This is a genomic window from Galbibacter kalidii (assembly GCF_026241135.1).
Classification (GTDB): Bacteria; Bacteroidota; Bacteroidia; order Flavobacteriales; family Flavobacteriaceae; genus Galbibacter.
In genome coordinates, this window is record NZ_JAPFGA010000021.1 from 1 (window position 1) to 57,671 (window position 57,671).

The window sequence follows — 57,671 nt, forward strand, 5'->3', positions numbered from 1 at the left end:
TCTTTCTTCATACTGTGTAAAATTTAAAATTAATAAAAAAATATCGGGGGTCATGACCCCCGATATTTTCTATTTACACAGTTTATGAGATGCTACCGTATAAAAATGTATTTTTAGTGTTCATATAACTAATTGTAGTGCATTTGAAGACCAATGAAAAAATACCTCCCCATAATTATAGCTCTTTCCGTTGTCAAATTAACAATTCAGTTGTTGGGAAACAGGAATTATGGTTTCCATCGGGACGAATTACTTCATCTGTCGGTCAGTGAACACCTCGATTGGGGATTTATGGAATTTCCACCTTTCATCGCATTGCTTGGTAAAATTTCCTATTGGCTTTTTGATTATTCATTAATGGGAATGAGACTTTTTCCAACATTGGCAGGCGTAGCGATACTCATTTTATGTTGTCTTATTGCAAAAGAACTTGGGGGAAAATCAAAAGCGGTTTTACTTTCAGGGATATGCATACTTGCTTTCCTTCCTTTTTATCGAAACCACACCTTGTTCCAACCCGTGGCATTCGACCAGCTTTTCTGGACATTAGGGTTTTACTTTGCCATAAAGTTTATAAACTCACAAAACAAAAAACACCTAATTCTTTTGGGAATAACTTTAGGTCTGGGGTTGATGAATAAATACACCATATTAGTTTGGGCTTTTGGAATCTTTATCGGTTTACTTTTCTATCAAAAAGGAAACGTTTTTAAAAATAAATGGGCCTATATCTCGGCATTGATTTCATTACTGATTTTTTTGCCTAATATTATTTGGCAAGGACAAAACGGTTTCCCGCTTTTAAAGCATTTACAGGCTCTTAATGATAATCAATTAGATGGAATCAACCCGTTGGATTTTGGATTGGAGCAATTGAATTTTCCCTTTACGTTGATTATTAGTCTTTTTGGCTTAATCGCATTTATGACTGGAAAAAATTTAAAGAAATACAGGGCAGTTGGAATAGCTTCTTTGGTTATTTTTTGTACGATGTGGCTGCTCAATTCCAAAGCCTATTATGTATTTGGAATTTATCCCGTTTTGTTTGCAGGTGGAGCGGTAAAAATGGAATCCCTTCTTCACAAAAAACCAAATTGGGTTTACGCAGTGGCTGCAATTGTTTTAATCCCATCCATACCCTTTATCCCCGAGGCCACGCCTATTCTGTCAATCGAAAAATTTGTAGACTACACGGGGAAAAAAGAAAAAAATGGCAGAATAGAATTGACGGGGGATTATGCTGATATGTTCGGGTGGGAAGAACAGGTAAAATCAGTTGATAGTGTTTATCATGCATTATCGGAAAAAGAACGGGAAAACGTTGTAATATGGGCCGAAAATTATGGAGAAGCCGGAGCCATTCAGGTTTTGGGGAATGAATACAGCCTTCCCAATCCAATTAGCAGGCACGGAAGTTTTTGGCTATGGGGTTATGGCAATAAAAATGCAGATGTTTGGATAAGCATTGGAAATGAAAAAGCGTCTGTTGAGCACGTTTTTAAAGATGTGAATCTGGTAAAAATAATCACTCATAAATATGCAATTGGGGAAGAAAATGGGATTCCTCTTTACATTTGTCGTAACCCAAAAGTAGATATAGAGAAATGGTGGAAAGATTATAAAGAACATATATTTGACTGAAAGAAAAACACACTACAACAATTTGAACAAATGAACTTTCCTAGAATAATAACCGAACGACTATTGTTGCGAAGACTGAAACCATCGGACTGGGAAATGATTTCCTATTTACGTTCTGATAAAAAAGTTAATGAATTTGTGAAAAGACCAAGTGCCAAATCAAAAGAAAAAGCATTAGAATTTATTTCAAAAATCAATTGTGGAGTTGACAATCGGAATCTTTATTATTGGACAATAACTGAAAAGAATAATAGCGAAATGATTGGAAGCATCTGTCTATGGAATTTTTCAGGTGACCAAAGATCAGCAGAAGTCGGATACGATTTAAATCCTAAATTCCAAAGAAAAGGAATAATGAATGAGTCTTTGAAAAGAGTAGTAGAATTTGGATTTAAAGAACTAAACCTGGACTTGATTGAGGCATACACTCATAAAAAAAATGAGCGTTCGAAAAAATTACTGGAAAGAAATGGATTTGCACTTGTCAAAAACAAAAAAGATGAACATAATCGGGACAATGTAATTTATGGAATTAAAAAAGAAAGCAGTTGAAAACATCTGATTTTTAAACTAATGACAGGAACATGACATCTATATGTCGGGGGAAAAGCAGGCAGTATTGGATACATTTGCTTCATTAATTAAAATCTAAATTCATGGACAATCAATCACTTTCCGAAAGACTAAAGTATCAACGAAAAATTAAAGGGTTTTCTCAAGAAGAATTATCCCAAAGAACAAATGTTACCGTACGCACAATTCAACGTATAGAAAAAGCAGAAGTCAACCCCCACTTAAACACCATAAAATTACTAGCAGCTGCATTGGACATTGAAGTAAACGAGTTACTCCCTTTAGACAATCCCAAAGAAGAAACCATAAAGAAAAAATGGCTGTTATTGTTGCACGCAACTCCTTTGTTAGGGATTTTTATACCATTGTGCAATGTTCTTCTCCCACTTTTTCTTTGGATCCATAAAAGAGAAGACAATCCAATTTACGACAGGCATGGTGTAAAGGTTATCAACTTTCAGATTACAGCACTGCTACTTGCTGTTTTAGCATTTATAAGTTTGCTAACCATTGAAAAATGGGGGTTCTTAATATTTATCGCTACGGTACCTATTTGTATAGGTATTATAATCTTCAATATCATTTTTGTGCTTCGAAAAGAAAAGTGCTATTACCCCCTATCAATTCCATTTTTAAAATTCAAGCAAGAACACTCTTTAAAAACAATCGCTTTACTTATAGTAATGTTTGCTTTTAGCAATTGTACCATTAGAACTGATCAAAAAATAGAACGCATAGATGGTAGTCTTATTTCAAAAGATTCAATAACACAAAAAATCACCCAATTAACAAATGATGCCAATGTGCAAGGTATGGCAGTTGCTATTTTCAATGATAAGCAAGCTATGTATCAACATATCGTTGGATATAAAGACTTTCCCAAAAAGTTAACCTTAACCGATTCCACAAATATTTACGGAGCTTCCTTAAGTAAAGCCGTTTTTAGTATATTGGTTATGAAACTAGTGGAAGATAATGTAATTGATTTGGATACACCTCTAGAGTCCTACCTGCCAAAGAAAATATATGAATATAAACCATTAACGCGCTGGCATGATGATTACTCTGATCTAAAAGCAGACAGTCTATACCATAAAATAACAGCTAGAATGTGTTTGGCCCATACTACTGGGTTTGTAAACTGGAGATTTATAGAACCGGACAAAAAATTGAGAGTTCATAATATTCCGGGCACAAAATATAACTACAGTGGTGAAGGTTTTGTTTATCTACAAGTTGTATTGGAAAAAATAACAGGCAAAGGACTGGAACAACTTGCACAAGAAATTATCTTCAATCCACTACAAATGGAAAACTCTTCTTATGAATGGAAATCGAAATTTGAAAAAGATTTTGCTTACGGACATAAAAAAAATGGAGATACTTATATTAAAGACATCGATAATGAACCCAGAGGAGGAAGTACCTTAGAAACTACAGTAAGTGATTATATCAAGTTTTTAACTGCTGTACTTAATCAGGAAATTATTAGTAAAAGTTCATATAATGAAATTTTCAGTCCACAGATTAAAATCCATTCATTAACACAGTTTAATGAAGGTGCAAAATTAACTACCGATAAATATAATGATATCAAATTGAGTTATGGGCTTGGCTGGGGCTGCCTGGAAACACCCTATGGCAAAGGTGTCTTTAAGGGAGGTCATGGTAATGGATTTCAGCACTATTCCATCCTTTTCCCGGAATCAGGTATAGGAATTTTAATTATGAGTAATTCTGATAATGCTGAAGGCATTTATAAAGAATTGCTGGAATACACTATCGCAGACAAATATATGCCTTGGGAGTGGCTAAATTATATACCATATAAATAATGGAAACTACGCCCACCTCCGTATAAAAATAATTACTACATTTTGGTTCAGTCAAAGTTGGTTGCGGTTTTACTACATCTGATCTTCCTATGGAATATCCTCGGGCATCAAACCGCAACTATTCTTATATAAACTCGTAGGCTTCCCAAAAATTAGGACATATTCTCCAAAATATACTCCCTTCTTATCTTTTGATTAATGCTTTTCAGAACCTGTTCAATGATTTTTTCTGATTCCTTGTTTTTATTGCTCTTTAATATCTCGGCTTTGACCAAGGATAAATATATATGCTCGTTAGGCAGTTCTTTTTCTACAGTATCCAACAATTCCTTGGCCTCCCCTACTCTTTGTACTTTACTCAGACAATAGCAAAGGTTTAATTTTGTAATGGGCGAATGAGAAAGTGAAAGCAATAACCGGTACAGCTTAATGATCTCATTCCAATGCTCCATATTCCTATTGGCAACCGTCATGTGTCTGCTAGTAATCAGAGCTTCAACATAGTACTTATTCAATTTTGAAGGTTTGCCCAAATAGTGGAACCCGAGCTTTATAAATTCCTTATTCCAATTCGATTTATCCTGATCAAAGAAAGAAATGATTTTATCGTCTTTGACCTTAGACGGGATTCTTGCAAGGTGAAAACAAAATAAGGCCAGAAGGCTTTTTGTGGTTTGTTTCTCAAATTTATCTGACAACATTTTAGCAAGTGCCAATGATTCCAGGCACAAGTCTTCATTGATGATAGATTTGAGTTTGTCATTGAACGAATCAAATCCAATATTAAAAACTGCATATAAGATTTCTTCTACAATTGCTATTTCATCTTCGGATATTTGATCGAAAACCAATTCGAAATCCGTGTCTTTAGCATGCCGAAAATCCTTTTTTGCCCTACCTATACTCTTGTAAATGGCTTCTTGGGATAATAAGGTACAATCACTGATCTCTTTGATATGGAGACCAAATATGTTTTTTAATATAAACAGTACTTTTACTTTGGGAGATACCCTTTTGGTCCTACATAAAAACAGGATCGTTTTCAGTCTTAAATCCTCCTTCGGATTTTCTGCTCTTTCCTTTGCTTTATATTGAAAATCAGAATTCAGGATTTCTTTTTTCTTAATCTGGTTTAGAATATCATTACGGGCTACAATAAAAAACCAGTTTAACTTATTGTCAGGTATTTGATCCGGTTTCCAGCTCTTTAGTGATTTATAAAATGAATTTTGAATAGCATCCTCTATTTCACTTACATAAGCTGTACCGAACTGACTTAACAAGGCAGAGAATAATTTTCCATAAAAAGTCCTGAAACTCAATTCAACCAGTAAAGATACCTTATCCTTCATACTCCATAATGGGTCTTATTTCTGTGGTTCCGCCCCATAAATGACAAGGACAAGCTTTAGCTATATCAATAATTGAATCAAGATCTTTGGCCTGAAGCAGGTAGTACCCCCCTATCATCTCTTTTGATTCTATAAATGTTCCATCTTTAACAACACAGTCCTTTCCGGAAATCTGAACGCTATTTTCCTCCAGCCCGTCCCCAGAAATCATATGTCCGGATTCAGCCAGTTGGTTTGCCCAAGCCATATGAGCACCTATTAATTCCTCCATTTCCTTTGGAGAAAGTTTTTGCATTTTACTAATGTCTTCGTGAAGCAGTAATAAATATTTTTTCATTGTTAAAAGTTTTAATTCATTATAAAGACATCATCAGCTACCAGATTTGGACATTTTTCAGTGAAAATTTATTATTTCGTCTAAAGTTAGGACAATATTTTATGGAAAATAAAACTACAACAACAATTTAAAAATTGTCATCATAAAAACGCTAAGCTTATGATGGTACCCCTACCCTCTTTACTTTGTATTTGTATTTTGCCTTTATGAAGTAACATAATTTGCTTACATAAACTAAGGCCTATTCCGCTTCCACTCTTTTTAGTGCTAAAAAAGGGAACAAATACATTATCTATTATTTCCTCGGGGATTCCTTTTCCGTTATCGGAGACTTTAATGATAGTGCTTCCATTAACCTGTTGGAATGCAAAAACCTCAATTTTAGAATCGCTTATATTTTCGCAGGCATCAACAGCATTTAGAATAAGGTTGATTAACACTTGTTCTATTAAATAGGAGTCGATTTCTAACTCCAGTTCCTGAGGCTCTATTGTATATTCCATAAGTACTCCTTTGGCTTGTATGGATGGATGCATCAGCCTGTTTATATTCTGGAATAATTCATGGGCTTTGATCTGTTGAAGGTTTAATTGGGTGATTTTATTTAAGGATCGGTAAGTTTTGGCAAACTTCATTAGCCCCTCACTCCTTTTTTGAATACTTTCAATACCTTCATACAGGTCTTCTGTAACCATGAGGGACTGTTTAGGATTATCAATGGTTTCTTGAATGTTCCCTTTTAAGGTTTCAGCCAGAGAGGTTATGGGCGCAATGGAATTCATGATCTCGTGGGTCATCACGCTTAAAAGCTTCTTCCATGCTTCCGATTCATTTTTATTCAGGGTATCCTCTATGTTTTGGAGTACCACCAGCTTATAGGAATCAGCATCAATATTAAAAATGGAGCTCGAGACCAACATTTTGTTTTTTTCATTTTCTATGTCAATGGTTATGGACTCTTCTTTGGCATGATTTGTTTTGAAAAGAACGTTGAACAGTTCTTTTTTCCTGCTCTGAATAAAACTGATGTTTTTAATGGAAGGAATGTTTAGCGATTCCTTTAAGGATTCATTCATCCATAAGATCTTACCTGTTTTGGTATTGTACGCTATGATACCTACCTGAACGACCTCCAGTATCTTTTGCAGGTATAAATACTGAGTCTCCTTTTCGGTATTGATCTCCTTTATGGTCCGGTTGACCTCATTAAATCCAACGTGTAGCTTTTGGATATCTTTTGAGCCATGCTTTTCAGAATACCAGCGAGAGAAATCCCTGTATTTAACAGCTTCAAAAAAGTCGTCAATTTCTATAAATCTTTTAATGGTGAACCTATAGAGCTGGTATGCAGATATTATACTAAGCAATAAAGCACCTACTATGGCATAGGTGTTAGGAATAGTTATGGCATAGGTCAGTAGGACTAAAAATATAAATAGTATGACAATTCTTAAGGCAAATGCAATTTTGTACTTTCTATAAATCATACTTATTGAGTCTTCTGTACAGTGCAGTTCTGGTAATTCCTAATTCCTTGGCTGATTTGGAAATATTCCCATTGTTCTTCTCTATGACCTTTAAAATGGTCTTCTTCTCTACGGTTTCTAAACTAAAGTCCGTACTAGTTGATGTACTTTGATGTTTTTCAATGGGAGAAAATGTGAGATCCTCTGCAGTCAGGGTTTGGTTCTCAGCCATAATCACAGCCCTTTCCAGAGCATATTGAAGCTCTCTCACATTTCCGGGAAAGGTGTAGTTTTTTAATTTATCCAAAAAATCTTCCCCTAGTATAAGTTCATCTTTAAAGTATTTCTCCTGATAAAGACTCAAAAAATACCGGCTTAAGAGTTTAATATCATTACCGCGGTCTCTCAATGGAGGAATGGTTAGTTCTACCGTGTTTATTCGGTAGATCAAATCCTTACGAAACTTATCCTCATCTGCCAGGGAAGAGAGTTCCAAATTGGTAGCACATATCAGCCGAATATCAATAGGAACTGATTCGTTAGATCCCAATGGGGTAATATGCCTGTTTTGAAGTACGGTAAGTAGTCTTGCTTGTTGCTGCAAAGAAATATTGCCTATCTCATCCAGAAACAGTGTTCCTCCTGAGGCGATTTCAAATCTCCCCTTTCGGTCCTCCCGGGCGTCAGTAAAGGCTCCTTTTTTATAGCCGAAGAGTTCACTTTCAAAAAGTGAGGAAGTTAAGGCGCCTACATCTACTTTGACAAAAGGTTTGTCTTTTCGTGGGGAGTTGTCATGGATGGCTCTGGCTATAAGGTCTTTTCCGGTTCCGTTTTCACCGAGAATCAAGATATTGGCATCTGTAGGAGCGACTTTTTGGAGCTTGTAGAACACCTCTTTCATCACCGCGCTCTCCCCAATTATTTTACCGGCATCGGTTTTAAAAGACTTAGGTCTGGATTTTTCGCTTCTTTTTTTTTCGACCAGCTCCTGCAGGGTTTTGATGATTCGGTCATTTTCCCAGGGTTTTACGATAAAGTCAGAAGCGCCTTCTTTTAATGATCGTATCGCCAAATCGATATCTCCATAGGCTGTGATCAGCACTACATCGGTTTTAGAATTCAGTTGCTTGATCTTCTTCAGCCAATAAATCCCTTCATTTCCGGTATTGACAAGCCCGTTGAAATTCATATCCAAAATGACAATATCAAAACTGTTTTTTTCTATTAAGGAAACAATATTATTGGGATTTTTCTCTACGGTGACTTCCTTTGCCTTTGATTTCAATAATAGACGTAAAGCGGTCAATACATCCGTATCATCATCGATTACTAATATTTTGGCGTCCTTCAAATACATAGTTATACAATATTACGTTTTTTTCAGCCTTGCTAAAAAAAGATGTGATCCTAATTTTCTTTAGAGGAATAGTGTTGCGGATTCGTACACAAAGTGTATCAAAAGCGAACACCCAAGCTTACTTTAATCAATGTAAATGGTTGATAATAAAGGATGTAGTTTTTTGGCACGGTAATGCTATTCCCCCTGTCGTAAAATGTTATTGTTTTTATGGATATACCCTTAAAAAAGAAAAGATTCAACACTCAACGTATCCTGCTCATTGCGGGAAGTGTTCTTCTACTAGCTCTTATTGTATTTGTTATTATCTCCTCTACGGGAGCCTCTAAGTTAAACGTAGACCGTGAGCGCATCACCATTAGTGAGGCTACCCAAGGGGTATTCCAGGAAAATATTCCAGTAAATGGTCTTGTACTTCCCATTACCACTATTTATTTAGATGCCATAGAAGGGGGACGGGTGGAAGAGAAATTTGTTGAAGACGGGGCTATGATGAAACAAGGGGAACCTATTCTTCGTCTTTCTAATACGGATTTGGAGTTAAGTCTGGTCAATCAAGAAACGGCAGTGTATAATTTACTGACGCAAATGCAGATTCAGCAAAACTCGGCACGACAAAACACCATCAATAGATTAAACCAATTAACCGATGTAAAGAATAATTTTATAGAAGCCGAACGGGTTTATAAATTGAACCAAAGGCTTTATGACAAGGATGCCATAGGGCGTCAGGATTTGATAGAATCCGAAAACAACTATAACCATCAAAAGCAACGCATGGATTTAGCCCAGCAGGTCGTAAAGCAGGATTCCCTGTCCACCGAACAGGAATTGTCCCAGGCACAGAGCTCATATCAGCGTACACGAAAAGCATTAGAGCTTATGCGGAAAAAAGTGGAAGATCTGGTAGTCAAAGCTCCGGTGGACGGACAGCTTACTTCTTTGGACGCCGAAATCGGACAGTCTAAAACCAAAGGGGAAAGACTTGGGCAAATCGATGTGCTTAGTGGATTTAAAGTAAGAGTGGAAGTGGACGAGCATTATATTTCTAGGATCTATGCCGGACAATCGGGAACCTTTTCCTTTGATGGAAATGAGTATACCTTAGTTATTAAAAAGGTGTATACCCAGGTGTCCAATGGGCGTTTTCAGGTAGACATGCATTTTCAGGATGAAATTCCGGATGGCATAAGACGTGGACAAACCTTGCAAATCAGAGTGGCTTTAAGTCAGGAAAAACAGGCCCTGATGATCCCAAAGGGAGGATTTTTTCAAAAAACAGGCGGGAACTGGATTTTTAAACTGAACGAAAATGGCAACAGTGCTTATAAACAACCCATACAACTGGGCAACCAGAACACAGAATACTATGAAGTTTTGGATGGACTACAACCGGGAGATAAAGTAATCACCTCCGGATATGATAATTATGGGGACATACAGGAACTTATATTAAATTAAGGAATAAAAACAAGAGTAATCAATAATACTATAATGATAAAGATCACAGATTTAGAAAAATTTTACCGCACAGAAGAAGTTCAGACCATTGCTTTGAATAAACTTTCATTTGAAGTGAAGGAAGGAGAATTTGTAGCCGTTATGGGACCATCCGGTTGTGGCAAATCGACCTTGCTGAATATTCTAGGACTCCTAGATGATTCTGATGGAGGAAGTTTTGTTTTCAACGACATCGAAGTCTCGGGCTTTAACGAACGTAAAAGATCCAATCTTAGAAAACACAACATTGGTTTTGTATTTCAAAGCTTTAACCTCATCGATGAGCTTACGGTGTTTGAAAATGTCGAACTCCCGCTTATTTATACCGGTGTTAAACCGGCAGAACGTAAAAAACGCGTACACGAAGTACTCGAGAAAATGCAAATCATGCATAGGAGGAAGCATTTTCCACAACAACTCTCCGGGGGACAGCAACAGCGTGTGGCAGTAGCCAGGGCGGTGGTCAATAATCCAAAGCTTATCCTTGCCGATGAACCTACCGGAAATCTGGACAGTAGTAACGGAAACGAGGTCATGGACCTTCTCACCGACCTCAACCAACAGGGCACCACCATTATTATGGTGACTCACAGTGAGCACGATGCCAAATTCAGTCACCGGATTATCAGGATGTTGGATGGACAGAAGGTAACAGAGAATGTCCTAGTATAAATAGTGTAAACAAGCTACCATCATGATTAAGCACCATCTCATCCTCTTCCTTCGGAATATCAAAAAAGACAAAAGCACTTTTCTGATCAATTTGATCGGACTCTCAACCGGCCTGGCCTGCGTATTACTCATTTACCTGTGGGTGAATGATGAACTGAATGTTGATACATTTCATGAAAATGACGAGCGATTGTACCAGGTGGTCCAGAATAATGATAATGGGCAGGAAATCCAAACTTCCCCCTATACACCCAATCCATTGGCCACGGCCCTGACAGAGGAAATGCCGGAAGTAGAACTTGCCGCAGCTGTGATACCGTCCCGGTTATGTGCGGACTTTCTTGGGGACTTTGTCCTTTCTGTCAACGGGAAAGAAAAAGTAAAAGCCGCCGGTCAGTTTGCCGAAAAGGATTTTTTCAACGTTTTTTCATATGAATTAACAGAGGGAGATCAGGATCAGGTACTTTCCAACGAAAATTCCATAGTAATTTCTGAAAAATTAGCCCAAAAGTTGTTTGATCATCCCGAAAATGCAATAGGGCAAACCATAGAATGGCAACTGGCAAACTTCAAAAGGCAAGCTACGATTTCAGGGGTTTTTAAAAGAATTCCGGCCAACTCCACTTCTCAGTTTGAATTTGTATTGGACTTCGAACCCTGGTTGGACCTAAGCAGGGAAGTACTTGACGCGGAACCGAATTGGGACAACCAGGCTCCCTCTACCTATTTGGTTCTAAAAGCTGGAACGGATGTACCAAAATTTAATGAAAAGATCAATCATTTCATACAATCAAAAATCGAGGATTCCAATACCGCTTTACTGGCTGTACAGTATTCGAGCCAATATTTGTATGGACATTATGAAAACGGTATACAAACTGGGAGCAGGATAAGATATGTCAGGCTATTTTCTATCATTGCTATTTTTATTCTATTGATCGCTTGTATCAATTTCATGAATTTGACCACAGCCAAGGCTTCGGGCAGGATGAGAGAAATCGGGATAAAAAAGGTGATAGGCGCCGGTCGCAAATCGATTATTTTACAATGTATCGGTGAATCCGTTTTAATGGCGTTGATTTCTATCATTTTGGCACTTCTATTCACCATTCTGTTCTTACCGAAATTTAATGAAATAACGGCCAAGCAACTCACATTGGGTTTTGAAGCTCCTTTCGTCTTATTGGTCATAAGTATTGTCCTGATCACGGGAATATTAGCAGGCGGATATCCCGCATTATATCTTTCTGGATTCAATCCCGTTACCATGTTAAAAGGCAAATTAACCACACCGCTCGGACAACTACTTACCCAAAAAGGGTTGGTCGTTTTTCAATTTGTCATCTCAATAGTTTTGATTGTCGCCGTCACCATAATATATAAACAAATAGGATTCATCCAGTCCAAAAACCTAGGATACAATAAAGACAACATCATTTATTTTGCAAGGGAAGGTGCGATAGCGGAAAGGTCGGAAGCCTTTCTTTCTGAGGTGAGGAACTTATCCGGTGTCACCTACGCATCGGCTATGTCGGGAAATCTCACCGGTGCTTTCGCTAGTACATACGGTGTCAATTGGGATGAAAAAGAACCGGATACCCAGATTACATTCGGTAATTTATCGGCTGATTACGATCTAATCGAAGCATTGGAGATGGAAATGGTAAGCGGTCGGGATTTTTCACATGAATTCGGCGATGAGAATAATAAATTAATATTCAATGAAACTGCAATTAAAATGATGGGCTTCCAGAATCCGGTTGGTAAAATAGTGAACTTATGGGGAGAGGATCGTGAAATTATAGGTGTAGTTAAAGATTTTCATTTCGAATCTTTACATGAAAATGTAAAGCCAATGTTCATTAAATTGGATCCGGATCAAACATTCAAAATAGTGGTTAGAATTCAAGCCGGAAGGGAAAAAGAGACGATTGCAGCAGTGGAGGATATCTACCAGCAATTCAATCCGGGATATCCATTCGATTTTCTATTTATGGATAAAAATTATCAAACATTATATGCTTCTGAGCAACGAGTTTCCATACTCTCCCAATACTTTGCAGGTCTGGCCATTTTGATTTCTTGTCTGGGTTTGTTTGGTTTGGCAGCGCTTTCTACTGAGAGAAGGATAAAAGAGATTGGCATCCGCAAGGTCCTCGGCGCTTCTGTCACCAGTGTGGTAGCCCTGCTTTCTAGGGATTTTATCAAGTTGATTCTTATCGCCATCATCGTCGCAACACCCATTGCCTGGTACGCAATGAACCGGTGGTTACAGGGATTTGCCTACCGGATTGAGTTGCAGTGGTGGATGTTTGTCGGGGCGGGATTGATGGCCGTGGTGATTGCTATGGTGACGGTAAGCGGACAATCCATAAAAGCAGCGACCGCAAACCCTATAAAAAGCTTACGAACCGAGTAAAACCAAAAATAATGATCAGAAATTATTTTAAAATAGCATGGAGGAGTCTTAAAGGTCAACCCTTTTTCACCTTTCTGAACACTTTTGGTCTGGCCATTGGCATGGCTGGGGGGCTCCTGGTTTCATTATATATTTATGATGAGTTCAGCTATGACCGAATGTTCGTCGACGCTGACCGCATATACCGAATTAATGCGGATCTGAAATTCGGAGGGGATACTCGCAACTTTGCAGTTGTTACGGCTCCTATGGCCGATGCTGTTAAAAGTGATATTCCAGAAATTGAAACTACAACGAGGTTTCGAACTGTTGGAACCATGCTTCTTAAAAAAACAGGATCGGTGGTTAATGTAAAGGAAACACATGCAACCTATGTTGACTCTACCTTTTTTAGCATGTTCGGGATTGATCTACTGGTGGGAGACCCAAATACGGCCTTAAAAGATCCACATACATTGATATTGACCAAAACTGCCGCCAAAAAGCATTTTGATATCGATAATGCCTTAGGGCAGACCCTTGTTTTAAATAATGGTGACACCTATACAGTTACCGGGGTAATCGATGATTTTCCAAAAAATTCGTTTCTCAGGGATTATGGAGTGTTTATGTCTATGGCAGGTTATGGCGATGCCTGGGTTCCGAATTGGGGTGGTAATAATTTTCAGACCTATATCAAATTGATTCCCGGAACAAGTGCCAATGACATACAAGAACGTTTACAGGCTATTGTAGGTAGGTATGTGATACCGGGAATTCAAGAAGTTTTTCCGGGTATTACTGAAAAGCAATTGATAGCATCCGGCAGTTATCTGAATTTTAGTACCATAGCTCTTAAAGATATTCGACTTCACTCTGATAGGTCAGCAGAGATCAGCCCTAACAATAGCATCCAAAACATCTACATTTTATCTTTTATAGCTTTATTTCTTATCGTTTTGGCGAGTGTCAATTTTATGAACTTGTCTACGGCAGGCTCCTTAAAAAGGGCAAAAGAAGTCGGTATTCGAAAGACCCTTGGGTCTAATAAAGCGGCACTAAGAGTTCAATTTCTAATGGAATCGGGATTGATTGCTTTGGGGTCAATGGTACTGGCCATCGTTATTGCATCGGTTGCAATGCCCTTTTTCAATCAGTTGTCGGGTAAATCACTATCCATACCTTTTACCGACCCTTTGTTTTGGTCGGTCGTGGTTTTAGCAACAGCCTTATTGGGTCTGATTTCCGGCAGTTACCCTGCCTTTTTTATGTCGAGATTCGTGCCGGTCAAAGTTTTAAAAGGCAGTGGAAGTAGTAATGCAGGAGGTGCAGGAGTGCGAAACGCTTTAGTAGTTTTTCAATTTGCTATCTCCGTTTTTTTAATAATAAGCACCTTGGTCGTATACCAACAATTAAGATTTATTCAGAGCAAAGACCTGGGGTTTTCAAAGGATCAAGTATTGCTCATTAATGACGCTTATGCGGCGGGCGATCAGGCACAGTCATTTAAACGGCAAGTAAAACAATTGAGAGCTGTACAAAATGCCAGTTTGAGTAGTTTTTACCCAACACCTTCCAATAGAAGTGATGAATCTTTTAACAGAGAAGGGGCTTTAGGTGCTGAACACTCGATAAGCATGCAAGATTGGGAGGTAGATTACGATTATGTTTCGGTCATGGGGCTCAAAATTATTGCTGGGCGGGATTTTGACCGTGCTTTTGGCACTGATTCTACGGCCATAATTATCAATGAAGCTGCACTTAAATTATTTGGTGTGGGACCTGAGGAAGCCATAGGACTGAGGGTTACTAAAGTTTTGGAGGAAGGAAACACTTCATTTTCCACGGTTATCGGCGTCGTTAAAAATTTTCATTTCCGGTCGCTCCGCGATAATATAGGGGCACTAAGTATGTCTTTAGGAGATTTTGCCAATGGAATGGCCGTAAAGTTAAGCGCTGGTGATTTTACAAACACCATTTCACAAATTGAAGCTATCTGGAAAGAGGTAGCCCCCGGACAACCTTTCAGCTATAATTTTATGGACGAGGCATTTAATAACACCTATCAATCGGAACGGCGTCTGGGTAAAATTTTTATTGTTTTTACCATTTTATCGCTTCTTATCGCCTGTTTGGGCCTTTTCGGCCTGGCTATATTTAATGCTGAAAAACGAATCAAGGAAATCGGGGTTCGTAAAGTGTTGGGCGCAAGTGTAGGTCAGATTTCTTATAGACTTACGACAGACTTTTTAAAATTGGTAGGTGTAGCTATTGTTGTATCGTTGCCAATCGGGTGGTATGTGATGAACAAATGGTTGGAAGATTTTACATATCGAACAGAAATTGGCTGGTGGGTGCTGGTCATGGCAGCCATTATGGCAATAATAATAGCAATACTTACAGTGGGTTATCAAAGTATTAAAGCCGCAATACAGAACCCGGTAAAAAGTTTACGAACTGAATGAAGTGAGCTGTCAGCAATCAGAGAGTTGAAAGCTGATAGCAGAAAGCTGACAGCTCATAGCTTAAAGCCGATAACCTAAAACAAGTCAACGACAGAATAAATGGAAAAGCCGACTATAAAAAATAAAAAATCATGATTAAAAATTATTTTAAAATAGCATTAAGAAACCTTTGGAAACGCCGTGGATTTTCTTTGTTGAATATATCAGGCTTGGCCATTGGCTTGACTGCGGGGTTTCTGATCTTGATGTATATCGGCTTTGAACTTAGCTATGATAATTTCCACAGTAAAGGAGATCGAATATATAGAGTGGCATCAGATATTGAGATCAACTCCAACGAAGATGAAGCCAACAAACCAGATTGGGCTACCCCTCCTGTATTGGCATCTCAATTCCCTGAAATTCAGTCAATGGCACGTGTTTTATACATGCCATTAACTGTACGCAATAATAATCTAAAGTTCAAGGAAAATAACACCATAGTTGTTGATTCCAGTTTTTTTGAAATTTTTGATTTTGAACTATTGTCCGGAAATAAAAAAGAAGTTTTAAAGGATCCCTTTAGCATCGTATTATCCGAAACTGCATCCAAGAAATATTTTGGAAATGAAAATCCGGTGGGAAAATCATTGAGGATACTCGACAAGGGTTTTCAGACTAAAGTGACAGGGGTTATGAAGGACATTCCCGGTAACTCCCATATAAAGGCAGATATAATCTTGTCCATGACCACGTTTACCCAAGTTTTAGATAAAGATTTGGACAATGACTGGGGCAATTACGAACCTTACGCGTATGTGCTGCTCAAACCCAATGTGGATGTGGCTCAATTAGAGTCAAAGTTTCCTGCCTTTATGAAGCGAAATTTCGAAAAACAAATGGAAGCTTCTAAAATGTATGTCAGCTTGTTATTAGTCCCCCTTAAAGAAATCTACATGCATTCAACCAGAGGGGGACCTATCGTTGGGAATATCAACAATATATATGTTTTTTCGATAATAGCCATTTTTATTCTTTTAATAGCCTGCATCAATTTTATCAACCTAACCACAGCGCGCTCAGTAGAACGTGCCAGAGAAGTTGGCATTCGTAAAGCTGTCGGTGCGGGCAAAAAGCAGTTAGGCTTTCAGTTTCTTGGGGAATCTGTTATTATCAGCATTTTAGCATTTTTGATCTCGGTTATTTTACTTACACTTCTATTACCATACTTCAATGTAATGGCTGGTAAAACCATTAGTGAAGGTGTTTTTTCTAATCCCTATCAAATCATCATTTTATTTATTTTCTCCATCGGGATTGGACTCATGGCAGGGATCTATCCGGCTTTAGTTTTGACCTCATACGATCCTGTAAATGTGCTAAAAGGATCCTTTTCAAAGGGTAATCGTGGCGTAGTCTTGAGAAAAGGGTTGGTTGTTCTGCAGTTTGCCATTTCGATTACTTTAATTATTGGGACTATCGTTATTTATATGCAGACCAACTATATGCGCAGTCAAGAACTTGGATTTGATAAGGAACAGATGCTAGTCATGGAAACACAAGTATCCCCGGCTCAAAAGGCCTTTCAGGATGCTATAAATAAACTCCCTGGTATTGTTAGTACCAGTCGTGCTTCAAGTGTCCCCGGCGGCAATAATTCGGAGGCTCTTTCTGAATTGGAAAATAAAGATGGGGATTTACTACAAACCGTTGTGAATTTATATTTTGTCGATTTTGATTACCTATCACAACTCGGTGTAGAGTTTATAAGCGGGAGAGGATTTTCCAGAGACTTTGCTTCCGATTCGACACAGGCGATGATAATTAACGAAGCTACGGTTGATCTACTGGGGTATGCCAATCCTGAGAATGCCCTTGGAGCCAGATTTAACCAATGGGGACGCGAGGGTCAAATAATTGGGGTTGTAAAAGATTTTAATTTTAATTCCTTACAACAACAGATTGAGCCTTTAAGCATTCGGATTGAACAAACACGGCTAAATCTGGTCACTGCTAAAATAAGAGCAAATACAATTGAAAAAACAATGGCTCAAATTAAAAAACAATGGGAAATAGCATTTCCGGAAGAGCCTTTTAATTTTTACTTTCTTGACCAGCTTTTGGATAAGCAATATCGCAGCGAACAACGCTTTGGGACTCTCTTTTTATGGTTTGCCATTTTAGCCATCTCTATTTCTTGTTTAGGGCTTTTAGGTTTGACCGCCTATAGTACAATACAACGAAAACGTGAAATAAGTATTAGAAAAGTACTCGGAGCTTCAATATCAAAAGTAGTCAACCTTGTATCCCTAGAGTTTTTAAAATTAGTAGGAATTGCTTTTTTAATAGCCATGCCCATATCCTGGTTGATTATGAACCATTGGCTCAAAGATTTTGCTTTCCGCATCAATATACAATGGTGGATGTTTGCTATAGCTGGCACTACTGCCCTATTGCTCGCTTTGGTTACTATTGGTTTCCATTCGATGAAAGCAGCCATACAAAATCCCATTAAAAACTTACGAACCGAATAAACCAAAAGTCATGATCAAAAACTATATTAAAATAGCGTGGAGGAACCTCCAAAAAAGCAAGTTACAAACGATTATCAACTTGTTGGGGCTAACTGTGGGCACCGTTTGCTGCCTCAGTATATTGGTTTATGTTATGGCACAGCTTGGCTACGATTCACATCATAAGGATGCGGAGTCTCTATATCGGGTCAGAACGGAAAATAAAAGTATAGGTAACAATAGTATAAACTCTAATTTTGCCACTGCCGGGCCTCCTTTTGCTTTTGCTCTCAAAGAAGATTTTCCAGAAGTAATCGAGGCCTGCCGTATTGTTTACTTCGGTTCTGACACAGGTAAAGTTATTCGTAAATCAAATAGCGATCAGAGCTATTATGAGCCCCGTGGATATCTCGCAGATTCTACAGTTTTTAATGTTTTCACCTATCGCTTTATTGAAGGAAATGCTAAAAATGCCTTAAACGCTCCTAATACCGTAGTGCTTTCTTCAACCTTGTCAAAAAAACTCTTTGGCAATCAAAGTGCATTGAATAAAACCCTAGTACAAGGAAGCGGAGAAGATGAATTCACCTTGACCATTACCGGTGTTTTTGATGACACCTATGGGAGATCACATTTAAATCCTAATTATTTTGTGAGTATGAATACCCCCGGACAGGGAGAGTTTGTAAGGAGTGTTCAGAATTTTGCAACACAGAATTTTACACATACCTATATAAAACTTGCACCGGGATCGGATGCCGGTGGGTTACAGAAAAAGTTGCCGGCCTTTTTACAAAATCACGGGGCCAAGGATCTAGCTGCTGCAGGTTTTGACAAAAAACTTTTCCTTCAAAAAGTCACTGATATTCATCTTTATTCCGATGGAATCACCATGCAAATTGATAGGGTATCCAGCATAAAACAACTTTATATCCTGGTGATTTTGGCGCTATTCATCCAGCTTGTAGCATGTATCAATTTTATTAATTTAAGTACTGCACGGGCAAGCAAACGTGCCATGGAAATTGGAGTGCGTAAAGCAATAGGAGCAGATAAAAGTGTATTAATCCGTCAATTCATTGGAGAATCTATTATGTTATCCCTGCTGGCCTCACTAATCAGTCTTCCGGTAACGGCATTGTTACAGCCTTTTATAAATACACTTATACAAGGAAATGTCAGTTTCCTTGCACTATTGGATTGGAAGGTCTTACTTCTTCTTTTAAGCTTAGGGATTTTTACTGGTTTACTTGCCGGTATCTACCCAGCCTGGGTATTATCTTCTGTTAAGCCAGCCAGAGTACTAAAAGGCTCCGTTAATCAACAAACGGGTAATGGTAATTTTCGTAAGGGACTCGTTGTTTTTCAGTTTGTGGTTTCTATTGTTTTGATCATTTCCGTTATTATTATCACTCAACAACTTAAATATACTCAGGATAAAGATATGGGGTTTGACAAAGAGAATCTCATTGCCATTCGCCTAGGGACTGAAAATGCCGCTAACAAATTCGAGACCTTAAAAAAACAAGTGTCCACAGTTTCGGGTGTTTCACAGGTAGCTGGGTCTAATCGTTACCCTTCCGAGTTTAATAAATCAGATTTGAGTATGCATCTTCCTGGAAAAGATCCGACCAACCTAACTTCTGTAATATACAACGGTATCAGTAAGAATTATTTTAAGACTGTAGGCACCTCCTTGCTTGCCGGGCGGGAACTACGCTCGAATGACAGCTCACAGGTAGTGGTTAATAAAGCCACTCTTGATGCATTCTCCATTGCTCTGGATAATGCCATAGGGACAAAACTCATCAATACATACGAAGGTGAATCTACCGAATTAGAGATTGTGGGTGTCTCCCAGGATTATCATTTTGCCTCGCTTAAGGAGGCTATAAAACCCATTTTACTTTATAATGATGCCACTCCATCTTGGCTTTTGGTTAAAGCGAAGACCACAGATTACAACCGTTTATTGAAAGATTTAAAGCAAAGCTGGGGATCAACAATTACCAATACCCCTTTTGAATATACATTTGTGGATAAGGAAGTCGAAAAATTATATACAGAAGAAAAACGTCTGGCTAATATTTCGATTGTGCTTAGCTTTCTGGCTATACTTATCAGTTGTCTGGGACTATTCGGACTTGTTTCTTTTATAGCGGAAAATAAGAAAAAAGAAATTGGAATACGGAAAGTACTGGGGGCTAAAATTGGCACCTTGGTAAAATTACTCGTCAAAGACTTTGTGATTCTAGTCATTATTGCCCTGATCGTTGCCACTCCTTTAGCTTACTATTTTATGCAAAACTGGCTTGAAGACTTTACGTATAGAATATCCATAAGTTGGTGGATATTTCTCCTTGCCGGAGGAATCTCCTTAGTTATTGCTCTGCTAACTGTAGGGATTCAGACTATAAAAGCAGCGACTACCAATCCAATTAAAAACTTAAGAACCGAATAAACTAAGAAACCATGATCAAAAACTATATAAAAATAGCGTGGAGGAACCTTTGGAAGAACAAGGTTTATTCGTTTATCAATGTTTTCGGACTCACCATTGGTATTACGGCCTGTTGGATTGTATTTAAGATTGTAAGTTACGAGTTGGCCTTCGATAAAAAGCTCCCGGATGTGGATCGTATCTACCAAATTGTTTCCCTAGATACATTTGACGGGGAAACCAGCGGATTTGGTGGCATACCGCTGGGGATGGCTCCTGCCATAGCTGTTGAAATGCCAGACCCAGGAGTAATGGTTCCCATATACACTCAGTATATTGAACGTATTATTATCCCACAAGAGGGAGAAGCTCCAAAACAGTTGGAAGAAGAAAGAGATATTGTTGGAACCAGTAATAATTATTTTAAACTGCTTCCCTATCAATGGATTGCCGGTAACCCCAAAACAGCCCTTAATGCTCCCAATACGATGATCCTTACAGAAGATAGGGCAAAACAATATTTTCCCAAATCGCCACTTACTGAGCTTATCGGGAAAACCATTAAGGCAGATACCACCCTCTTTACTATTTCTGGAATTGTAAAAGAACTCCCCTACCCGAGCAGTTTTACCGCCAAAACATTTATCCCAATTCCGGACAAACAGTGGAGCAGCAATAATTGGGTGAGCAAAAATTCAGACCACACCCTCTTTGTCAAAACCCAAGAGGAAGAATCATTAGATCGATTACTCGCTTTTGTCAATAAAAAACATGAAGAACTGGCGGCGGAAACATATGCCGACATGGGAGGTGAAGGCCATTTTGAGGCACTTCCTCTTTTAGAAAAACATTTTAGCAGTGAGTATGCCACCGGCGGACCTGTAGCTGATAAAAAGGTGATTTACGGACTTATAGCCATCGGTGGGTTTATACTGCTTTTGGCCTGTATCAATTATATCAACCTCAGTACTGCACAAGTACCTCAACGTGCCAAGGAAATTGGTATTAGAAAAACCCTTGGAGGGCGGCCTTTGGCCATTACCGTAAACTTCCTTGTTGAAATCCTGATCATCACCTTATTGGCATCATTGCTTTCCTGGCCGCTGACCGGCCTTTTTCAAATGGCTTATCCCGAATTCTTCCCCGGGGGTATTGAAAATTTTGGTAACGCTACGGCTGTTTTTGGTTTCTTGATGTTATTGACCCTTATAATCACCTTGATTTTGAGTGTATATCCCGCCTTTCTTATCAACAAGGTTCAAACGGCAGAAGCCCTAAAGGGAAAAAGCAACGGATTACTTACCGGAGGAAAGCTATCTTTAAGGAAATCCCTTATTGTTTTCCAATTTGTTATCGCTCAGTTTTTTGTGGTCTCTACCCTTATCATTGGCAAGCAGCTCAGCTATACCCTAAACAAAGATCTGGGCTTTGAGCATAATGCTGTGGTTAATGTTTATATGCCATACAAGTCCTATCAAGGAGCGGATATTGACCCTTTCCTTTATAAGCAGGCTCTAAAAAAACACCCGGAAATTGAAGGTGTCGCTATGGGACATATGCCGCTTAGTAACAACCATTGGGGTGATCTCTACCACATCGCTTCCGATACGGGAAAAGTAGAGCTAAGCGCTCCCAGAAAGTATATTGACAAAGATTATTTAAATCTATACAAAATAGAATTATTGGCCGGGACCAATTTAGTTCGAAGGGATACCATGCGGGAAGTGCTTATCAATGATGCAGCCCGCAAAGCACTTGGGTTCCAAAGCCCTGAAGCGGCCATTGGTCAGTGGCTGACAAATTATGGCAATATCTCCTATCCTATTGTGGGTGTGGTCAAGGATTTTCATCAAAAAAATCTTCGTGTAAAGATCGAGCCACTTATACTGGGAACTACCTCCAAGCGAAGTAGTTTACGGATTTTCAATGTGAAATTACCCTCTGATCGTTCGCAGTGGAATCAGGCTTTGGTGGTAATGGAGCAAGAGTGGAAAACCATTTATCCTAACGCTCCTTTTGAGTATAAATTCAACGACGAGCGGATTAAGAGCCTTTATCAGTCGGAGCGCAGAACATCGAAGCTGATCGGCTTATCATCTTTCATTACCATATTTATCAGCTGTCTTGGTCTCTTTGGACTGGTCACCCTCACCACCTTCTTGCGTACCAAGGAAATTGGGGTACGCAAAGTGTTGGGATCGACAGTGACCGACATTGTAGCTTTATTGTCCAAGGATTTTATAAAGCTGGTGATGATTGCCATAATCATTGCCTCCCCCATGGCCTGGTGGGCTATGAATCGCTGGTTGGAAAACTTTGCTTATCGCATTGATATCCCTTGGTGGATATTCGCCTTAGCTGGCTTGTTGGCTGTAGCCATTGCACTGGTTACCATAAGTTCACAAGCTATTCGATCCGCCATGGCCAATCCAATAAAAAGTTTACGAACTGAATAAAACATATTATCATGCTAAAAAACCATTTAAAAATCGCTTGGCGAAACATCGTAAAGAATAAGGTTTTTTCAATTCTGAATATTGTTGGGTTGGCAACCGGTCTTTTATGTAGTCTACTTATCTACCTGTGGGGGACCGATGAACTTGCTGTTGATAAATACCATGAAAACATTGATCGGTTGTATTCGGTATATCAAAAGCAGATATTCGAGGGAAGAATAGATGCAGGTTATTTTACTCCTGCGGTACTTTATAGGGAATTGAAACTTAAGATTCCTGAAATCGAGAAAGCATCCCCCATGAGTTGGAAAGGGTCTAAAACGTTTTCCTATAATGATAAGATTTTTAAGCAGGAAGGGGTTTACGTAGGTGCGGATTATTTTGACATGTTTTCTTACGACTTCTTGGAAGGCACGGTAGCATCGGTCATGGACTCCCCTGATGATATCGCCATTTCAGAGGAAATGGCAAAGGTGTTTTTTGGAAGTGCCAAAAATGCCATTGGTAAATCACTTTCCTATGAAAACAACCGGCCATTGAATGTATCGGCCGTATTCAAGGATGCCAGCCCTGCCAATTCGAACAAAAGCGATTTTTTCCTGCATTGGGATATTTTCCTGAAAGAAAACGGATGGGCACCCAATATTACAAATAGCGGTCCGCCGACTTTTGTACTGCTTAAAGAAGATTCGGATGTCACAGCTGTAAATGCCAAGATCAAGGATTTTCTAACATCATACAGAACGGAGGAAAACGATAATTTCACGGTAGAATTGGGGTTACAGCCTTTCGGCGAAAGCTATCTACATAACAATTTTGAGAACGGCATTATTTCCGGAGGTCGTATCGAGAATGTCCGCATCTTTGGTTTTATCGCCTTTTTTGTTTTACTGATCGCCTGTATCAACTTTATGAACCTAGTTTCCGCAGGTTCACTTAAAAGAGCAAAGGAAGTCGGGGTAAGGAAATCACTGGGAGCAAAAAAAGGAAGTTTGATATCCCAATTTTTAGGGGAAGCATTATTGCTATCATTCATTAGCACAATTTTATCATTGGTATTGATTGCACTTTTACTCCCCGTATTTAATGAGCTTGCCGGAAAAGATTTAAGCCTTTTTAGCCTCTCGCCGTTATCTTGGCTGGGGATTTTGATGATTGCCCTGTTGACAGGTTTCGTTTCCGGTAGTTATCCTGCATTTGTATTGTCCTCTTTTAAGGCGATTGATATTTTCAAAAATAATAGGAACGCCAATGCCAGTTCCCGATGGATCCGAAAGGGGTTGGTGGTCTTTCAGTTTGCCTTGACCATCATCCTGATCTCGGGAATGCTGATTACATCCCGTCAGATTAATTATATTCAGAATGAAAACCTCGGTTTTGACCGTCATAATGTTTTTATTTTTGCTTTTCAAGGCGATTCCACATTTACCTTTTCAAGCCTAAAAGAAAGGGCATTGCAAATTCCCGGAGTTGAATCTATGTCGATTTCCAACCGAGGCCCAATGGGTTTTACCAATGGTTTCGACGATGTACACTGGGCAGGTAAACCCGACAATGACCCGACAATATTTATGAGTATGGACGTTGGATCAGATTTTGCCGAGGCCTGGGGTACAGAAATGCTTATGGGCGCCGATTTTTCCGATGAAAGTATTGCTGACAATTCAGGCTATATCATTAATGAGACCGCTCTAAGGATAATGGGGCTTGAAGACCCGATAGGCAAACCATTGACCATGTGGGACAAGGAAGGTACTATCATCGGGGTAATGAAGGATTTTCCAATAAATACGGTGAAAACGGCCATTCCTCCTTTAATTATTCGCAATGGGGAATATATGAACAGGGGAGCCGTTTTGACACGGATCAGTCCTGTAAATGTGATACAAACGGTAGAAGCATTGGAAAAGTTGTATACAGAAATACTTCCTGAAGTTCCATTCGAGTATGTGTTTTCCGATGCATGGTACAATGACATGTATAAAAGTGAGACCGTATTTTTTAAGCTCTCTCAATATTTCTCTCTTATAGCGGTTTTTATTTCATGTTTAGGACTGTTCGGACTGGTCATATTTTCGGCCCAACAAAGAGTAAAGGAAATCGGAATACGGAAAGTATTGGGCGCTTCGGCCACTATGATTACAAGTCTTTTGGTAAAAGATTTTCTTAAGTTGGTTGTCTTGGGTATTGTAATTGGCTGCCCGGTCGCTTGGTTTTTTATGGATAAATGGCTGACCAACTATGAGTATCGCATCGACATGCCCTGGTGGGCTTTTGGCGTGGCGGGAATATTGGTCATCGCGATAGCTCTTTTAACGGTCAGTTTTAAATCGATAAGTGCGGCTATGACCAATCCGGTAGAAAGTTTACGAACCGAATGAAGTGAGCAATCAGCAATCAGAGAACTGAAAGATGATAGCTCATGGCTGAAAGCTGATAACCTAAACAACAACTAAAAACACATCAATGGCAGAATAAATGGAAGAGCCGACCATAAAAAATGAAAAACCATGATCAAAAACTATTTTAAAATAGCATTAAGAAACCTCTGGAAGGACAAAACCTTTACCGGACTCAATATATTAGGGCTTACTGTAGCCTTTACAGTAGCCATTTTATTAAGTATATATGCGCTTTTTGAGCTTTCTTATGATCGCTTTCACAAAAATGTCGATAGCATATATCACATCTATGCCTCCGAACAAACACCTGATGGTCCCGGAGTGAGTACGGCCAAACCGATTCCTTTTGCCGATGCGCTTCAAAGGGAAGTACCAGGGGTCGAAAAGATTACTAAATATATGGGAGGAAATGTCCTTATAACACATGGAAACAAAGAATTACGAATGGAAGCTGCTTATGTAGATCCTGATTTCTTTTCCATTTTTAGCTTTCCGGTAATCAAAGGAAATAAGCAGCACTTAATTGAAGATCAGTCTAGCATTGTTATTACCGAAAAAACGGCTAAAATCTTATTCGGAGAAGAAAATGCTCTGGGAAGGACAGTTAATATCCTACAACAAGGACAACAACGGCCTTACACCATTTCATCAATATTGGAAGATATCCCTGCTCAAAGTACCATGAGATTTAATCTTGCACTAAACTTTAAAAATCAATCTGATTTTGTATATGCTGATAACATAGGCAACTGGGAAAAGTCCAATCACAGTGTGTATCTAAAACTGTCCGAAGGGGTAGTACCGACACAGTTTGAGAAAGCAACCAGGGATTTTACAGCACTTCACTACAAAGATGATATAAAGGACTTTAAAAGAGACGGAATTCAGCCCGATAAGAATGGCCAGTATATCCAGCAACGACTCCTAGGGTATAAAGATATTCATTTTGCGACCGAAAAAAACGGGAATGCCGATACCAGCCGTTTATATCCATTTCTCATATTAGGGATTGCCTTTTTGGTGCTTTTTATCGCAAGTGCCAACTTTATCAATATGAGCATTGCTAAAAGTGCCGGTCGACTTCGGGAGATCGGAATGAGAAAAACCTTGGGGGCTAGTAAGGCACAGCTCTTCTTTCAATTTTGGGGAGAAAGTGTACTGATTTATTTCATGTCTGCTTTAATAGGAATAGTACTTGCCAATTTATTGTTGGGACAGTTCCAGACTATTTTTAGGACGTCTGCCGCTTTTGGTAACGTAATAAGTCCTTCTATTGTTATTGCCTTTTTTATTGGGGTAATGGTGATCACCCTTATTTCCGGAGGTTATCCCTCCTTGCTTATGACCAAATTGAGCACCATACAAAGCCTGAAAGGGAAACTGGAAGTCACCGGTAAAAATCGTTTACGGGACGGTCTATTGATATTGCAATTTGGGATTACCATCCTCCTTATCAGTGGCACACTGGTCTTATGGGATCAACTTGAATATATGCGCAATAAAGACGTCGGTTTTAACAAAGAACAGGTCATTGCTTTTCCTTTAAACGGAAAAAGAGAAGATGCCCAGGCGATACAATTAATGCGAAATGAACTTGCCGATACCCCGGGGATTGTCAACATCACGGCATCCAATAATATTTTAGGATTAGGGAAAGACGGCACATCATCTACCAGCGCAATGGGGTTTGATTACAAAGGACGCGGAGTAAAAACCAATATCCTGATTGTAGACCATGACTATACGGAAACCCTGGATCTTGAAATTATAAAAGGGCGTTCCTTCAGTAGGGACTTTAAAAGTGATAGTTTAGGGCTGATTATTAATCAGGCCATGGCAGATCAACTTCAGGAAAAAGATCCCCTGCAAACGCAAATCATTCTGTTTGATTCAATTAACTATTCCGTATTAGGCGTGGTTAAAGATTTTAATTTTCAGGGCTTTGATAAATCGATCGAGCCATTAACGCTCTTTCTTAACCCTAAATGGAATATGCGTAATGTTTATGTCAAAGTATCTGGTAACAATCCTTTACAATCCATGAGCCGGATAGAACAAGCCTGGGCTAAAATTGAACCCAATGCTGAGTTTCTGGGTTCGTTTCTGGATGAAAATATAGATCGTACCCTTACCAGGGAACGCCTGATGACCACAATGATCGGCAGTGGCTCCATTCTGGCTGTCATTTTAAGCTGTGTTGGTCTGTTTGCCATGTCCTTACTGGTGGTCACTCAGCGCAGGAAGGAAATTGGAATTCGTAAAGTTGTGGGCGCTAGTGTTTCTACCATTACCCTTCTACTGACCAAGGAGTTTTTAAAGCTAGTACTTATCGCCTTCCTAATTGCAACCCCCATAGCATGGTGGTTTACCAGTCAGTGGCTACAGGGCTATGTTTACCGGATAGATTTAAGTGTTTTAACCTTCCTTTTAGCCGGTGGCATTGTTTTGGTTATTGCCATTGCAACCATAAGTACAAAAACCATTGGAGCAGCAACACAAAACCCTGTAAAAAGTTTACGAACGGAATGAAGTCATTAAAAAGATAAAAAGTATGTTAAAACAAAACATCAAAATTTTCCTTAGGAATATCAAAAGACAGAAGAGTTCCTTTCTGATTAACGTTATTGGTCTTTCAACTGGACTTGCCTGTGTTCTCTTGATCGCTTTGTGGGTGTCGGACGAACTTAGCATCGATAAATTCCATGATAACGATACCCGTCTGTATCAGGTAGTCGAACTGGCGAAAACAGATGGAACCATACGCATGAACCCTGTCACTTCCGGGCTTTTGGCAGAAGCACTCGCTCAGAAGTTTCCTGAAATTGAGCAGGAAACAAGTGTAAGGGCAATATCTGAGTCACCTTTAAAAGTAGATGATAAGGATATTAAAACCAATGGGCTGTATGCTAGCAAAGACTTTTTTAAAGTGTTTTCTTACTCTCTCATTAGTGGTAATATAAATGATGTACTTGTGGCAAATAACTCGATTGCCATATCAAAATCCCTTGCCCGAATATTATTTGGATCGGCCGATAATACAATCGGTAAAACCATTTATTTTGAACGAGACAAGCCCTTTTTTGTTTCGGGTGTATTCGAGGATGTTCCCCATAATTCCTCCATGCAATTCGATTATGTGATTTCTTTTGAATATGCAAAGGAAACCATGCCTCCAATTTCCAATTGGGATTATAATAAGGTGAACGCATACATAGTTTTAAGGAAAGGGGTAAATATTTCCAGTTTTAATGCCAAGATAAAGGATTTCATTGCTACAAACAGTGACAACGATAACCGTTCGGTGTTCACTAGATTGTATTCCGATGCCTACCTCTATGGCACATACGAAAATGGAGTTCAGGTCGGGGGAAGGATTGAATATGTAAGGTTGTTTTCCATAATAGCATTTTTAATACTACTTATGGCCTGTATCAATTATATGAACCTATCCACGGCCAATGCTTCAAAAAGGATAAAGGAAATCGGTATAAAAAAGGCCTTGGGTTCCAAAAGGAAGGTGCTGATCGTCCAATATTTGAGCGAATCCTTACTCACTACCTTTTTATCGCTATTGATTGCCGTATTGATTGTTGTCCTATTGATTCCCCAATTCAATATAATTACCGGAAAAGAATTGAGTCTTACCGTCAATGGGCGATACTTAACCTCCATTATTGGCATTATGATCCTTACAGGCTTGATTGCCGGCAGTTATCCCGCTTTCTATCTTTCGGGCTTGAACACGATTAAAACATTAAAGGGAACACTAAAAAGTACTTGGGGAGAAGTTTTCACCCGTAAAGGCCTTGTTGTCTTTCAATTTACCTTGTCCATAATTTTAGTGGTTTCGGTCATGGTTATATATAAACAAATAGAATTTGTACAAAACAAAAACCTTGGCTATGACAAAAACAACATTGTTTACTTTGATATCGAACAGAATATTGCTGAAAACCTCGATTCATTTTTAGCTGAAACAAAAAACCTTGAGGGCATTGAAAACGCAAGTAGTATTGGCACCAATATAGTTGGAGGAGTAAACACATGGGATAACCTTCAATGGCCAGAAAAGATGTCTGATGAAAAGATAGTGTTTGAAATGCGCCCTGTAAACTATGGCATGCTTGAAACTTTGGGTATCGGTTTAAAAAAAGGGCGAAACTTTTCCAAGGATTTTGGGGCCGAGACCACAAAAATTATTTTCAACCAAGCAGCCATTGATATAATGGGATTGGAAGATCCTATCGGGAAGGAAGTTTCAATTCAGGGTACACGATTACAGATTGTAGGGGTTACGGATAATTTTCACTTCACATCCCTCCATGAACAAATAAACCCATTGTTTTTTGTACTACAACCAACTTGGACACACATGATCATGGCCAAAGTTTCTCCGGGCAAGGAAAAAGAGGCTTTGGCCAATATTCGGAGACTATATCAAAAATACAATCCAGGTTTACAGCTGGACTATAGATTTTTGGATGATACATATCAATCCCTATATACTGCTGAACAAAGGGTTTCCACCTTGTCAAAATATTTTGCGGGCCTAGCCATATTGATTTCTTGTCTGGGCTTGTTCGGTCTGGTAAAATTCAACGCCGAAAGAAGGAAAAAAGAAATCAGTATTAGAAAGGTTTTGGGCCAGACGGCGACCCAAGTGACGGTAATGCTTTCGAGTGAGTTTGCAAAACTGGTCCTATTTTCCATTTTCCTTGCCCTTCCATTCTCATACCTGTTGGTCAAAGATTGGCTTTCTGATTTTGCATATAGAATCCCTTTAAGTTTTTGGTATTTCATAGGTGCAGGAGCGATAGCATTGGTGGTCGCCATTCTTACAGTAAGCTTTCAGTCTATCAAAGCAGCAATTTCAAACCCCGTAAAAAATTTACGAACCGAATGAAGTGAGCAGTCAGAGAACTGAAAGATGATAGCTCATGGCTGAAAGCTGATAACCTAAACAACAACTAAAAATACATCAATGACAGAATAAATGGAAGAACCAACCATAAAAAAATGAAAAATCATGATCAAGAATTATTTTAAAATAGCGTGGAGGAATATTGTGAAGAACAAAACGATGTTCGGGATCAATATTGCCGGTTTGGCTTTGGGTCTTGGAAGTTGTTTAATTATCGGCTTATTTGTTATAGATGAACTCAGTTACGATCGGTTTCATAAAAATTCCGACCGCATTGCCCGGGTGTATCTGAATGCCAAAATAGGTGATGAATTGATTAAAGAAGCTGGAGTGATGGCTCCGGTAGCCAAAGCCCTTCTTAACGACCTCCCCGAAGTCGTGGACGCTACCCGTATTTTAAGGGTCTCGAACCGTACCGTAGTCACCTACGAGGATAATACCATACGCAAAGGTAAAATGGCTTTTGTAGACCCCAACTTCCTGGAAATATTCAGTTTGCCCCTGATAAAAGGAGATATCAAAACCGCTTTGAGTAAACCAAATTCCTTGATTTTGACGCAGGAACAGGCTGAAGCCTACTTCGGGACCGAAGACCCATTGAACAAAACTGTCGAGCTCAAAGATATTGGCGTGCATGGTTCTGACGGATATATCGACAATAGTGGATCATATACCGTGACGGGGATTATTTCGGAAATACCTGCCAACTCCCATTTTCATTTTGATCTTTTGGCCTCGATGCAGAGCAATAAAGATGCCAAAAATCAAAGTTGGTTAAGCGGTAGTTATCATACCTATCTTTTATTGGACGAAGGAGTCGATATGGCACTTTTGGAAGCAAAATTACCGGCGATTACGGAAAAATATATGGGCTCTCAAATGGAAGCAGGATTAGGAATGACTTTCCGGGAATTTCTGGATAAGGGAAATCACGTGGGGCTGTATCTCCAACCTTTGACCAAAATACACCTCTATTCGGAATCGACAGGAGAGTTTGAAGAAGGAGGAGATATAAACACGGTATATATGTTCGCTGCCATAGCAACATTTATGTTGATAATCGCCTGTATCAATTTTATGAATCTTTCCACGGCAGGTGCTTCGAAAAGAGCAAAGGAAATAGGAATACGCAAGGTCTTGGGATCGGAAAAAAGGCAATTGGTCTTTCAGTTCCTGATCGAATCATTTATCGTTACTACAATCGCGATGGGGATAGGTGTCCTGATTTTTCTCCTTGCACTCCCATACTTTAACCAATTATCGGGCAAGTCTTTCGTATTTGATCAGATAATTACTCCTCAATTTTATTTGGTATCCGTGGTTTTGATCATAGTCATTAGTTTCCTCGCAGGAGGATACCCGGCCTTTTATCTATCGAGTTTTAAACCAATCAAGACCTTAAAAAACAAAATTTCATCCCACAAAGGCAAAGGAATCCGGAGTGGCCTGGTCGTCTTTCAATTCGCCTTATCGACTTGTTTGATAATTGGCACACTGGTGGTAAGCCAGCAAATGCACTACATCCAAAACAAAGATATTGGGTACGACAGGGAGGAATTGATCGTAATCAGAGATGCCGGCCTTTTAGGCGACAAACTCAACGCCTTTAAAACAGAATTACAAAAAGATTCTCGAATCCTCAGTATAACCACATCAGCCTTTGTTCCAGCCGGACCTACCGATAATAATGGAGCAATCCTTTTTTCCCATCTGGATAAGTCGCAAAAATTAAGGACAAAAGTGTACAATATAGATGAGGCCTATATTCCAACCCTGGGAATGGAACTCCTTGCAGGCAGGAACTTTTCCAAAGACTTTGGTTCTGAAGAAAACAATATCATCATCAACGAGACCGCGGTTCAATCTTTTGGTCTAAATAAAAACCCGGTCGGGCAAACACTGGAAGAATCGACGAACCTGAAAGGAGGAAGGCGAACCCTGACCATCATCGGAGTGGTAAAGGACTTCCATTCAAGATCACTACACGAGCCCATACTGCCCCTTATGATGAAATACAATCCTTACTACGGACTCATTGCAAGGGTCAAAACCGCCAATATGCCCGGTGTGATAGCGAGTATGGAAAACCGATGGAAGACTTTGGGTACCGGTGAAGCCTTCGATTATGCCTTTCTGGATGCCCTATACAATGAAACGTATATCAAAGAACAAAATATGAACTCTGTCCTGAAAATTTTTGCCATCCTGACCATTTTCGTGGCTTGCCTGGGCTTGTTTGGCCTAGTGACATTTACCACAGAACAACGGTTAAAGGAAATAGGAATACGAAAAGTCCTGGGATCGACCGTACCGCAGATTGTCACTTTGCTTTCAAAAGATTTTTTAAAACTCATACTTATTTCTTTTGCCATTGGCTTTCCCCTGAGTTTATATCTCATGAACCAATGGCTCCGGGACTTCGCATACCGGACAGATATTAAATGGTGGGTATTTGTTTTGGCGGCGCTCATTACTGTGCTAATTGCACTGGCCACCATCAGTTTTAAAAGTATAAAAGCAGCACTGGAAAACCCAGTCAAATCATTAAAAACAGAATAAAACAAAGACAAATGTTATTAGAACTTAAAAACATTTTTAAATGGGTCAATTCAGGGGGAAACAGGGTTTTCTTGCTGAAAGACATCAACCTCCAAGTTGAAGAAGGAGCATTTATTTCAATCATGGGACTTTCCGGGTCGGGGAAGTCCACTATGCTGAATGTTTTAGGGATGCTCGATACTTTTGATGAAGGCGAATACCTTTTCAACGAACAGCCGGTACACCAGTTAAAAGAAAAACACAGGTCCCGTTTGTTTAAAGAAAACATGGGCTTTGTTTTTCAGGCCTATCATTTAATCGACGAACTTACCGTTTACGAAAACATCGAAACCCCATTATTGTACAAAAAAATAAAATCCTCAGAACGTAAAGCCCTTGTTTCCGATATGCTCGACCGCTTCAATATCGTGGGGAAGAAAGATTTGTTTCCCGCTCAGCTAAGCGGTGGCCAACAACAATTGGTAGGCGTTGCAAGGGCACTGGTCTCCAAACCTAAATTATTGTTGGCCGACGAGCCCACCGGAAACCTTAACTCAAAGCAGGGAGAAGAAATCATGGAACTCTTTAAACAACTCAACCAAGAAGGGGTCACCATTGTTCAGGTAACCCATTCAGAAAAAAATGCGGCCTATGGCTCTCAAATCATTGAATTATTAGATGGGAGAGTAATCAGTAGATAAAGAGCAGGCTTAGGTTATTTAGTTCATATTAAGTTTTAAAAGAATCATCTGTTCTATATAAAATCAATAGAAAAACGAACACTTATGCAATTATTCGAACACCGACATATTAAAATTATGATCAACAAAAGTATTGTATCCCTCTGTGTTTTTTTTGGTGTATATGCTTTTGGGCAAGATAAAATGCAGGCACCTTTAACCTTGGGATATTGTATTGAGACTGCCCTTAAGAATAATCTTGACCTGAAAAAATCAGGTTTAGGTATGGAATCATCACATATTAATTATAAACAGTCGAAAGCTGATTTGCTCCCTACTTTAAATGCTAATTACAATTTAGGTGTAAGTAACGGGCGAAGTATAGATCCATATACAAATGATTATATTGATCAAAAACTTACCTTCTCTAATGTGGGTTTAAACCTTAATTTGACTGTTTTTAACGGTTTTAAGTTACTGAATAGGATTCGTCAAAGGCGGTACAGTTTTAACGCCTCAGAAATGGAAGTTGAAGAGCGCAGACAGAACTTAATCCTCGAGGTAACATTGACTTATCTTCAAATCTTAAATAACAAGGATCTTTTAAGACTGGCAAAATCCCGTTTGGAAACCACCAAAGAACAGTTGGAGAGACTTAAGTCTCTATATGAAGAAGAAGTTGGTAATCCGGCGGATTACACTGATATGCAAGGACAATATGCCTTGGATATGACAAGTGTAGTCAATGCTGAAAATAATCTAGAAGAGGCTAAGTTGAATTTATTTCAATTGTTGAATATGGACAGTGATTCAAATGCCGGTTTTACAGCTATGGATGTAACTGATCAAGTCAAAGAGTATCCGTATTCTTCTGAAGAGGTCTTTTCCATGGCCTTGGAAAATCTTGCCACGTTTAAAGCAAAAGAATTCCGGTTGGATGCGGCCAAGAGTGCAATAAAAGTAGCCAGATCCGGTTATGTACCCGAAATATCATTATTCGGTCAATTGAATACGAATTATTCCAGTGCTGCACAGCTTTTTACAGAAACCGGGACTTCTGTAGTGGAAACAGGAGGTTTTGTAACTGTAAATGATACCGATTATCCGGTGTTTGAGAATGAAACTCAATTTGCCGGCAGCGATATCAATTATATGGATCAAATTAAGAATAATGTGTATTCTTCCTTTGGGGTTGCTGTCAATATCCCGTTGTTAAACGGTTTTCAATCAAAGAATAATGTGGCCCTGGAAAAAATAAAACTCGAAGAATCCAAAATAGATTTACAAAATACCAAACTTGAATTTAAAAATGCAATTCAGCAGGCTTATTTAAAAATGGAATCTGCATTTGGTCGATACCATATCTATAGTGAACAGGTGCATGCTTTTGAGGAATCTTTCAGGATAAATGAGATAAGATTTAATAATGGAGTTTCTAATATTGTGGAATACATCACAAGCAAAAACAATATGGATAATGCCAGAATAAACCTCTCTAATGCTGAATATGAATATTTATTGAGGGTAAGGGTTTTAGAATATTATAGAGGGAGTCAAATCCTTTATGAAAAGGAATATAATTAACAATAAATAAAATCACCTTTTCTTATCCGTTATTCCAGAATTAGATGTTTAAGAGTACGCTTACTACCAAAACAGAAGACCGGATTATATTGTTGTTACTAATAGAACTCATTTAAACTTTCTCCAATTGGCTACAAAATGATCTTTTTACCCCATGTTTTGTCTTTTCTTTGCTTCATAGCTATGGCTATGCAACGCAAAAAAGCCTTCATCTGGGGCAAAAATCTCTATTTTTCGCTTCAATCAAGAAAGTTTAAACGAGTTCATAATCTGTTTTCAAAGAATAAAATAAATATGGGTTTTCCGTCTTTATCTTTTTATGCCCCTTAGGTTTTCAACATCAGAATCTTGAAGAACCGGATTGGCCCCTTCTTTAGAAGCTACCAAAGCCCCAATGGCACAGGCATAGTCTATAGCCTCTTCCGGATGGGTGTTTTGGTACAATTTGGTGATTAGCGATCCTAAAAACGAATCGCCAGCTCCTACCGTATCAACAACATTAACAGAGTAGCCTTCACTCGAATAAAATTCATTGTCCCAGTAAAGAATAGCGCCTTCGGCACCTTTGGTGATACAAATAGCTTTTGTTTTGGTCTTATTGGCAATAAATAAGATGTTTTCTCTTATTGTTTTTTTATTAGACCCCATTTTTTCAGCAATTTCAAAAAGCTCCTCATCATTAAACTTTATAAAATCAGAATGCATCATCAACTCCTCTAAAACCTCATAACTGTAATGCGGGGGTCTTAGGTTAACATCAAACACTTTAAAATTGGCTACACTAAGTAGTTCCAACAGTGTTGATTTTGAAATGGTATCCCGGCATATTAAACTTCCGAAAACAAGTATATCTGCTTTTTTAACGAGCTCTTTGTTAAGCTGGCTTGGTTCAATTTTATCCCAGGAAACCGGGTAATTAATAATATAAGAGGCGCAACCTTTGTTGTCTAGTTGTACGGTTACATTTCCTGTTGGAAAGTCTTTTTTTACTTGTACCCCTTCGATACTTATATTGTGCTGATTCAGAAATGTAACAAGCTGTTGTCCGTCTTCATCATTTCCAACGGCACTTACCATTGCCATATCACAGCCTAAAGCCTGCATTCTTAACGCTACATTTAAAGGAGCGCCACCAATTTTCTTTTTATCGGGAAAAACATCCCATAAAATTTCACCGTAGCTTACTCCTTTTATCTTTTTCTCCATTGATGTTATATCTATAGTTCCTCAATTATTCAATTTAGCATTTATAATCCTAAATTACTTAAGTTCAAGAGCTTTGTTTACATCTAGTGACGCCACCGAATCTATAATCATATCGGGTTTAAAAGCATAATCATCCAGCATGTTCTTTTTAGAAACTCCCGAAAGCGTAAGTATGGTGGTATAACCCAATTGAACCCCTCCCAGGATATCGGTATCCATAGTGTCCCCGATAATAATAGTTTCCCTGGCTTCCAAACCTAAATATTTGCGCGCAGAACGCATCATTACCGGACTGGGTTTGCCTACCGAAAAGGCTTTTTTACCGGTGGCTTCTTCAATCATAGCTATTACGGCTTTTATTCCTAAATTGGACCAACCTTTCTTTTTTGGTGATGGATCTAAATTGGTAGCTATAAATTTAGCTCCCGATAAAATCATTTCTACGGCCTGATTCACCATTTCCAGGGTGAAATTTCTACCTTCACCTACTACTACAAAATCAGGATTTGAATTAGCCATGGTATAGCCTTGTTGCAACAAACTTGTTATGAGTCCGCCCTCACCTAAAACATAGGCTGTTCCCTTAGGCTTCATAAACGACAAGAACGAAGCGGTTGCCATGGCACTGGTGTATACGTTTTCCTCTTTAATTTTAATACCCATACGCGCCACTTTATTAACAGTGTCTAATGGAGTTCGCTGACTGTTATTGGTCATAAAAAGGAATGGTATTTTTTCTTTTTGAAGGCTAGCAATAAATTTATCGGCTCCGGGAATCATGTCATCCCCACTATAGATTACACCGTCCATATCAATTAAAAATCCTTTTTTCATAAAATTCAATTTTTTTGAATAACTGTTTATACGGATAAAGTTAATTATGTTATTCTAAAAAAGAGGTGTTGTTTGGTCTTTTGTGTGTATTAATAACGTTTAAGAAATATTTGCCTCTTTTATTGTATTTTTTATTGTTTTAAGGCCTTCAATTTTAAAAATGATGAATCAAAAAACTGGTTGATATGTTATCATTCATATCAACCAGAGTTTGTTTTGTTTGAATTAATATCCCGGGTTCTGAATATATAATCCTCCGGTAAAATCAATTTCTCTTTGTGGTATTGGATAGTATTCATCCCTGTCAGCTGTAAAGCGTGCGTTAGATAGAAAATCCCTTTTGGTTTTTTCTTCATCTAAATAGGCATTTAAAACTTCTTCGGCCTCACCCCATCTAACCAGATCAAAAAACCTTTGGCCTTCCATGGCAAATTCCAATCTTCTTTCAAATTTAAGGGCTTTCCATGCATATTCTTTTGAAGGGAATGATTGATACAAATCGATATCATATACATCGCTGGCACCGGCATCTAACGGACGTTGTGTACTGTTTGCAGCCCTGCTTCTTACCTGATTGATAATTGGTAATGCCTCATCATACCTGTTTAACTGAATCAATGCTTCAGCTTTCCATAGCAATACATCTGCATACCTGATAAAGTCAACATTTTTAGAGGTTCCTACAAACGGTCCTTCTTTAACGTAGCATGAACAATCAGGAGCCTGTTGTTCTTTCATGTTTCCTAAGAATCCATATACACCGGGGTCTCTTGCCCAGCTAAAGTTATAAACCATATCGCCGGATTCATTTAATGTATTTCTGTATTTAAAAGGACGTCCAGGAATTCCGATAGTATGGTCGACCCTTGGGTCTAAGGTTACATCTGAGGTCAAAGGAGCTTCTCCATTCTCATCAACTGTATTGTATATGTCTGAATTGTTAAACGTATCTAATAAAGGTAGTCCGTTGGTGTCGGTTTTAAACGCATTCACCATATTCTGACTAGCTAAGTGGAAACCACAACAACCGTAAAGAGGTGTTCCGTGTGGAGAGTTCAATCCGGTAACAAAGCTTACCCTTCCAACTTCTGTTCCATCGTTAATGGAGAATTGTGCTGCCCATATAGATTCCGGGCCATTATCATGACCATTAAGAAAGTTATTGGCAAAATCGGGTTCCAGACTACCGGTAACTTCGTTAGCGTAATCAATAACTTCTTGCAGTAAAGTGGTGTTTATGTTCACTACCTGATGCTGATCGTCTTGTTCGTATGCTTGATACAATCTAAGCTTAGCCAGATAAGCCGCAGCAGCATTTCTGTCTGCACGTCCTACTTCATCTTGAGATTGTGGCAGATTATTATAAGCAAACAAAAAATCTTCAGCTATCTTGTTCCATAATTCATCGTTTGAAAGATCGTTTGAAGTTTCCAGAATTTGTTCCTGTGTAAGATCTTCAGTAATGTAAGGGATTTTTTTAAATAACAATTTCAGCATAAAATGAGAATGTGCCCTTAAAAAGCGTAACTCGGCTTGTCTTATTACTTTCTCCTGATAGTCAGCATCCGGGATGTCATTAATAACCGACAAGGCAAAATTAGCTCTTGAAATTGCTTTGTAAAAGTTGGTCCAGGTTCTTGGAGCCATCCAATCTCCCATATCGGGAATGGTGAGGTTGTATTGTTCATATCGGTCTACCACATCTACATCGCTACGGCCACCACCACCTTTGTAAGCATCATCTGAACGTACACTGCCATATACCCACTGGTGTGTTAAAGGACCTATCATTTCATCATTGGCAATGCCTGCATAAGCAGCTACCACCAACGACTCAGCATTTTCCGAAGTGGCTACATTTTCATTGGATAATACACCTTCAGGAGTATATTCCAGAAAATCATCTGAACAGGATACTGCTATAAATAAAGCTAGTAATCCTATAATTAATTTATTGTTTTTCATCTGTATAAATTTTAATTGTTTTTCAACAGTCAGACCTGCCTATGCCGGCAGGCAGGTGGAATCCCCTTATTCATTATCAGTTGGCATACCAAATTTGGTTTATAGAGGATTTCATCATCTTGAATTTTAAAAGTTAAGGTTAAGTCCTAAAGAAAGAATAGTTGGAACAGGAATCCTGTTTACATCGGTACGTTCAGGATCAGATCCGATATAATCTTTAGGAGTGATCCAGAATAAGTTTTCTCCCTGAACGTATAATCTTAATTTGCTTATACTACCCCACTTATTGATAATTTCACTTGGAAGTGAATATCCCAATTGAATATTTCTAAGCTTGAAATAAGAATTTTTTCTGTATAAGTAATCGGAAGTTCTTAAGTCATTAAAAGCTAATGATAATGAAGGGATATCGGTATCAGTATTGGTTGGGGACCATGCATCTAATACTCCTAAACCTGCATTTTCCCTTCCTTGTACAAAATTGTTCCAGAAAATGTATGGGTCTTGCCCGATTCTTCCGGTTACACCAGATCCAAATACTGAAAAGTCAAAGTTTTTATAGGCTAAATCAATTCTGATACCATATTCCAAGTCGGGTAAAGAAGTACCAATAAAATCCCTGTCGTTTGAATCTATAACCCCATCACCATTAATATCTACAAACTTTAAACCTCCTGGTCTTGCCCCTACTTGTTCAGGAGAGCTATCAATGTCTTCCTGGCTTTGAAACAATCCGTCTGTTTTATATCCAAAGATTGAAAACTGTGAATGACCAATGATTGAGTTTTCGGCAGTTCCCGGAAAAGCTGTACGTACTTCTTCCGGCAGATCTGTGATTTTGTCCCTAAAGGCTCCAAAGTTGGTAGAAACTCCTAACGAAAAGCCATTTTCAAATGTTTTTGAATATCCTAATGATAACTCCCAACCGTTGGTTTCTGTTGTGGCTCCATTTAAAACACGTTGCTGACCTTCACCAATGACAGATGCAATTGGCGGTGTTGTTAAAATATCGCTGGTTTCACGGGTAAAGTAATCAAATGAACCGCTAATGGTATTGTTGAATAAGCCAAAGTCGACACCTGCATTCCATTCTTTTGTGGTTTCCCATTTTAAAGCCGGATTGGCAGCTTGTATGGATACAAATCCTGACGGAAGGGTACCAGTGTCGTTTCCGTTAAGGTCATAAGCAGTACCAACGTTATAGTAAATTTCGAAAAAACCACCTATAAATCTGGCTTGGTTTGGACCGTAGCGCGATTCGTATAATCCAAACCTGGCCAAATCACCAATGTTTTGATTACCAACTTCTCCATAACCTGCTCTAAGCTTTAAGTTAGATATTATCTCGCTGTCTTCTAAAAACTTCTCCTGACTAATTCTCCAACCAACAGTTGCTGCCGGAAAAATACCGTACCTGTTGTCTTCACCAAATCTTGAAGATCCGTCTCTACGAAGTGTGAAAGATGCCAAATATTTGTCTTTATATGAATAATTTAATTTTCCGAATTGAGATAGTAACCTGCTTCCGCTTGAAGTTCCGTTTGATGTTCTTGCGCCTGTAGCAGCACCAAGAACAAAATAAGAATCTTCTTCTACCGCAAATCCATCAGCTGAAGCAAAGACACTGTCAAAATCGTTTTTAATCGATTCGGTTCCTAGAAGAACACCAATACGATGATCTTCTAGCTCCAACTTATAGTTTAAGGTGTTTGTAAAAACCACACTGGTAAATTTGTTGGTGTCGAGAATTAATCTGTTGGTCCCCCTGGTGATAAACCCGTTGTTTACAGTGGGTTCTATATCCCTTCTTTTAAAATCGTTAAAATCTAAACCAAGGCTTGTTCTGAAGGTAAGGTTGTCCAGAATTTTCCATTCTCCATAAAGGTTACCAAAAATGGAAGTACGCTCTGTATTGTCCCACCTGTTAAGGTATTGCATTAATACAGGGTTGTTCCTGTCGGAATACCCGGCACCTAAAGGGCCCGCAAATTCACCATTGCTGTCGTATACAGGTAATGTTGGTGCTAAAGTAATGGCTAATCCGGGTGTTGGAGCACTACCGACATCCGGAGATGCCAGTGTTTCATCTGAAGTTGAAAACTGGGTGTTGACACCAATTTTTACTTTATCATCAAAAAACTTGAAGTTTGAATTTAACTTGGCGGTGTATCTATCGTAGTTTGTGTATTTTAGAATTCCTGTATTTTTCAGGTATCCAACATTTACCAAGTGAAAAGATTTATCTGTGCCGCCGGAAACAGTTAATTCATTATTGTAAACATAGCCGGTTTGGTAGGTTTCGTCCTGCCAGTCGGTATCGCCGGCCGGTACATTGGGGTCGCCACCCACAAATGGTTGAACGGTAACACTGTTTAGTACTGGGTTGTTAAAATCTCCGTTCCAGTCAAAATTATAAATTTCCCCATAACCACCATTTGGATCTGCTCCATCGTTAACAGATGCCCGCCATAAAGCTTCACCTCTTTGTTGTGCATTAAGCATATCATAACGTTGCTTTTTTTCTGATAGAACAGATACATTTGAGTTTATGCTGATGTTAAGCTTTTCACCTCCGTCAGTCCGTGCACTGTTTTTTGTAGTTACGATAATGACTCCGTTACCAGCTCTTGCACCGTATAAAGACGAAGCTGATGCGTCTTTTAATACCTGAACGGATTCAATTTCACTGGGGTTAAGGCTGGCAAAGACCTCTTGCCTTACCGTAGGAACACCATCGATCACATACAATGGATCGTTGTTTCCAAGAGTACTCACTCCCCTGATGAGGACTCGGTTACTAGACCCGGTTGGATCTCCCGATTTTTCCACAAACAATCCCGGCACCCTACCCTGTAAAGCTTGCATACTATTTCCTGAACTCAGGCTTTGTCCTTCAAGGGGTTGAATGTCTACTACGGTAATAGCTCCGGTGACATCTACTTTACGCTCACTGGTATAGCCTACAACAACAATTTCATCAAGTTGTTGTGAATCTGCTTCAAGTGAAACATTGATGTTTGTTTGATTATTTACAGCTACTTCTTGGGGAGCAAACCCTACAAAGCTAAACACCAGTATGGCATCTGAAGGAACATTTTGCAAAGTGTAGTTTCCATCAAAATCGGTAGTGGTACCTGTGGAGGTTCCTTTTACCAATACCGAGGCTCCCGGCATTGGGAAACCGTCTTCTGCAGATGTAACAGTACCACTTACCTGTATGTCTTGAGCATACAAGAAATTAAGCGATGCTGAAAACATCAAAAAGAATAAAAATTTTAGTCTCATAATAATTAAAAATTAGAAGTTTAGTTAAACTTTAGTTGATCAATGGTTAAGTTTTTTATCACAGCATTGGGGTCTTCAGTTGAAACAGAAAAGGTTTCAAATGGAGCATGAGGAAAGAAAATTTCCGTCATTACTGAAGCTCCCTTATCGTAGAAAATTTCAATGGAAGTTTCATCTAAAATAATCTGGACAGTTAGCTTATCGCTTTCTGTTACTCGCGGTGCCACAGAAGGTTTTTGGCTAAACTTTTCGGAAAAGTCTATAAGTCCGGATTTACTTCTGTCTATGAAGAATTCATTTTTCTTATTATCCAGACCAAACGATATTGTATCACCTTTAGGATTGTGCAAATAGAAAGTGTATATATCCTCTTTTAGATCTGATATGTTAAAGGAGAGTTCAGTACTCGACAGGTCTATTTGTTCAGTACCAACAATCTTGGTATTTTTCTGAATACTTAGGGAATCAACCTTAAACGATTTTGCCCTGTAATTATAAAGTTCCTTGGCCGGAACTGAAAACAACCTGTATGAACCGCCATCTTTTTTTAACGTTAGTTCCCTTGCTATGGTCATGGCACTGCGCCATGTTTCCGTAGGTACTTCCTGGGCGTATTCCCAGTTGGACATCCACCCCAAAAATAATTTTCTGCCATCGGTGTCTGGAATATTAGACCAGGTTACCCCTGCATAATTGTCTTTTCCAAAATCGATCCAATAGGTATGTTCTTGCTCTAAATCGTTTTTAAAGTCAGGGTCTAAAGTGAATTCTTTTCCATCAAAATCACCCACAAAATATTGGGTTCCCGATCCGCTGTTGTATCCACCGGGATTTAAACTTTGTATCAAAACCCATTTTACTTCGTCCGTACCTTCAACCTGCATCGGGAAGATGTCGGGACATTCCCAAACACCACCATGGGCACCGATGTTTTGTCCGAATTCCGATAGTTTTTCCCAATCCTTCAGGTTTTTTGACCCGTAAAAAAGAGCTTTGTCATCAGCGGCTAAAACCATGAGCCATTGCTGATGGATTTCATCCCATACAACTTTCGGATCCCTGAAATCTTTTATACCCGGGTTGTTTATCACCGGATTGTTCTCGTACTTCGTCCATGTTGCTCCTTCATCAAGGCTATAGGCAATGCCCTGGGTTTGGTAATCGTCTCTTCCTTCTTTTTCACCTTTCGGATCGTGATAGGTGTAGATGGCAACGATAGGCGGGGTGGTACCATCTCCAAAACCTGTGGTGTTGTTATGGTCTACCACGGCACTCCCGGAGAAGATATATCCCAATTCATCGGGATAAAGGGCAATGGGCAGCTCTCTCCATTCTACCATATCGGTGCTAATGGCATGTCCCCAGTGCATAGGTCCCCAAACATTTCCGTCAGGATAATATTGAAAGAACAAATGGTAATACCCGTTGTAGTAAAACATTCCGTTGGGGTCATTCATCCAATGTTCTTTAGGGGTAAAATGAAAGTTCGGACGGTATTTTTCATCTTCGTTAATACTCAGGGCATTCTCATCCTGTGTTTCTTTTTTAGTTTTTTCGTTACATGAAACAGTAAGAGAAATAAAAATGAATAGGATAAACCCTTTTAAAATAGACTTACGGTTAGTTTTCATATTCTTTTGTTTTTTAGGTTTAGTTAATTGTTCGCTTAGTTCTTCTAAAGGAATTCCTTTGGTCTCAGGCATCAGGAACATTACAAATATTAATTGTAAAACCATCATGAAGGCAAAGATGCTAAACACAGCTGCCGGACCTATGGTAGAAAACAATATAGGTATCAATGATGGGATGATAGCTGCAAGTACCCAATGGGTTGAAGAACCCAATGCCTGCCCCGAAGCCCTTAAGTGGTTTGGAAAGATCTCTGAAATAAATACCCAAATAACGGCTCCCTGACCAATAGCATGAGAAGCAATAAATAAGAACAAAAATATGGGTACCGATAACCCCTGCCATTCAAAATGAAAAGCTATAGCTACCAATGATAATGATACGATATACCCGGCAGATCCGTAATACATAAGGGTTTTTCTACCCACCCTGTCAATTAGGAATACCCCGAGTAAAGTAAAGAGTAAGTTAACTACACCAATACAGATGCTGCTTAATAAAGCCGTACTTTCACCTAGACCGGCTTCACCAAAAATCCTCGGGGCATAGTATAAAAATGCATTGATGCCCGAAAACTGGTTAAAAAAAGCAATTAAAAAAGCAAGCATTATCGGAAACCGGTATTTTTTCATAAAGACATGATCGTGTCTTGTATGTTCTTCCTCTTCTTTGTTGATATTTAGCATTAACTCTTCAACATCCTTATCCGGATTGATGATTTTCAGGACTTTTTTGGCTTCGTTATTCCTGAATTTAGAGATAAGCCACCTTGGGCTTTCAGGAACCGACAATACAAGTAGGGTATATAGAAAAGCCGGAATGGCTTCAACCCCTACCATCCACCGCCAGGCATTTTCACCAATATTACTGAGCAAATAATTGGAAAGAAACGCAACTAAAATTCCAAGAACAATATTAAATTGATATAGAGAAACCAATCTGCCACGATCTTTTGCCGGTGCAATTTCTGAAACATAGGCCGGTGCAGCTATGGTAGATGCCCCTACACCCAATCCGCCCAAAAACCTAAAGAAAGCGAAGGTGTATGGATCATTGGACAAAGAAGAGCCTAAGGCAGAGATAAAATAGAAAATTCCAATCCAAAGCAAGGTTTTCTTTCTTCCAATTTTATTGGTGGGGATACCTCCAAATAGGGCCCCTATTACTGTACCCCATAATGCCATGGCCATAACTACAGAACCATGAAAGGCATCTGATGAGTTCCAAAGTTCTTGTAATTTTTTATCTGCCCCGGAAATTACTACTGTATCAAATCCGAAGAGAAATCCAGCCAAGGCAGCTGTAATTGACCAAATTAAAATTTTGCGCATATCGTAATTTTCTTAATCTGATGCTAATGTATGTGTAATTTAAAGGGTGGTATTTTGAGAATGTTTCAAATTGTTAAGAATATGTTATTGAAATGAAAAAAAACAGTGAAAGTCCTTTGCTCATGGGACTTAACCACTTTTTTAGAAGTATGAGCTATAACGATGTAGTTATAAAAATGTTACATGAGTTATAATAATGTAACATTAAAGAAGGTGTGTGGGATGAAACGAAAACGCTTTCGTGTTACGATTGTTTGTATTCTTTAGGGGAAAGACCGTATTTGTTCTTGAAGGCTGTTGAAAAATAGTTAGGAGAAGAAAAACCTATTGCATATGCTATCTCTGATATATTTAATCCTGAAGTTTTAAGCATTTCTTTGGCTTTTTCTAATTTGATGTTGTTAATATAATCACTTACGCTTATTCCCAGGAGTGCTTTTACCTTTCTGTATAGTTGTACCCTTGACAGGTTGAGTTGGCTGGCCAGGTCTTCAACGGTAAATGAAGGATCGCCAAGATACTCGTTGATCAGCTTGTTTAATTTGAACAGGAACTCTTGTTCTGACGAACCAAAGTTTTTATCTCCTATTTTATGGATATTATTGGTGTAGTAGTAACGTAGCTTCTCCCTGTTGTATAACAATGATTTAATAGACTGTGACAGTATTTTATAACTAAATGGCTTGGTGAGGTATAAATCAACCCCCGATTCCAATCCTTTTACATAAGAATCCTGATCGCTCAATGCGGTTAAGATTATGGTTGGTATATGTGAGGTCCTTAAATCTTTCTTTAAGGTGTTGCAAATTTCAAAACCACTTTTATCAGGCAGGTTTATATCACAAAGTATTAAATCAGGAATAAGGTCCAAGGCTTTTTTTATACCATCCGTACCGTCTGAAGTATAAATGTCGTATTGAGAAGAAAATTTATTTTGCAGGAATGTGGTGAGTTCTACATTATCCTCAATAAGGAGAAGGGTGTATCTTTCGGTATCTGTAGGTTTTTCAATAATATTGGCGGACTTATTGGCGGACTCATCATAATCTAAATGATCAATACTAACATATGTTTCAGGTTCATGAACAATGTCTTTTTCACTTAAATGGTCTGCTCCTTTTGGGAGTATAATTGAAAATTCAGAACCTTTTTTAGACGTTACTTCTATTTTTCCTTTATGAAGTTCTATAAACTGCTTTGAAAGGTGTAAGCCAATACCGGAACTGCTTTTACTGTTGTTAGATCCTTTAAAAAAGGGTTTAAACACTTTTGAAATATCTTTCTCAGGAATACCGATCCCTGAATCTTTTACTTTAATAGTTACAAAATTACCGTTGACCTTATCTGTAATACTTACTTTAATATTACCATTGTTTGGAGTAAATTTAAAGGCATTGGATAACAGGTTAAAATATACCTTATCCATCAGGTTTCTGTCCATATAGAGATCGAGATCTTCACAATTTGAGTCTAAGGTGAAAGTGATGTTTCTTTTTCTGGCTTCGTTCTTAAAATCATTAAAAACATGTTTGGTGAAATTGTAAAGATTGGTTTTAGAAGCCCTAAGCAAAAACTTTTTTTCTTCGGCTTTCCTGAAATCGAGCAATTGATTAATAAGCCTTAACAACCTACGTGAATTATTGTATATGATGTTTACCTCGTTTCTAGCTTTAAAATTTTTAGATTTGAATTCGTCGTTAATAGATTCAACAGAACTTAAAATTAAGGTTAACGGGGTTTTAAACTCATGCGAGATCCCGGTGAAGAAATTTACCTTGGCTTCGTTGTTCAGCCTTAATTCACTAGCTATTTTCTCAATTTTATTTCGCTTAGAAGTGATTTCTTTGTTTTTGACCTCCAGCTGTTTTTTCTTCCTGCTGATTATAGAAGCCGAATAGATACTAAATAGGGCTAATCCCAATACAATAATCAGTAAAAATATAAGCAACCTGAACAGGTTGTTAAGTGTGTAATACTCTTGTTCTTGTGACTTGATTTTTTTAAGCTGTGTTTGGATGCTTTCCTGCTGCTCATCTATTTTGTCCAGCTGGTTTTTCATGATCTCGGCATTCAGCTTATCAATCACAATGGTGTTGAGGATATTGTTTTTTGGAATAGATTGATTCTTATACAACCTTAATGCCAGTTTTATGGCTTCATTCCCTCCTGTTGGGTAAAAAATAGTAGCATTTAAAATACCTTCATCAACCAGTTGTATTCCTCCGTTAGGGGAGTTTAAACCGTCTACACCAATAAATTTTATTTGTTTTTCCAAACCGGCATTACGGGCTACTTCCCACGCGCTTAATGCCATGCGGTCGTTATGTGCAAAAACATAATCTACCCGGGAACCTTGTTCGAGGATTCTTTTAAAAGGTTCTTTAACCGATGTTCTCTCCCAGTCAGCATCGATACTTCCAACAATATTTACAGAATCATATACAGCCAGTATTTGTTTAAAGCCTAAACTTCGTTCATAAGCCGGAGAAGACCCTTTTAAACCTTTTACTTCTACCACGTTTATTCTTTTAGAAGTATTTGAATTAGAGATGATATATTTCCCGGCGTTCCGTCCTACTTCAATATTATCAGCTCCCAGATAAGCAGTATAGTTTTCATTTTCAACTTTTCTGTCTATTACAATTGTAGGTATCCCTTCCTGAAGTGCACGTGATATAATACTGGTTAGCGGTTTGGATTGAATGGGAGAAACAATGATAACATCCACCTTTTGCTCTATAAGACTTTCTAAATCTTCTATTTGTTGGTTTACATTATCATTTGCATCCAGGATTTTGAGCTCAGCCTCAGGGTGCATCGAAGCTTCAACCATCATAGATTTATTCATTTGTTTTCTCCAATCATCGGTGGTCATGGCTTGGGAAAATCCAATCTGTACAATGCCTTCCTTTTTTGCCTGGGAACAAGAACAAAAAAGAGAGATCATTAATAAAAAGAGAGATAAGTGTTTAAAACGCACGGCGGGTTTCTTTTCTGATAAAAATACATATTTATCTTTTATATCAAAGAAACAGCTATATATTACAATAACTGGTAAACTTTTACTTCTGTTAGAAGTAACAAGCTGTAACAAATATTAACCATAATCGTTGTAAAATAGAGTGGTAACATCTCCTCTAGTTGCTTGGACAACAGAATAAATGTAACCATAATTCACAATATCACTTTTAAAATAAACATTTTTCATGCAAAGTAATTGTAGCCTTACCCATTCTGTCGCCTTCCCTAAAAATTAGGACAGTTTTAAAGCCTTTATGATATAAGAAGAAGAGCAACATGGTTAGGAAAGGGCTGAATAAAGTATCATATATTCACTTTATTTCTGCTTTAGTGGTTAACTATCATCGTTTTTTTGCAGACAAAACATTCTCTTGTTGCAATTATAGTGCATCAAAATTATCTTCAAATCCTATTTGATTTTTATCATTTAACAACTGGACATAATCAATACTTCCGGTTCCTTCAAATATATAGGCAATTCCCATGATATCTCCCATATCCTCCTGATAGTGTTCGCTATAGGTTTCTTTCCCATTTAAAAAGATGGTCGCATTCTTATTTTTTACTTTTATTTCTATATCATTCCATTGATATAGATCTGTTCCTAACTTTGATAAATTATTGTTTTTACCCTCCTTATAAATTTCACCTAATTTATAATTGGCACCGGTTTCACAACCTTTACCAACGAGTCCTACTTTAAAAATATTTTCTGTAGTTATTAATAGAACAGCAAGCCATGGACAATTCGATTCTATTTCATGGTCAAGCTTTATTTTGGTCTTAAATGTAAATGTGTCGGATGTAACATGATAATTATCACTATGTGTAATGCGAGACATAAAGTGTTTGGAGATATCTACCTTTTTTTTCAATAAAAGTCTCTTCGGAAGGTGTAAAATCCCATTTTCTATAAAGGATTCACTATTAAAGTTAATATAGCGATCGTCGGCTTCACTATAATAAATATGCGGTTCCCATCCATCACTAATAATATGTACCGCTTGGGTAGCGATAATCTGGTTGTTTGCAATGAGTTTAGCTCGATGATAACCACTTTCATAATAAGTAGATGCATAAACAGCTTTGTTTGGATCTATTTTTTCTTTTCGCCAGCCATTCCATGATTGCTGAATAAAAAAACTATCAGCTTTTACATGATGAAGGTCATAATTAAAAATGAATGTATTGGGAACACCTTTGGCTAAGGTTTTGTTTGTCGAAAATTTGATGGGCCCATTTATTTTAACTTTGTTATTCTGATCATTTCCAAAAGAAAATAAAGTTATGCTTCCAAGTATCAATACGGTTACGCCTACTATGAAAATATATTTTTTTTTCATAGGTAAACGCAGCGTTTTTTTAGGAAAGTTATTTTTGTGTTGGATTTTGAAATCTTGCCAGTTTTTATAACCTAATACATTCACAAGTGCATTGAGGGTAGCTAATTGAGGTTGCGTTTTGTATTTATTTTTCCATATCCGCTTTAGTGTTGATAAGCTTATATAGCACCCCGTATGTTCCTCAATATATAAGGAAAGCTGTTCTAAATCTTTTTGGGTATACCCCTGACCATTACCAAAAGAAAATTTCTCTTCCAGTAAATTTTTACATAATGCAATATATTCATTTTCAGTATTCATCATCTTAAGGATGAAGATACTAATAATTGCTGATAATTAATTATTGTTTTCCGGGTGAACTGCTTTTGACCTTACTTTAAACCGTTTTTGATGAGGTGCTTAGAAGGGTGGTAACTAGTTTTGAGTAATAACTAAAATTCAAAACAAATGAAACAGTATCTTATTTTTATTCCGTTGACGTTATTCTCTTTTTTATCTGTAAAACTAACAGGACAACAAACACAAGCTTTAAACAATCCCAATGATTGGGAGGTTTATAATAGAAAAGTATCTTTTAATAAGGATATTATTCATCTAGATAGTGGCCGGGGTAATGGCATCCTTTGGCTTAAGGATTCTGAATTTTGTAACGGCACAATAGATCTTGAAATAAAAGGAAATAATACACAGGGAGCAAGTTTCGTTGGAGTGGTCATTAATGGAAAGAATAATGATATATACGATGCGATTTACTTTAGGCCTTTTAATTTTAAGAATCCACAAAAACAGCAGCATATGGTACAGTATATAGCCATGCCCCACTTAAACTGGAAAAGACTACGTGAAGTCTATCCTAATAAATATGAAAATAAATTGACTCCTACCCCCGATCCTGACAATTGGTTTCATGTAAGATTAGTGATCAATTATCCAACTGTAAAAGTTTTTGTGAACAATTCAACAAAAAGTTCTTTAACTGTAGAACAGATAAATCTGAGCGGGCATGGGAAAATCGGACTTTGGGTAGGGGAAAACAGTGAAGGATGGTTTAAAAATGTGTCTGTAAAAAAAGACACTATGAATAGGCCGTCACGTATATTAATGGATGTAGGACATGATCAAGTGTTTTGGAATGATCCAAAATCCATGGATATCAATAATGAAAAAATCAATCGGGTCTATATGATGTCAGGAGAATTAATGAAAACAATCAAACCAATAAATGTGCAGGTAGATTATTCCTATGGATTATTAGATGAGAATGTTTTAGAAGAAAAGGATATTTTATTTATACACGTGCCCAAAAAACAATATACCACCAATGAAATACAATCAATTCATAATTTTTTAAATAACGGTGGGAGTATGTTTATGGTAATGGATAGTGATTATTGGTCATCGCTAGACGATACCAACGTCAATGCAATAATAGCTCCATATGGAATACAATATGGTGATGCCATTCCTGATACATTATCTGGAGGACATACTGTGAAAGGAGAAATCAATGATGATGTGTTAAAAATTTCGTATCACGAAGCGAGGAAGGTAAATGGAGGTATTCCTTTTTGCTATGGAGATGAATTGGGTAAAGCGTATCCTTTTGGAGTATATGCTACTACTAAAGGCGGTGGTAAACTGGTGGTTATGGGAGAAGCTATGGTTTCTTTATATATGGATAGTTGGAAGGGAGTAAATGATTATCAGTGTCAAGCTTTTATGCAAGATGTAATTAATTGGTTGAAGTAATGATTAATAAACAAGGATTTATAGAAGAACCCCAAAGTTTCATTTAGCATTGAGGGTGAAAGCCTGAAAAGCAAACACATCGCCCGGTGGGGACAGGCGATTGGGCAGCCCGGCATAAAAGATTTAAGCCATGAAGAGTTTACGCGCCTACAGCATGGTCATTGAAAACGCAAGCTTTATTGACATGGGATACCGTAAAAAAGGAGGTTTTATTGGTGAAGGGAACAAGGATACTTTTCCCCATCCCAGACCATATCTCTGCTAAACAGCAAGATCTCCCAACCTTGTGGTTTGAGATATGAGCCAAGGCTTGCATCAGATGGTTGTGATTAATGTAGTCTTTAGAATAAGTTTCAGAGATTTTTTTGCTCATATTACGGAACCGAGCAACTATAATATAAATTTAAGGTTGCCCCAAAATAAACTCATGAATTACAGTTTTAAGATTTGAAGGTAAATCTGCATTTTTTATTTCAAACCTTTTTACATTCATTTCAGTTAGCCAGCTACTCCAATATTCCTTTATAATATATGCTTCATAAGGATTTCCTTCGTTCGGGTTTATACCCAAAACAAGTATATCTATCTTTTCTAAATTTTGGTTAACAGGAATAAAACCAAGATCTTCATTCTGCATTTTTTCTTTCCATTTTGAAGTGTTAAGCTTATAAGCTTTTAAAGTCTGGGGAGTGATATAAGTAGTCCTGTTACCTTCTTTCATTTTGGAGTTTTCGTGATAAATATATCCATCTGTTAATACTACCAGAATATTCCTATGATTTTTCTGGATACAATAATCTTTTATTTTGTCTTTAAAAAACCTCCAGGTATCTGAACCAACATAATTTTTATCGGCTATGGCATGTTTATATATAGCTTCTGGCTGTGAAGTGTACATATCATTGATTTTACTTAAGAGTTCTTTAGATAGATTATTCCTGGTTATGGCAAACTTTAGTTGATTTGAAATATTATTGATCTCTGGGTTTAAGGGTTCAGGATCAAAGAACAGTTGAATTTTATCGTTTACCAAACGTAATTGTTTACTTCTGATATGATCTGTAAATGCCTCTGAAACTGCTTGTATATAACCTGCGTCTCTCTGATAGTATTCCATAGTGGGATTTGGATATTTTTCCGGATCTATCCTGTCTGACAGGTCTAACAGAAAACTAATGTTCAGGTTAGATGGTAAATTATTGTTTTGCTTTGTCTTAACTACAACATTTTGTACTTGTTGTTCTGCCTGCTTCTCTTTATGGGAGTCACTTTTACAAGAACAGGAGATCATTATTAGTACAAAAGCGTATAATAAGATTTTTATATATAACGGATTAATTTTCATGATTGTCAGTTTTTAGAATATACCAAATGTTGATAGTCGTTTTCGTTTAGTTTCATTTCACATAGATGCTGCTCTGAAATAGCTTCACAGCCTTCCAAAAGTTCGTGCTTCTCTTTATGAGGCAGGGCAATTTCTGTGTTTATGGCCTGAAACCACCCCTCTTTATATTGAGAATGATAGAGGAGATACTCTTTTATTGGGAAAATAAAACCGTCTATCTTAGATTGTAATTCAGAGATAAGCCCTTTAACCAAAGTCGTCTTTTTTTCAAATTCGTGAACCTTCTCTAAAACCTCCTGACGCTTAGCATCCAGATTTTTAAGTTCTTCCTTCTTGTTTTTAATAAATACTTTTATCTTATCGATATTTTCATGTTCTTTCATAATAAAATCGAACACAAGTCCCCAAATAATATATACTACAAAACCTGCAAAAATGATCATCCAAAATTCGGGTTCTGTAAAGGCAATTTTAATATTAAAAGGCGGTGAATCTAGTGTTTTATTAAAGTCGTAAATCTTCTTTTCAATCAGATAGGCCAACAAAGCATCAAAAACAAATGTTAAGGCAAAGAGAGCTATTAGTTTGACAATCCCCTTAAATCCTTTTGTTTTTTGAACCATATGAATAACATAACCTAGCCCCATAAAGACAAAAGGAATAGTAATGACCAATAATCCTTCCAGCCAGCTATCGTTAAAGGCATTGGTAAAAGCATCTTTATCAAAAATTGCTGCAGATAACATATCATTTGTAAATTCTTTAAAGAAAGCTGAATACGATGCCGAAACATAAAACACCAAAAGATATAATGTAATTGGTAATAATAGAGCCAAACCAATATAGAATTGAGCTTTAGGCTGCTTGTCTACATCCAAACCGTACTTTTCAGGATTATTCTTTACCTCAACCATATCATTCTTGGTCGTTTCGATCTCCTCTAAAACATCTGCTTCTTTTTTTTCATAAATACCAATACCTGTTTCACATTTTTTAAGTTCTGTACGAAGTTTTTCCTGTTCTTCCATATAAGGCTGTTTTAGCTTTTTTTGTTCTAATTCCTGTTTTCTGCACTGATCTTCGAAGCTATTGAAGAGATTTTGAAGACAAGCTTTTAACACTATAGGTTTTCCTAAAGCCTTGGTAGAAGCAGCAAAACCACTTTGATAATAAGTAATTCGTATTTGCTCACGGTCTTCCTCATTATAAGTTGAGATGCTTTGCTTACTATCCTTCTTTACCGTAAAAAGTTGTCTGATGGCATTCATGATTCATTGTTTAGTTGGTTAATTAATTCTTCCTTACTCATCCCCTTTTGGGCACAATCCAGTAAATAATTGGAAAGTTCTACCACATTTTCTTCAAGGAATTCAAATCTGATACAATACTTTTTTAGCGTATTTCTTTCATCCTCTGTGATAACTCCATCGGCTATAATCATATATGCCAGATCATACAAATATTCTACTCGTATTTCAATATCTTCGGGAATGGTAGCATTATGATTAGTAGGATTGATCAGTAACTTATCTAGTTCATCTCTTGAAACTCCTCGTTTATCAGCAAAATCATATAGCATTTGGAGTTCAAGCACATCAAAATTATCGTCGGCCATAGCCATTTGATAAAGTCGCAAAAAATGACTTTTTAATTCTGCAGTAATAGTAGTGTTTTCCATGATTTTGATTTAATTAATAAATAAAACTTTAAATGTCACTCCAGTGAGTATAAATAGAAGTAGTGTCACCAAACATCCACTTTTTGTAGACTTAGAAAATGTTTTCCTATAAGTCAGCCCCGGAATGCCGGTTCTAACAGAAAATCCTTTAGTACTTATAGATCCTTTTTTTGATCGATGACTGGGCGTAATGCCAGATTTACTAACATGAACACCAAAGTTCTTACCAAGCTTGATTCTTTTGTTATACCTAAACCCCATTTGTTTATTGTTTTATATATTTATTATATACATATCCTGTTTTCCCGGTCGTCTTTTTAGATACTTATTCTAATACACCTCTCTCTTTGAACTGACGTATATTATATTTTTAATCCTCCCACCCACACAAGGTCTTTCCTCTTTTCTTAGCATCTTTAAGACTCAATTTTTTTATTTTGGCCTTACAAGCATTAAGTCCGCGGCAGGTTTTCTTGTAATGGTATTTTTTGCCATTTGCGCTGTTACAGATGTAGACATCGGTTACAACAGATACTTCAGGAATATTACCTGAGGTGAGGGATACTATCAACAAGGATGCTATAAGGAAATTTTTCATGTTTTATTAATAATACTTTCGGCTATCTCTTCTTCCTCAAGAATTTCCTGAGTTTTTAAAATGATTTGCCTTTTTCCAGTAATAGGATTTTTAAAAAGCATGTAACCAGGTCTGCACCTTTTAAACCTATACACTAATGCTTTTAGCCCAATTATAAATCCTTCCTCATTAATTGCATCAAAAACAAAATGAGAGCACGATTTTTTAAAAATGCATTTTTTCCTTTTAGACTCAGGAATTAATTTCCAATATATCTTAATGATATTCAACAAAAGTGTTTTCATTTATCTTTTAAATACTATCATTTGTCTTGAAGTAGTATACCCAGGTTTGGCCCCAAAACCAAAACATCCATTATCTGGTTGAACAAATGTTGTCACACTTTCAAGTCTTGCATATTCCCATCCTTCGGAAGAATAAGAGTTAATTAACTCTTCTAACTGTTGGGCAACATACTCAGGTTTACTATTTTTTGAGTCTACAGAAGCAACAAAAGGGATTACTTTATATTCCATGATTTTAAGCATATTGAATTAATTTCCATGTAACGGCTTTACCTTTATATGGAGGCATTGTATTTCCTTTTGAAATAGGTGCTGTTGTTGAAGGGTTTCCAACTACTTTCCATACTCCAGATTCAGGACATTTTTGACCTGTTCTTGCTGTTGTTCCAATTGGTTTTTTTGGCATAATCTTAAATTTTAATGTTATCGTCTCAAACTTAAGATCATTACAAATCAATTCCTTACGGAAATCCGTAATAGAAAAAATAAATTGTAAAAGTGAGTGTTTAGTGTCCGGAAGGATACTATATTGAATGATGAATTATTTATAAGTTCATCTTATTAAAGTGGCTATAATAATCCCATGTCTTTAACAATGGAAACTAAGTGAGCGGTATTTTTAGCCTTAAAGTAATTTTTCAATCTATTGATCCGCTTTTCAATACTGCTCTTACTTGCAGGCCTAATACCCTGTTTTTTAAACAAAAATGCTATTTCATCTTGTGCGTTACCGTTGGCCAATTCATTAATCAACAGTATGTCATATTCTTCAATTTCCATAACCGGGGCAGCCCGAAGCGTTTGCTGAAGCTCTGCACTAACATATTGATCTGTTTCTGTTAACATTTTTATAGCCCTAACCATTTCTTTGGTACTATTGCGCCCCTTGCAGATATAGCTGTTAATGTTAAGCCTTTTAAAAAAAGTTCTTATTTTTTCGGGTCTGTCTTCAATAGAATATATGATTACCTTCATTGGGATATTTTGCTCCCTGAGTTTAGCTACCAACTCATCTCCTGAATTTAATGTATTAGTGTGATGATCTTGTTTAAAAGACAGATCGGTGATCAATAGATCGTAAGGTCGTCCGTCTTGTTGGGCTTTCCGTATTTTTAAATAAGCATTATCACAATACTTGGCATGGTGAACATCAAAATTGAAGGTCTTTTTTAATATTGCTATCAGTCCTTCATTAATACTGTCGATATCTTCGGCTACTAAAACTTTTTTAAACATTGTTCTAATAATTACATTGGGATATTGATCATAGCTTTAAATCCACTGTTCAAACTTGTTTCAAAAGTAACCTTTCCTTTAACAGCTTCTATACGGTTTTCCATATTCTGTAATCCGCCTTTTAATTTTAGTCCTTCTTTATCGATGCCAATACCATTATCGCTATAGCCTAAGTGTAATTGTTTGTTTCCGTTCTGAAAATTAACAACCGCCAACGTGGCCTTGCTGTGTTTTTTCATGTTCACCATCAATTCTTGCAACGATCGGTATATTACTCTTTTCTTTACCTCCTCTAATGAATTCCAGTTTATGTTGTCTATCCCCTTGCTGATAACACTCACCTTTTGATTGTTGTAATTGGCTAAGAGCGTTTTTAAGTTTTCAGGAAAATTAATCCCTGTTTCTATGTCGTTATATTCACGGGATATATTGCGGGTTTTGCTGTAAATGGCATCGAGTGCGTTTTCGAGCTTGTCTTTTATTTTTGCAGATATAGACTGGTTTTGCACCAACGTAAGAACATTAAACACATCGTTGGCCACCTCATCGTGCACGCGTTTAGAGATCTTTAATTCGGCATCATAGGCTGTTTTTTCTTTTTCCCGGTGGTGTTTATTCTTTATCCATCGGTAACGCCAGTACCCGACACCAAATACAATCAACAAGAGTAGTATTAAAATAATGTTTCTAAATTTGGCTCTGCTCATCTCTAGACTTTGTATCTGTGCCTCTCCTTTTAACCGCTCGTTCTCTTGCCTGTTGTACTCCACATCATATTTAACCTTGGCATAACTACTCTTGACACGTTCCCTCACTTTATTAATACTATCGCTTAAGTGTTGATATGCTAATGCATATTCTTTCGGATTGTTCGATATTTCTATAAGCATAGCCAGGGCATTCAATTCATCGTCTGCATTCTTATAAACTTTTGCAGTGCTAAGAGCCATTTGAGCCATCTTAAGGGCTTTTGGGTTATTCCTATCTGCATAATGTTCAGCCAAGTGAATATAACTGGCATTAAGCTCAAAAGGATCGTCTTTTTGTTTTCTAAGTTC

38 protein-coding genes and 1 pseudogene (1 of these 39 running past the window's edge) are annotated in these 57,671 nt (G+C 37.8%); 18 read left to right on the forward strand and 21 right to left on the reverse strand.

Annotated elements, in window-relative coordinates; genetic code table 11:
* Nucleotides 1-153 precede the first annotated feature (153 nt).
* The 3 genes from OOZ15_RS17390 (at nucleotide 154) to OOZ15_RS17400 (ending at nucleotide 4,049) form a co-directional block, all read left to right on the forward strand.
* Nucleotides 154-1,641, forward strand: a complete 1,488-nt coding sequence (locus OOZ15_RS17390; protein WP_265957720.1) for an ArnT family glycosyltransferase — start codon at nucleotides 154-156, stop codon at nucleotides 1,639-1,641.
* Between the two features lie 30 nt (nucleotides 1,642-1,671).
* Nucleotides 1,672-2,193: a GNAT family N-acetyltransferase gene (locus OOZ15_RS17395; protein WP_265957721.1), complete on the forward strand. Its 522-nt coding sequence runs from the start codon at nucleotides 1,672-1,674 to the stop codon at nucleotides 2,191-2,193.
* 104 nt (nucleotides 2,194-2,297) lie between these two features.
* Nucleotides 2,298-4,049: a serine hydrolase gene (locus OOZ15_RS17400; protein WP_265957722.1), complete on the forward strand. Its 1,752-nt coding sequence runs from the start codon at nucleotides 2,298-2,300 to the stop codon at nucleotides 4,047-4,049.
* A gap of 152 nt (nucleotides 4,050-4,201) precedes the next feature.
* On the opposite strand, the gene OOZ15_RS17405 is transcribed toward OOZ15_RS17400, so the two are convergent.
* The 4 genes from OOZ15_RS17405 to OOZ15_RS17420 form a co-directional block, all read right to left on the reverse strand.
* The gene (locus OOZ15_RS17405; RefSeq protein ID WP_265957723.1) at nucleotides 4,202-5,401 is read right to left on the reverse strand and encodes a DUF6596 domain-containing protein; all 1,200 of its coding nucleotides are present in this window, start codon (nucleotides 5,399-5,401) and stop codon (nucleotides 4,202-4,204) included.
* Nucleotides 5,391-5,738 (reverse strand): YciI family protein, encoded by a 348-nt coding sequence (locus OOZ15_RS17410; RefSeq protein ID WP_265957724.1) that lies wholly within the window; start codon nucleotides 5,736-5,738, stop codon nucleotides 5,391-5,393. The genes OOZ15_RS17405 and OOZ15_RS17410 overlap by 11 nt, the downstream gene beginning before the upstream one ends.
* Nucleotides 5,739-5,878: 140 nt before the next feature.
* The gene (locus OOZ15_RS17415) at nucleotides 5,879-7,225 is read right to left on the reverse strand and encodes a sensor histidine kinase (RefSeq protein WP_265957725.1); all 1,347 of its coding nucleotides are present in this window, start codon (nucleotides 7,223-7,225) and stop codon (nucleotides 5,879-5,881) included.
* Entirely contained in the window at nucleotides 7,215-8,561 is a 1,347-nt protein-coding gene (locus OOZ15_RS17420; RefSeq protein WP_265957726.1) for a sigma-54-dependent transcriptional regulator, read from the reverse strand. Before OOZ15_RS17420 ends, OOZ15_RS17415 begins: the two co-directional genes overlap by 11 nt.
* Nucleotides 8,562-8,771: 210 nt before the next feature.
* Here OOZ15_RS17420 and OOZ15_RS17425 point away from each other — a divergent pair, with 210 nt between their 5' ends.
* The 13 genes from OOZ15_RS17425 to OOZ15_RS17485 all read left to right on the forward strand — a co-directional run bounded on the left by OOZ15_RS17425 (nucleotide 8,772) and on the right by OOZ15_RS17485 (nucleotide 35,109).
* Entirely contained in the window at nucleotides 8,772-10,022 is a 1,251-nt protein-coding gene (locus tag OOZ15_RS17425) for an efflux RND transporter periplasmic adaptor subunit (protein WP_265957727.1), read from the forward strand.
* A gap of 33 nt (nucleotides 10,023-10,055) precedes the next feature.
* Nucleotides 10,056-10,733, forward strand: coding sequence for an ABC transporter ATP-binding protein (locus OOZ15_RS17430; protein ID WP_265957728.1), 678 nt, complete (start codon nucleotides 10,056-10,058; stop codon nucleotides 10,731-10,733).
* Nucleotides 10,734-10,755: 22 nt separating this feature from the next.
* Nucleotides 10,756-13,152: an ABC transporter permease gene (locus OOZ15_RS17435; RefSeq protein ID WP_265957729.1), complete on the forward strand. Its 2,397-nt coding sequence runs from the start codon at nucleotides 10,756-10,758 to the stop codon at nucleotides 13,150-13,152.
* Between the two features lie 11 nt (nucleotides 13,153-13,163).
* Nucleotides 13,164-15,596 (forward strand): ABC transporter permease, encoded by a 2,433-nt coding sequence (locus OOZ15_RS17440; protein WP_265957730.1) that lies wholly within the window; start codon nucleotides 13,164-13,166, stop codon nucleotides 15,594-15,596.
* 131 nt (nucleotides 15,597-15,727) lie between these two features.
* Nucleotides 15,728-18,109, forward strand: a complete 2,382-nt coding sequence (locus OOZ15_RS17445) for an ABC transporter permease (protein WP_265957731.1) — start codon at nucleotides 15,728-15,730, stop codon at nucleotides 18,107-18,109.
* 10 nt (nucleotides 18,110-18,119) lie between these two features.
* Nucleotides 18,120-20,549, forward strand: a complete 2,430-nt coding sequence (locus OOZ15_RS17450; RefSeq protein ID WP_265957732.1) for an ABC transporter permease — start codon at nucleotides 18,120-18,122, stop codon at nucleotides 20,547-20,549.
* A gap of 11 nt (nucleotides 20,550-20,560) precedes the next feature.
* Nucleotides 20,561-22,984, forward strand: a complete 2,424-nt coding sequence (locus OOZ15_RS17455; protein ID WP_265957733.1) for an ABC transporter permease — start codon at nucleotides 20,561-20,563, stop codon at nucleotides 22,982-22,984.
* Between the two features lie 11 nt (nucleotides 22,985-22,995).
* On the forward strand, nucleotides 22,996-25,365 hold the full coding sequence (locus tag OOZ15_RS17460; protein WP_265957734.1) for an ABC transporter permease: 2,370 nt from the start codon (nucleotides 22,996-22,998) through the stop codon (nucleotides 25,363-25,365).
* 129 nt (nucleotides 25,366-25,494) lie between these two features.
* Nucleotides 25,495-27,915, forward strand: a complete 2,421-nt coding sequence (locus tag OOZ15_RS17465) for an ABC transporter permease (protein ID WP_265957735.1) — start codon at nucleotides 25,495-25,497, stop codon at nucleotides 27,913-27,915.
* Nucleotides 27,916-27,937: 22 nt separating this feature from the next.
* Nucleotides 27,938-30,289 carry an ABC transporter permease gene (locus OOZ15_RS17470; RefSeq protein ID WP_265957736.1) on the forward strand — a complete coding sequence of 784 codons (2,352 nt, stop codon included), beginning with the start codon at nucleotides 27,938-27,940 and terminating at the stop codon, nucleotides 30,287-30,289.
* 123 nt (nucleotides 30,290-30,412) lie between these two features.
* Nucleotides 30,413-32,866 carry an ABC transporter permease gene (locus tag OOZ15_RS17475; RefSeq protein ID WP_265957737.1) on the forward strand — a complete coding sequence of 818 codons (2,454 nt, stop codon included), beginning with the start codon at nucleotides 30,413-30,415 and terminating at the stop codon, nucleotides 32,864-32,866.
* 11 nt (nucleotides 32,867-32,877) lie between these two features.
* Complete coding sequence (locus OOZ15_RS17480; RefSeq protein WP_265957738.1) at nucleotides 32,878-33,546, forward strand: ABC transporter ATP-binding protein; 669 nt, start codon at nucleotides 32,878-32,880, stop codon at nucleotides 33,544-33,546.
* 84 nt (nucleotides 33,547-33,630) lie between these two features.
* The gene (locus OOZ15_RS17485) at nucleotides 33,631-35,109 is read left to right on the forward strand and encodes a TolC family protein (RefSeq protein WP_265957739.1); all 1,479 of its coding nucleotides are present in this window, start codon (nucleotides 33,631-33,633) and stop codon (nucleotides 35,107-35,109) included.
* Between the two features lie 309 nt (nucleotides 35,110-35,418).
* Here OOZ15_RS17485 and OOZ15_RS17490 read toward each other — a convergent pair whose 3' ends face one another.
* The 8 genes and pseudogenes from OOZ15_RS17490 to OOZ15_RS17520 all read right to left on the reverse strand — a co-directional run bounded on the left by OOZ15_RS17490 (nucleotide 35,419) and on the right by OOZ15_RS17520 (nucleotide 50,026).
* Entirely contained in the window at nucleotides 35,419-36,315 is an 897-nt protein-coding gene (locus tag OOZ15_RS17490; protein ID WP_265957740.1) for a carbohydrate kinase family protein, read from the reverse strand.
* 54 nt (nucleotides 36,316-36,369) lie between these two features.
* A complete protein-coding gene (locus tag OOZ15_RS17495) occupies nucleotides 36,370-37,149 on the reverse strand; it encodes an HAD-IIA family hydrolase (protein ID WP_265957741.1) in 780 nt (259 codons plus the stop codon).
* A 225-nt stretch (nucleotides 37,150-37,374) separates the two neighbouring features.
* On the reverse strand, nucleotides 37,375-39,114 hold the full coding sequence (locus OOZ15_RS17500) for a RagB/SusD family nutrient uptake outer membrane protein (RefSeq protein ID WP_265957742.1): 1,740 nt from the start codon (nucleotides 39,112-39,114) through the stop codon (nucleotides 37,375-37,377).
* Between the two features lie 126 nt (nucleotides 39,115-39,240).
* Entirely contained in the window at nucleotides 39,241-42,399 is a 3,159-nt protein-coding gene (locus OOZ15_RS17505) for a SusC/RagA family TonB-linked outer membrane protein (RefSeq protein ID WP_265957743.1), read from the reverse strand.
* Nucleotides 42,400-42,419: 20 nt separating this feature from the next.
* Entirely contained in the window at nucleotides 42,420-44,009 is a 1,590-nt protein-coding gene (locus tag OOZ15_RS20340) for a glycoside hydrolase family 32 protein (protein ID WP_323670662.1), read from the reverse strand.
* Nucleotides 43,989-45,359 (reverse strand): annotated as a pseudogene (locus OOZ15_RS20345) (sugar porter family MFS transporter); the annotation flags it as partial. The gene OOZ15_RS20340 and the pseudogene OOZ15_RS20345, both read right to left, overlap by 21 nt.
* A gap of 244 nt (nucleotides 45,360-45,603) precedes the next feature.
* On the reverse strand, nucleotides 45,604-48,306 hold the full coding sequence (locus tag OOZ15_RS17515; RefSeq protein WP_265957745.1) for a hybrid sensor histidine kinase/response regulator transcription factor: 2,703 nt from the start codon (nucleotides 48,304-48,306) through the stop codon (nucleotides 45,604-45,606).
* A 454-nt stretch (nucleotides 48,307-48,760) separates the two neighbouring features.
* On the reverse strand, nucleotides 48,761-50,026 hold the full coding sequence (locus OOZ15_RS17520; protein ID WP_265957746.1) for a 3-keto-alpha-glucoside-1,2-lyase-like domain-containing protein: 1,266 nt from the start codon (nucleotides 50,024-50,026) through the stop codon (nucleotides 48,761-48,763).
* A 144-nt stretch (nucleotides 50,027-50,170) separates the two neighbouring features.
* On the opposite strand from OOZ15_RS17520, the gene OOZ15_RS17525 reads away from it, so the two are divergent.
* The gene (locus OOZ15_RS17525; protein ID WP_265957747.1) at nucleotides 50,171-51,472 is read left to right on the forward strand and encodes a 3-keto-alpha-glucoside-1,2-lyase-like domain-containing protein; all 1,302 of its coding nucleotides are present in this window, start codon (nucleotides 50,171-50,173) and stop codon (nucleotides 51,470-51,472) included.
* Between the two features lie 130 nt (nucleotides 51,473-51,602).
* Nucleotides 51,603-51,737: a hypothetical protein gene (locus tag OOZ15_RS17530; protein ID WP_265957748.1), complete on the forward strand. Its 135-nt coding sequence runs from the start codon at nucleotides 51,603-51,605 to the stop codon at nucleotides 51,735-51,737.
* Between the two features lie 138 nt (nucleotides 51,738-51,875).
* Here the strand turns inward: OOZ15_RS17530 and OOZ15_RS17535 are convergent, their stop codons facing one another.
* From OOZ15_RS17535 to OOZ15_RS17575, 9 genes are all read right to left on the reverse strand, one after another.
* Entirely contained in the window at nucleotides 51,876-52,817 is a 942-nt protein-coding gene (locus OOZ15_RS17535) for a hypothetical protein (RefSeq protein WP_265957749.1), read from the reverse strand.
* Between the two features lie 5 nt (nucleotides 52,818-52,822).
* A complete protein-coding gene (locus tag OOZ15_RS17540; RefSeq protein WP_265957750.1) occupies nucleotides 52,823-54,085 on the reverse strand; it encodes an MraY family glycosyltransferase in 1,263 nt (420 codons plus the stop codon).
* Nucleotides 54,082-54,495: a hypothetical protein gene (locus tag OOZ15_RS17545; protein ID WP_265957751.1), complete on the reverse strand. Its 414-nt coding sequence runs from the start codon at nucleotides 54,493-54,495 to the stop codon at nucleotides 54,082-54,084. The genes OOZ15_RS17540 and OOZ15_RS17545 overlap by 4 nt, the downstream gene beginning before the upstream one ends.
* Nucleotides 54,496-54,865: 370 nt before the next feature.
* Complete coding sequence (locus OOZ15_RS17550) at nucleotides 54,866-55,093, reverse strand: hypothetical protein (protein ID WP_265957752.1); 228 nt, start codon at nucleotides 55,091-55,093, stop codon at nucleotides 54,866-54,868.
* Nucleotides 55,090-55,377 (reverse strand): membrane protein insertion efficiency factor YidD, encoded by a 288-nt coding sequence (gene yidD / locus OOZ15_RS17555; RefSeq protein WP_265957753.1) that lies wholly within the window; start codon nucleotides 55,375-55,377, stop codon nucleotides 55,090-55,092. The genes OOZ15_RS17550 and yidD overlap by 4 nt, the downstream gene beginning before the upstream one ends.
* Nucleotides 55,378-55,608, reverse strand: coding sequence for a DUF4177 domain-containing protein (locus OOZ15_RS17560; protein ID WP_265957754.1), 231 nt, complete (start codon nucleotides 55,606-55,608; stop codon nucleotides 55,378-55,380).
* Nucleotides 55,609-55,612: 4 nt separating this feature from the next.
* Nucleotides 55,613-55,783, reverse strand: coding sequence for a hypothetical protein (locus OOZ15_RS17565; RefSeq protein ID WP_265957755.1), 171 nt, complete (start codon nucleotides 55,781-55,783; stop codon nucleotides 55,613-55,615).
* A 164-nt stretch (nucleotides 55,784-55,947) separates the two neighbouring features.
* Nucleotides 55,948-56,613 carry a response regulator gene (locus OOZ15_RS17570; RefSeq protein ID WP_265957756.1) on the reverse strand — a complete coding sequence of 222 codons (666 nt, stop codon included), beginning with the start codon at nucleotides 56,611-56,613 and terminating at the stop codon, nucleotides 55,948-55,950.
* Between the two features lie 11 nt (nucleotides 56,614-56,624).
* On the reverse strand, nucleotides 56,625-57,671 hold the 3' portion of the coding sequence (locus OOZ15_RS17575; RefSeq protein ID WP_265957757.1) for a tetratricopeptide repeat-containing sensor histidine kinase. It continues 906 nt past the right edge of the window; 1,047 of the gene's 1,953 nt are visible here — the last part of the coding sequence; its start codon lies off the right edge, out of view; the stop codon is at nucleotides 56,625-56,627.

Excerpts from the sequence above, each read along its gene's own strand:
- OOZ15_RS17390 (WP_265957720.1), top strand. The coding sequence starts at position 154 with ATGAAAAAATACCTCCCCATAATTATAGCTCTTTCCGTTGTCAAATTA.
- OOZ15_RS17395 (WP_265957721.1), top strand. The coding sequence starts at position 1,672 with ATGAACTTTCCTAGAATAATAACCGAACGACTATTGTTGCGAAGACTG.
- OOZ15_RS17400 (WP_265957722.1), top strand. The coding sequence starts at position 2,298 with ATGGACAATCAATCACTTTCCGAAAGACTAAAGTATCAACGAAAAATT.
- OOZ15_RS17405 (WP_265957723.1), bottom strand. The coding sequence starts at position 5,401 with ATGAAGGATAAGGTATCTTTACTGGTTGAATTGAGTTTCAGGACTTTT.
- OOZ15_RS17410 (WP_265957724.1), bottom strand. The coding sequence starts at position 5,738 with ATGAAAAAATATTTATTACTGCTTCACGAAGACATTAGTAAAATGCAA.
- OOZ15_RS17415 (WP_265957725.1), bottom strand. The coding sequence starts at position 7,225 with ATGATTTATAGAAAGTACAAAATTGCATTTGCCTTAAGAATTGTCATA.
- OOZ15_RS17420 (WP_265957726.1), bottom strand. The coding sequence starts at position 8,561 with ATGTATTTGAAGGACGCCAAAATATTAGTAATCGATGATGATACGGAT.
- OOZ15_RS17425 (WP_265957727.1), top strand. The coding sequence starts at position 8,772 with ATGGATATACCCTTAAAAAAGAAAAGATTCAACACTCAACGTATCCTG.
- OOZ15_RS17430 (WP_265957728.1), top strand. The coding sequence starts at position 10,056 with ATGATAAAGATCACAGATTTAGAAAAATTTTACCGCACAGAAGAAGTT.
- OOZ15_RS17435 (WP_265957729.1), top strand. The coding sequence starts at position 10,756 with ATGATTAAGCACCATCTCATCCTCTTCCTTCGGAATATCAAAAAAGAC.
- OOZ15_RS17440 (WP_265957730.1), top strand. The coding sequence starts at position 13,164 with ATGATCAGAAATTATTTTAAAATAGCATGGAGGAGTCTTAAAGGTCAA.
- OOZ15_RS17445 (WP_265957731.1), top strand. The coding sequence starts at position 15,728 with ATGATTAAAAATTATTTTAAAATAGCATTAAGAAACCTTTGGAAACGC.
- OOZ15_RS17450 (WP_265957732.1), top strand. The coding sequence starts at position 18,120 with ATGATCAAAAACTATATTAAAATAGCGTGGAGGAACCTCCAAAAAAGC.
- OOZ15_RS17455 (WP_265957733.1), top strand. The coding sequence starts at position 20,561 with ATGATCAAAAACTATATAAAAATAGCGTGGAGGAACCTTTGGAAGAAC.
- OOZ15_RS17460 (WP_265957734.1), top strand. The coding sequence starts at position 22,996 with ATGCTAAAAAACCATTTAAAAATCGCTTGGCGAAACATCGTAAAGAAT.
- OOZ15_RS17465 (WP_265957735.1), top strand. The coding sequence starts at position 25,495 with ATGATCAAAAACTATTTTAAAATAGCATTAAGAAACCTCTGGAAGGAC.
- OOZ15_RS17470 (WP_265957736.1), top strand. The coding sequence starts at position 27,938 with ATGTTAAAACAAAACATCAAAATTTTCCTTAGGAATATCAAAAGACAG.
- OOZ15_RS17475 (WP_265957737.1), top strand. The coding sequence starts at position 30,413 with ATGATCAAGAATTATTTTAAAATAGCGTGGAGGAATATTGTGAAGAAC.
- OOZ15_RS17480 (WP_265957738.1), top strand. The coding sequence starts at position 32,878 with ATGTTATTAGAACTTAAAAACATTTTTAAATGGGTCAATTCAGGGGGA.
- OOZ15_RS17485 (WP_265957739.1), top strand. The coding sequence starts at position 33,631 with ATGCAATTATTCGAACACCGACATATTAAAATTATGATCAACAAAAGT.
- OOZ15_RS17490 (WP_265957740.1), bottom strand. The coding sequence starts at position 36,315 with ATGGAGAAAAAGATAAAAGGAGTAAGCTACGGTGAAATTTTATGGGAT.
- OOZ15_RS17495 (WP_265957741.1), bottom strand. The coding sequence starts at position 37,149 with ATGAAAAAAGGATTTTTAATTGATATGGACGGTGTAATCTATAGTGGG.
- OOZ15_RS17500 (WP_265957742.1), bottom strand. The coding sequence starts at position 39,114 with ATGAAAAACAATAAATTAATTATAGGATTACTAGCTTTATTTATAGCA.
- OOZ15_RS17505 (WP_265957743.1), bottom strand. The coding sequence starts at position 42,399 with ATGAGACTAAAATTTTTATTCTTTTTGATGTTTTCAGCATCGCTTAAT.
- OOZ15_RS17515 (WP_265957745.1), bottom strand. The coding sequence starts at position 48,306 with ATGATCTCTCTTTTTTGTTCTTGTTCCCAGGCAAAAAAGGAAGGCATT.
- OOZ15_RS17520 (WP_265957746.1), bottom strand. The coding sequence starts at position 50,026 with ATGATGAATACTGAAAATGAATATATTGCATTATGTAAAAATTTACTG.
- OOZ15_RS17525 (WP_265957747.1), top strand. The coding sequence starts at position 50,171 with ATGAAACAGTATCTTATTTTTATTCCGTTGACGTTATTCTCTTTTTTA.
- OOZ15_RS17530 (WP_265957748.1), top strand. The coding sequence starts at position 51,603 with ATGAAGAGTTTACGCGCCTACAGCATGGTCATTGAAAACGCAAGCTTT.
- OOZ15_RS17535 (WP_265957749.1), bottom strand. The coding sequence starts at position 52,817 with ATGAAAATTAATCCGTTATATATAAAAATCTTATTATACGCTTTTGTA.
- OOZ15_RS17540 (WP_265957750.1), bottom strand. The coding sequence starts at position 54,085 with ATGAATGCCATCAGACAACTTTTTACGGTAAAGAAGGATAGTAAGCAA.
- OOZ15_RS17545 (WP_265957751.1), bottom strand. The coding sequence starts at position 54,495 with ATGGAAAACACTACTATTACTGCAGAATTAAAAAGTCATTTTTTGCGA.
- OOZ15_RS17550 (WP_265957752.1), bottom strand. The coding sequence starts at position 55,093 with ATGAAAAATTTCCTTATAGCATCCTTGTTGATAGTATCCCTCACCTCA.
- yidD (WP_265957753.1), bottom strand. The coding sequence starts at position 55,377 with ATGAAAACACTTTTGTTGAATATCATTAAGATATATTGGAAATTAATT.
- OOZ15_RS17560 (WP_265957754.1), bottom strand. The coding sequence starts at position 55,608 with ATGGAATATAAAGTAATCCCTTTTGTTGCTTCTGTAGACTCAAAAAAT.
- OOZ15_RS17565 (WP_265957755.1), bottom strand. The coding sequence starts at position 55,783 with ATGCCAAAAAAACCAATTGGAACAACAGCAAGAACAGGTCAAAAATGT.
- OOZ15_RS17570 (WP_265957756.1), bottom strand. The coding sequence starts at position 56,613 with ATGTTTAAAAAAGTTTTAGTAGCCGAAGATATCGACAGTATTAATGAA.